Consider the following 48,696-nt stretch of genomic DNA (forward strand, 5'->3'; position numbering starts at 1 on the left):
TGTCAGACTGAACAGTCCTCCGCAGACGACGATTGCCAACAGCACCATTTTATTCGTGAAAAAGCCGGCTTGGAACACCGTTTGCGTATTGGAGCGAGCAGCCAAGGTTTGCAGTGTGCGGCTTAAAATCAAAGTTGTAAAGGCCATCGCCACACCTACTTCGGCCGACTGCTGGTTACCGATCCACTGAGCAATGATCACCGCTAATGCAATTAAGATGCCGCGATAAGTCACGGAGATCAATGTTTTGCCAGTAAAGATCCCGCTGTTAGGATCCCGCGGCTGACGTTGCATAATCGTCGGTTCGGCTTTTTCCATGCCTAAGGCGATTGCCGGCAAGGAGTCGTTGACTAAGTTGATAAACAGTAACTGCAGCGCTGTAAATGGATTGGCCCAGCCGATCACTAAAGCAAAGATGATCGCGATAATCGCGCCTAAGTTTCCGGCAAACAGGTAAGCGACGGCTTTTTTGATATTATCAAAAACGTTTCGTCCGACTTCAACGGCCTTGATGATCGAAGCAAAGTTATCATCAGTCAAGACCATCGCAGCCGCATCTTTGGCGACATCCGTTCCGGTCCCCATCGCGATTCCGATATCGGCTTGTTTTAAAGCAGGGGCATCATTGACCCCATCACCGGTCATGGCGGAGATTTTTCCTTTCGACTGCCATGCTCGAACGATCCGGATTTTATTTTCTGGTGAAACACGAGCATAAACAGTGATTTGTTCTAATTGTTCGGCCAGTTCTGCTTCACTCAGCTGATCCAATTCAGCACCAGTCAGTGCAAGATCGCCCTGTTGGAAAATCCCGATTTCTTTAGCGATGGCGACAGCAGTCGTCTTGTGGTCGCCAGTGATCATGACTGTTTGGATACCGGCCGAGTCGGCATCAGCGACCGCTTGGAAAACTTCTTCCCGCGGCGGATCGATCATAGCCAGTAAACCAACTAGGACAAGATTTTCTTCATCCTCCAATGTCAGTTCAGCTGTTGTCATTTCTTTATAAGCAAAGGCTAAAACCCGCAGTGCCCGTTCAGAAAAGGCTTCGTTTTGTTTTTGAAAACGTGCTTTAATTTCTGGTGTGAAATCAACGACTTGTCCATCAAGCAACACTTTCGAACTGCGTTCAAAGACGATATCAGGACCGCCTTTCGTCACCATTAGTTTTTGCTGATCGATCGTGTGAAGCGTCGACATCAATTTACGATCAGAGTCAAACGGCAGTTCCGCTTCACGGGGATAGTTTTTCCGTAAGGCCCGATAAGATTGATTTTGTTTTTCGCTAAAGTCGATCAAGGCAATCTCGGTGGGATCGCCTAATTTTGTGCCATCAGCACTGATGGTGGCGTCGTTAGCTAGAACGCTGATCTCAATCAAGCGTTGTTCGTCGACTTTCCATTGCTGCGGATCATTTGAAAATTCTCCACTTTGACCATTGGCTAAGAAATGATCGACGACGGTCATTTTATTTTGCGTCAGCGTGCCGGTTTTGTCGGTACAAATAATACTCGTTGAACCTAATGTTTCTACTGCTGGCAGTTTGCGAATAATTGCATGCTGTTTTGCCATTTTCTTTGTTCCTAATGAAAGAACGATCGTGACGATTGATTGCAGCGCTTCGGGAATTGCCGCTACGGCAACGGCGACAGCGAACATAAAGGCGTTAATGATGTCTTGCATCAAATCTGCCGAACCGTCTAAGAAAACCCGCAGTAATTGAACCCCTAAGATCACTAACGATAAAAGTAAGATCGCGATACTTAGTTTTTTACTGAAATGATCCAATCCGCGTTGCAGCGGTGTTTTTTGTTCCGTCGTCGATTCTAATAAACCAGCGACTTGACCGATCTCGGTCTCACTACCAGTCGCAGTTACTAAGAATTTCCCACGACCGTAAGTCACGATCGTTCCGCTAAAGACCATATTGATGCGATCACCGATTGGGGCATTGTTAGTCAATGTTGTGATTTCTTTTTCAGCGGGAGTCGATTCACCCGTCAGCATCCCTTCATCAACTTTCAACGAACCTGCTTCAAGCAAACGCCCATCGGCCGGTACATAATCGCCAGCTTCTAAAATGACGATATCACCTAGTACGATTTCTTTAGCAGGAATACTTTGCTCTTGTCCGCCGCGAAGAACGCTGGCATCTGGCGCAGAAAGTTTTTTCAAAGCATCCAGCGAACCCTCAGCCTTTTTTGTTTGAATGACACTTACGACTGAGTTTAGTAGTAGAACAGCAAAGATTACGATCGATTCCACATGGGCTCCCATAATCATCTGAACGACAGCGACGATCAGTAAGATGATCACCATCGCGTCTTTAAAGGTTTCTAAAAATAAAGTCAGCGAGGATTTCTTTTTCGCTTCTTTTAACTGATTGGGACCATTTTCCTGTAGTCGCTGTTGCGCTTCGGTTTGACTCAAACCTGCTGGTGCAGTGTTCAAGTCATTCATCAATTCCGTTGTTTCTTGTTGGTACGCGTGTTTTGTCAATTTATTTCCTCCAATTTTTTTGTTCACTTGACTCGGTGTTTTTGGCAGTTGATACCGTTATGCGCGTATGACTTAACTAATCCATTTAATAGCGAGCTCATCATTTATGAAATCATTTTTTCGTACGCATATCATTTTTCTAATCACGCTAATCTTCTCTAAAATTATGTTGATAAATTCTTAAAAGAATTTATCGGGACTTTCGAAGACATATCATTCTACTAACCTGCTGAAGCAGGAAGTAGAACTGACAAAGCATGAAGAAAAACTGACAGCTAGCTCTGGCTTAGGTAATCATTTTTCTAAAATCGTGAAAAATGATTTAGATTTTCACTGCGCATACGATTCCACTAACGTACTGAGAGTACGAAGTGGAACTCGCAAAAAAGAGACCTAAGGCAAGTGTTTAAACTTGTCTTAGGTCTCACCATTTCATCCGATACCAGAAAACCATCGCTGGTTAACTTACTGTTGATATCACAACAACATTGTTGCCGGTTACTCCCCTAAGGAGTTATTAATATGTTTAAAGCCTAACGGAAATCAATTTTGAATGCAAGAAAAATGCTGGATATACTGAATTAAGTCAGCCATTAAGCCAGAAAACCCTTGATCGTTGCGCTTTTTCAAAGTTATTTAATTTTTATTAAGCAACTATTTTAATAATTATTTTCCGGCAACGATCGTTTTGATCGTGCTTTCGTCTAAGCCTTTTAAAACTTGGATCAGCATTTCCCGAGCAGCATCAAAATCAGCAATGCTGAACATCGTTTGGTGGGTATGGATGTAGCGTCCGCAAACGCCGATCACGGTACTTGGAATCCCTTCGTTCGCAGTATGCGCGGCACCGGCATCAGTTCCGCCTTTAGAAACAAAATATTGGTAAGGGATGTTTTGGGTTTCGGCTGTATCTAGTAAATACTCCCGCAAACGTGGAAGCAAGATCATACCGGGATCTTGAATCCGTAAGAGTGTCCCTTCGCCTAAATGCCCGAAAGTACCGTTAGTTGTAACTAAATCATCTGCGGCTGAACAATCGACTGCGAAGAATAAATCGGGCTGGAATTTTGTCACAGCCGGTTTGGCTCCCCGGAAGCCGACTTCTTCTTGAACGTTGGCGCCAGCGATCAAGGTGTAATCCAATGTTTCTTTTTGCAATGCTTCTAAAGCTTCCAGCACCACCGTACAGCCGTAGCGGTTATCCCAGGCTTTACTAATAATGTTTTTGCCATTTGCAGTCTTAATGGTTTCGGTCTGGGGAACGATCGTATCGCCTGGCAAAACACCGTAAGCTAATGCTTCATCTTTTGATTCGAAGCCGGCATCAAAGAGAATGTCTTCAACTTTAATTTGCCCTTGTCCGTTGGTTCCTCGTAATAAATGGGGCGGTACAGAAGAGGAGATACATGGATAATTGCCCTTGCTAGTTTTTAAGGTAAAACGTTGAGCGGAAACCACATAAGGATTCCAGCCACCTAAAGGTACGACCTTAAATAATCCGCGGGGAGTGATCTCTGTCAGCATGAAGCCGACTTCGTCCATATGCGCTGCCACCATTACCCTTGGTTTGCTTTCATCAGCTTGACGCAGACCAAAAATACCGCCCAAACCGTCTTGTTGGACCTCATCGACTAAAGGCGTAATAGAGTCGCGCATGTAGCTGCGAATATCTTCTTCAAAGCCGCTGGTTCCTTGCAGTTCGGTTAATTCTTTGATTCGTTGAAATGTTTTTTCTTCCATCAAAGGTCCTCCTCAAAAGTTAAAATCCGTTCTCATTATAAGCCTTTGGTAGCTGAAAATAAATCAATTCAAAATCGAGAAATTGTTGATTGCTTTTTTGTCGTGTATCGTCGAAAGTCGATTCAATGATTTCGGCTAGTTTTGCTGGGGGAAAATCATCAGCAAAATATTCCTGGAAAAATTCACGACTGACTTTTTCACTTTTTGTATAGGAAAATTTCTTTGTGTGATACGGAATATCCAGCTCGGCTAAAAAGCCTTTATAGCGTTGGTTTAATAACAAATCAGGATTCTTTTCCTCGTAGGAAGAGAAGAGTTGATCTTCATCTTTTACGACTCGCAGAATTAAACACCAATCTTTACTGGCTTGGCAGAAATCCAAGAATTCTTCTTTAGTTTGCAATGCTGGATTCATCGCAGAAAAAGTAATGTCATAGCTATGTTTGTTCTGACGCAAAAACGTTTCTTGTTCTTGCTTGATTAGCTGAACATTTCCTCTAACTTTAGCTTCCGCCAACTTCAGCATTTCCTCTGAGATATCAACGAGATCATATTTTTCAACGTATTGTTGAACGGCTGTTAAATAACGACCCGTCCCGCCAGCAAGATCCAAAAAGGTCTGGCAGGGTAATAGCCTTTCTTCCAGTAAAAAATCCCGCAGATCTTCTGCAATCGGAAACGTGGATTCTTGTTGGATTGCTTCATACTCTTCGGAAAATTCATCCCAAAATGCTTCCAGTTCATTTAAATAATCAGACATAAGAATCCTCTTTCTAGGTATTAATTGTATCCAGTATACACTTCTAAAAGATGAATTTGAAATTTATGAAACACGGCAAAATGATTCAGAAAATTGAAGGAATGTCAAAAAATAAGCTTTACATCACGAATAACATATGTAATACTTCGAAGTAATTGAGAATGATTCTCAATCTCGTTCGAAATGTTATAGGATGTCAGTTCAACTTTTCGCAGGACGCTAGAAAGAGGGATAATTTACCCGAAATTGAGTAAATCCTTTCTTCCCTGCATTAGTTGAATGATATACGGCATTCGAATCGAACTAATTAGGAGGAGAACGATGGAAAAGACGAATGTGACTTACTTATTTCGCTTGGCGGGGAAATCGAGTTTGCTGTTATTGGTATCTGCCATTTTCAGCATTATTTCCGGCATTATGGATTTTGTCCCGTTGGTGATGCTGTATCGGGTGCTGATGTTTCTGTTCGGCGATCAGCCGAATATGGATTTGGCGATGCGTTATGGGATGTATGCGGGGCTGGCAATTATTATAAAGTTTTTGACGATGATGGTGAGCGGAGCGCTTTCGCATATTGGTGCGTTTAATACCTTGTATGAGATTCGTAGCCGCTTAAGTGCACATATTGCTACGCTGCATTTAGGCTTCTTTACGAAGACGACTTCGGGCAAACTAAAGAAAACGATCATTGAAGATACGGAACGGATCGAAACGATGCTGGCCCACCAAGTACCGGATTTGGCAAAGGCGATTACGGTACCCTTGCTAATGTTTGGCTATCTGTGCACCTTGAGTCTGCCGCTGGCCTTGTGCTTGTTATTGCCGATCGTGATCGGGGCGATCATCTTAATGATCGGTATGCGCTCCAGCAGTAAGTACATGAGCTGGTATCAAAAGTTAGTGGGTCAGTTAAATTCTTCTATCATGCAGTTTATTAACGGTATGAATGTCATGAAATCATTTAACGTTACAGCAAAAGGCTTCAAGCAATATTCATCAACGGTAGAAGAATATCATACGATGTGGTCCGAATGTACGAAGAAGCAATCTTGGTCGTATGGAATGTTTTTAATCTTGATCGAATCTGGTTTATTGTTTAGTTTTCCAGCGGGCGGTTGGCTTTATCTAAAAGGCAGCGTGGATTTACCGACCTTTTTGTTTTTCTTGATTATGAGTATCGTCTTTCTATCTTCGCTAAAAAGTCTGAGTGGATTTGCCATGGCAATCTCACAGATTTTAACAGGAACAGAGAAGATCAAAGATATTATGGATTTGCCACAGCAGCATTTTGGCGAATACTCTAAACAGCTAGAGGATGTCAAAATCACCTTTGACCATGTTCATTTTTCTTATGAGGAAGATGAAGTATTGCACGATGTCTCGCTAGAAGTACCGGCTAATAGCCTGACGGCTTTTGTTGGTGTGTCTGGTTCGGGGAAATCAACGATGGCGCAGCTGGTACCGCGCTTTTGGGATATTCAGCAGGGTCAGATATTGTTGAATGATCAGCCCGTTGATAGCTTTAGTGAAGAATCTCTGATGCAGGCGATCAGCTTTGTTTTTCAGGATGCCTTTATGCTGAGTGATACGATTCGTACAAATATTGCGGTAGGAAAAGATCAGGTCACTGACGCAGAAGTTCAGGCGGCTGCGAAGGCGGCACAAATCCATGAGTTCATCATGAGCTTGCCGGAGGGCTACGATACCGTGATGGGTGAAGCGGGGATTAAGATGTCTGGCGGCGAAAAGCAGCGGATTTGTATTGCTCGTGCGATCTTGAAGGATGCCCCGGTAGTCATTTTTGATGAAGCGACGAGCTTCACCGACATTGAAAATGAACGGAAAATCCAATTGGCTTTAAATGAGCTGCTACAAAACAAGACCACGATCATGATCGCCCATCGCTTGAATACGATCAAGCATGCAGATCAAATCTGTGTCTTTGATCAAGGGCGTGTGATTGAACGAGGAACGCATGACGAGCTGCTACGCCGCAACGGAAGCTATGCAAAGCTGTGGAATATCTATACAGAAAAATAAGGAGGGAAACGAATGACTAGTGTGATTAGAAATATTCGAGCGGTGATTGGTGAAAAGATCAAACTGCTGTATACACCAATTTTGTTGGCGATTTTGGATGCCTTTTTGAATATGGTCTTTTACTCGGTAATGATTTTGAGTATTGTTACATTGATTAATAATCAGTTTACGGAAAATTTCTTTTTCCGTGGGATCGCTGTGTTGGCTGTTGTATTTGTTTTACGGACGTTCTTGGCGCGGTACAGTTTTTCTTCCCTACAATTGAATGGTTCGATAATCGCGACCGATTTACGTTTGCGTTTAGCAGAGCATGTGCGGGGATTGAATTCTGGTTACTTCAATCAAAACAGTGTCGGAAAATTAACCAGCTATTTTTCAACTGATATCGCTGATTTTGAGCAGGTCTTAACGCATCACTTAACGGATTTTGTTAAAGCGCTGTTTAGTGTGATGGTCTGCATGTTGGCGGCTGTCGTGATTGATTTTCGTTTTGCCGGAGTGATGGTGGTGATGATTTTAGTGGCCTTGCCATTAATGATCAAGGGCGGATCCGTCGGACATCGTATTGCACCGGAGCATCGCGTAAAAATCAATGCCGTAATTTCGCGAGTCGTAGAATACATCAACGGAATCAAGACTTTTCGTTTATATCGTTTAACCGGTACAAAATTTGAACGGTTGGATCAATCCTTCAATGAATTGAAAAAGTCGTCGATTCGTTTGGAGCTCTCAATGATGCCTTATGTGATGGTATTTTCTACGATCGTCTCCTTCATGATTCCCGTTGCCTTGATCTGGGGAACCAACTTGTTGATCCAAGGTAATTCAACGCCAGAACAGTATATCGCAGTTTTGATGCTGAGTGTTTCAACATCTAGTCAGCTGATGACGATCGGAATGCTGTATCCTGAATTAAAATACTTATCAAAATCCGCGGATAATTTGAAGCAAATCTTTGAAACGCCACCCTTGCCTTATACCAAGGAGACCTTTATCGGGAACGACCATGAAATAACTTTCGAGCACGTATCCTTCAGTTATGAAAATGGCGTGACTGTTTTAGACGATCTTTCCTTTAGGGTAGAAGATGGAAAGACAACCGCTTTAGTAGGGCCATCGGGTTCAGGTAAATCGACGGTTGTTAGTTTGATCTCACGTTTTTGGGATGTCGGCCAAGGTGAAATCCGGATGGGCAATGAGAAGCTGCGGGATATTCGCCCAGATGCGCTGACCGAAGAAATCACTTGTGTTTTTCAAGATGTCTATCTGTTCAACGATACGATCTTGAATAATATTCGCATGGCAAAGCCGAATGCAACGATGGAAGAAGTGACCCATGCATGTCGTTTGGCAAATTGCCATGAATTCATTATGCAGATGGAGAACGGCTACGACACGTTAGTCGGAGAAGGCGGATCGACTCTGTCAGGCGGGGAGAAGCAGCGCGTGTCAATCGCTCGTGCCTTATTGAAGGATGCACCCGTGGTCTTACTGGATGAATCAACCTCCAGCTTAGATGTCGATAATGAGAAAGAAATAAATGCGGCCTTGGACCACTTGATGGCTAAAAAAACGGTCGTAGTTATTGCCCATCGCCTAGACACGATCATCAATGCGGATCAAATCATCGTGCTTGATGAGGGGCGAGTGCGGGAAAAGGGAACCCATCAAGAATTGTGCCGGCACAATGGCTGGTATGCGCAAATGATCAAGGAACAAGAGATCGCCAAGACTTGGGTGATTGGTGAATCAGACGTTTCTTTAACTACATTGGAAAAAGCAAAATAGAAAAGCCATGAGTGAGATCCAGCTGATTTCACTCATGGCTATTTTTAGCTCAATTTCTGCTGTTCGCGTTTCGCGATCATTGGTAAGATCATCCCTAGCAAAATCAAGACGATCGGTGTGACGATATTTGTGAACAGCTGGAACATCCAAGAACTAGGATCGGCTGCATAATCCACTTTCGGCAGCATCCATAGGACACAAGCTAGAATAGTAAAGGCAAAACACCTGGACCATAATCAGATTTCTAATTCACTTTTTAAGGATGTTCCGATGGTGGGCACGACGAAGTATTATTTAGTCAAAAGAATAAGCAGGTGAGTGTGATTTTCCACTCGCCTGCCTTTTTCAAAAGTAATAATATTGCACAATCATGATGATAATTAAAACGATAATTCCCGGTAAATAATTCGAGACGCGAATTTTAGTCAGCTTCATAACGTTTAAGCCGATCGCTAGGATCATCAAACCGCCGATCGCACTGATCTCGGTCATGATGCTGTCTAATAATTCTGGTGGTAAATAGCGGACAATAAAGCTGGCAAAAATCGTGATGATACCTTGATAGATCAAGACGGGAAACGCAGAAAAGAGCACGCCAATGCCTAGTGAAGCCGTCAGCATAATCGACATGAAACCGTCCATAACCGCTTTAGTGAATAAGGTCTGATGGTTGCCGCTGATTCCGCTCTCGATTGCGCCAATGATGCCCATTGAGCCGATCACATAGATCAAGGTAGCCGTCACGAAACCTTCCGCGAAATTGCCATTGCCACGGGCAAAGCGTTTTTCTAACAGCAAGCCTAAATTAGTCATGGAATCCTCGATTTTTAAAAATTCGCCGATCATTCCGCCTAAACAAATACTAATAATGATAATCGTAAAAGATGCGGTCTGCATCGACATTTTGATTGCCAAAGCAATCGTCCCTAAGGCGATTCCCTTGGTCACCGTTTCTTTTGTTTGCTCAGTAATATTACGTAAAACAATCCCGGACAAACTCCCAGCAACAATTGCTAGAAAATTGACCAATGACCCCAACAACATACTCCTCACCCGTTTCTATGAAATTCATTAAAGAACAATTAAAACTTATTTAGACTTCATCTTACCACGAGTAGAATTTTTTTTGAATAGCAAAAAGACTGTAAATAGCTTCTATTAAAAGAAGTGTTTACAGTTTGATGGTGAAAAGTTATGCGGCTTTTTCTCGTTCACGTTTAGCGAGAGTCGGCATAATAAAGCCTAGTCCAATCAATACGACGATGCCGACAATATTGATGATCAATTCGTGCCAGAACAAGCTTGAACCATAGGGCGCATCTTGTGGTAAGACCCCAAATAGTGTTGCGATTACTGTCACGGCCAAACACCAGCCACCGACAAAGACGGCCAGCCGATCATTTTTGATAAAGACATAATCTGACTGGAATTTTTGGCTATCTAAACGAATCTTGATAAAGGCATAGAAAATCCAGCAAGTCACACCGGGAGAAATGATTCCGTTAAGATTCAACAACCAGTTGAAAATATCATTCATCTCTGGCAAGAAAACCCCTAATAATAGAATGAAGGCACTCAAAGCAGTTGTTAAAATGTAACCGTTGATCGGTAAGCCTTCAGCATTCAACTTGGTCAATTTCTTCGGCATGAACTGTTGACCTGTATCAGAGATCAGCATCCGTGTCATTGCATCTAGCAACACGGCAAGTAGGGCACACATATAAATAATTTGAGTGACAGCGAAAATATACATCAAGGAGTTCCCTAGATGGAAGAATTCACCTAAACGTTGGAAGGCATAATAAGAACCGTTCATCTTCAAATTATTTGGTAAGTGATGGGCGTTAAAGAAGACCCCTAGTGAGAATGAACCAAAGACCGTCAAGAAAATCGTCATGACCGTCAGCATGATCATCGCTTTCGGAAACTCTCGTTGGGGTTTCCGCATCCGTGTCACGAATGGGGCGACGAGTTCCGCACCATTGATGGCATAGATCAATAGCCCGATCGTCGTCAGATAATGGAGATCGAATTTCGGAATGACCGCGCTCAGATTCATTGGCTGGGTCTCGATGTGACCATTTGGCATAAATAAAGAAGCGAAGGTCATGAAGACGAATAAGATCGCCATGATGAACATCGCGCCTCCGCCTAAAGTACTCAAAACTTCCAGTGATTTTTTAAAGTGCCGTTGTAGAAAAATAAAGGCTAGAAAAATACAGAAGGTCAATAAGGCAAACATGGAGTTAGACATTTTGTCTTCCATTGAATCGTTCCCGTTGATCAACCAACCGAAGCCGACAACGACAGCATTGGCAGTATCCACCACGTAAGGAATCGAAGCGGCCCAATAAGTCCAGGCCGTGAAATAACCTAGGCGATCACCGCTGGTTCCCCGGACCCACGAGGTCAAGCCGCCGCCTTCGTGATTAAAAACCGAACCTAATTGTCCAACCATCAACGAGTAAGGAATCACATATAATAGCAGTAAAATGATCCAAGAAGTAATGACCCCTAAACCTTGGTTAGCAAAGTTGTAAATAATATCATCAAATCCAATGACAGTAACAAACGACATCATAGCCAAAACCGGCCATGAGATAAAACTTTTCTTTTCCTCAATCATGTAAATTTGCGCTCCTTTTATTTAGTAATTATTCAGTTGAGCAGCCCATGATGGAGGCTTATTACGATAGGCCACGGAAATCCCCTTTCTGTTTACAAAATACGATCTATCATCCCACAAAAAAAGAAATTTTGCCAACAAAATTTTTTTAATGTTAGTTTAGCATAAATTTTTAGTATTAGCGCAGCCGGCTTTGACTTGAAAGCTCTTTCTGTTCATTCTGCTTTTTTTTGGCTATACTGGAATTAACAGAAAAAAGGAGGACATGTGAATGAATGCGTTTTTAGCCGAAAAAGAACCAGCAAAAGTGGAAGAAAAGGATCCGCTATTGTTAAAATTATTGAATCAGCGTACGATCTTGATCTATGGTGAGATCACCCAAGAATTGGCCAAGACAGTCACTGAGCAACTGCTTTATTTATCAGCGATTAATGATGAGCCAATCACGCTCTTTATCAACAGTCAAGGAGGGCACGTTGAATCTGGCGATACGATCCATGACATGATTCGTTTTATTAAACCAAAAGTAAAAGTGATTGGGACCGGCTGGGTAGCTAGTGCTGGGATTACGATTTATTTATCAGCGGATCAAAAAGACCGCTACAGTCTGCCGAATACGCGTTACATGATCCATCAGCCTGCTGGAGGTGTGCAAGGGCAATCCACTGAAATCCAGATCGAAGCGAAAGAAATTTTACGGATGCGTAAACGGGTCAACCAATTGATCGCAAAAGCGACGGGGCAGACCTTGGAACAGATTGAAAAAGATACCGACCGTAATTTCTGGTTATCGGCCGAGGAAGCCAAAGACTACGGAATCGTCGGAGAAATCGTCGAGTCGGAGACAGCAATCAAATAGTCGAGCTATTTTTAAGAGAGGTGTGACAAAATTCTTGTCGCACCTCTCTTTTTCCGAATGAATAGTGTTCCAAAAGTAGCTTGTTTTTGAAAATAAGCCGAAATTTCATAAAGATTTGAGAAGTAATTTTCGGAAATTCTTTCTTATTTCTTGAAGCTGACCGTTTTTGTCACATACTCTATTTTTATGAATTTCACCTAAATATTTACTTTTTTTGGATAAAAATCCATAGACAGGGATTTCTGAATCTGATAAAGTTAAAAAAATACAATATTTTGATGTGAAAAAATTAATGTAATCGTTGGTACTAGAATAGCCGTCAGCGATCTGGCCGTTTTGTGGTTAAGAGTGATGGAGAGAAATAGGAGGAAAGAACTTGGGTGCTAAATTAAAAGAAGTATTGACGTTGCCTTCTTTGCGGGAAGCTCAATTAATGAGTGGACAAAATTGCTTGAATCAAACTGTGACTTCCTTGACCTTCTTGGATATCTCAAATCCGGATGATTTTGCCGTTTTGCTTGAAAAAAATGACTATCACTCCGGTGAATTGGTCCTAACTTCTTTTTTCAATATCAAAGATGACGTTGCGAAACAATGTGAGACGATTTGTCAATTACATAAAATGGGAGAAATGGGCATCATCTTGTATTACGTCGGAACCATTGTTCCTAAACTATCGCCAGAAGTGATCAAAACGGCAGAAGAATTAGATTTTGCGATTATTCAAATGCCTAAAAATCAAAGTTTGCGCTATAGTGAAGTGATCGTAGAAGTAATGGCGTATATTCTAAAAGAGCGGACAACCAAAAATATCGTCAATGAAATCTTGGAGAAGGCTTCTTTGTTACCCGAGCAGTTGCGGACAGTGGAAGTGACGTTAAAGCTGCTGTCTGATCTTTTACGCAGTAATGTACTCTTAACGAACGCAGAGAATGAGGTTATCAATCAAGTCAAATGGCCGCGGAATTCTTCCACCGATTTAGCCCACTTATTGAGGCGTGTGGTCGTTGAAGACGGCCAGCAAATTCAAAAAAAGGACTTTGCGATTTTTTATAAAGAACTCTATCATAAGGAAAATGGCGTATTACATTTTTATTTATTGAAGGAATTGGAGTTGCTGACAGAAGTCGAGTGTCTGCAATCGGTCGAATTACTGCAAGTGGCACTGAATTTATGGGGGAAGAAACCTGGTGAAGTCAGTGAGCAGGCCTTGATCCAAGCCATTTTAAATGACGAAAGTGAAAAGATGTATCGTTTAGCCAATCAGCTGAAGATTGATGTCAAAGGCATCGAATTAATGTGGCTGCTACAATTGAATGATTTAAGAGCAGAAAAAAAGTTGAAAAATGATATTTTAGCCTATGTGGCCAATTTTTATCAAACTTGTGTCGTTCAATTAATGGACGATCAGTTGATCGTACTGTTGGGGGATTATTACGGTACCGATTCGGAATTAGATTTAGCTGAAGCTTTTTTACAAACGAGTCCTGAGCAGGAAATGATCGATAGTCTCGTAGCTTGCCCACGGTTGCGTAATACGACAGATGTACGCAATACCTATCAATTAGTCAACCAGTTAGCTTGGCAATTACCTAAATTATTCCATGGGAAAAAGACCTTCTCCATCAGTGAAATTCGGCAAGTCGCCCATGCAAGTAAGATCGTTCAAGCGGGTGAAGCGGAAGTCGAAGAAACCTTGAATGTCTTAGCCCCAATCATGGACAATAAGGAACAACTTCTGACTTTATGCAGTTTTTTGCTGGATGCTGGAGCCGACTTTCAAGTTTGCAGCGAACAATTATTTATCCACAAAAATACCGTGAAATATCGAATCAAAAAAATCAGCGAGGCGTTGGGTTATAATGTCATGCGTTTTTCTGAAAGCTATGAATGTTATGTGGCATGTCTGACGTATCGCTTGATTGGCTTATAGAAAAAGCTCGGAGAATTTTCTCTGAGCTTTTTTCTATGGCAGGCTATTCGTTATAACAAGGCCAACAGCTCATCAATCTCGGTCTGCTTAGTCGCCCAACTAGTCGCAAAACGGACGACGGTGTGCTGGTCGTCATATTTTTCCCAAAAGCTAAAGGCAACGGATTTTTTCAGCTCCTCCATTTGGTCGTTGGCTAAGATGACGAATTGTTGATTGGTTGGGGAGTCGAGATAGAAACGATAGTTTTTTGCTAGCAGTCCTTCTTTTAAGCGCTGGGCCATCGCGATCGCCTGCTGACTGATCTCAAAATACAACTGATCGGTAAACAACGTATCAAATTGCAGTCCTAGTAAACGGCCTTTAGCCAGCAGGGCTCCTTGCTGTTTCATATGAGCGATAAAATATTCCGGCTGATTGTTTTTCGTAAAGACAATTGCTTCGCCAAGTAAGGCCCCGACTTTAGTTCCGCCGATGTAAAAGACATCACAGTATTCAGCAATTAAGGGTAGTGTCAGATCGGATTCAGGACTAGCTAAGCCGTAGCCTAAGCGGGCCCCATCTAAAAAGAGAGGAATCGCATACTCGCGGCAAACTTCTGAAATATTTTTTAATTCAGACTTAGAGTAGAGCGTGCCGTATTCGGTCGGATGTGACAAATAGACCATTCCAGGAAAAACCATGAATTCGCGATTACCATCGGCCCAGAATTGTTCGAGGTAGTCACGGATTTGTTGTGCGGAAATCTTGCCGTTGGTTTGCGGCAGACTCAAAACCTTATGACCAGAAAATTCGATAGCACCTGTTTCATGGGTGGTAATATGACCAGTTTCTGGTGCAATCACGCCTTCGATTTTTTTCAGTAAAGAAGCGATGACCAGTGCATTGGTCATCGTTCCGCCAGCGATAAACTGGACGTCGGCCTCTGGACAAAGACAAGCTTGGCGAATTTTTTCCACGGCGGAAGCCGAATATTTATCACGACCGTAGCCGCTCAATTTTTCTTCGTTGGTTGCCAACATGCGCTGTAAGATTTTCTCATGCGCCCCTTCTAAATAATCACTTTCAAAATTTAACATCGGATTCTCCCTTCAATTGCCTAATAATCTTTATTATAACGGAGAAAGCTATAGAAAAGAGCAGCTTTTCAATAAAAGCTACTCAAATGGGTTAAATTTCAATTGTCTCACCGACCGCCATGACCTTGCCGACCTTTTCCGGCAGCAGCTGAACGAACGCGTCAGGATCTTGCTCGATGACTGGGAAGGTATTGTAGTGGATCGGGACTACTTGCTTGGCTTTCAGACGTTTAGCAGCACTGGCGGCATCCTGTGGCCCCATCGTGAAATTATCGCCGATCGGCAAGAAAGCCAGATCAATCTCAAAAGTTTCGCCTAAAAGTGCCATGTCCCCGAATTCGGCGGTATCGCCAGCATGATAAAGCGTCTTGCCTTCAGCTTGCAAAATAAAACCGGCAGGCTCACCCATGTAGATCATCTGCCCATCTACTTCATAGCCGGAGCTATGTTGGGCAGGGACCATTTTTACGCGGCCAAAAGGAAAATCAAATTTGCCACCAATATTCATGCCATGCGTCTTTTGTACACCATTTTGCTCGGCAAAGCTACAAATTTCAACGATACTGATAACCGTCGCATCATTGCGTTTAGCAATCGGAATCAAGTCGCCGATATGATCACTGTGTCCATGGGTGACTAAGATCCAATCGGCGGTTACTTCCTCAGCCTTTAAATCAGTCAGAGCGTTTCCAGTGATAAAAGGATCAAACAATAATTTCTGTCCGTTTGCCATCACGATTGATAAAACGGAATGACTATGATAAGTGATTTTCATCTTGCATTCTCCCTTTCGTTTAGTTTTATTATACCGGAGTCGTGAAATACTAAGGAAGCTTTTGCTTTCAGCTAAAATCAATTAAACTAAATGCTAAGAGAAGAGCTAAAGCATCAGGAACGAATAAAAGCCGCCAGACCGCAATTATTCCCAGCTTTTACAGACATCGATCCATTGTTGAAAGTGGGTATATTGTTCTAATTCCGGAATCGTTAATTCAATCGCGGTATTGGCGCTTCCGCAAGCAGGAAAAACGGTGGTGAAGCGTTTTAACGATTGATCGAGATAGACGGGGATTTCTTTTTTGACAGCAAAGGGGCAAACACCGCCAACGGGATGACCAATGGTTGCTTCGACTTCGTCAGCTTTCAACATCGTAGCGCGTTCATTAAAGTGTGCTTTGTATTTTGCATTGTCGATTTTTGCATCGCCGGCGGTTACGATCAAAAGTGTTTGATCCGACTTTTTTTGCTTAAATGACAAAGTTTTTGCGATCCGTTCGGGCGCACAATTCAAGGCTTGGGCCGCCAGTTGGACGGTGGCACTAGAGACAGGGAATTCTTGGATACGATCAGTAATTCCATATTGATTAAAATACGTTTTTACAGCTTCAAAAGACATAAGAGCCCTCCTAATTATTAGTCTTAATTACTTGGTTTATTACGTTCAATGATACACGCTTTGTTAAACGGGGTAAATTAAATTTGTTAGAATAGAGAAGAGAGAAGTACTGATGGGAGGACGCTTAGATGAAAGAGGACAAGAAGAAATTACTGGCTAGGGTCGCATATATGTATTACGAGCAGGAGTTGACTCAAGCCCAAATTGCCAAAGAATTAGCACTTTATCGGACGACAGTCAGTCGGATGTTGAGTCAGGCAAAAAAAGAAGGCATCGTAGAAATCAAGCTCAATCACTTTGATGGCGCTTTGTTTGAATTGGAAGAGCAAATCAAGCGGACTTTTGATTTAACGGCCGTTGAAATCGTTCCGAATGACGCGAACGCCAGCGAAGCAGCGAAAGAAGAGCAATTGTCAGCGGCGGCAGGCGCTTTTTTACGGCGGCAGTTCGTTGATGGGATGGTCGTGGGTGTTTCTTGGGGGGCCAGTGTCGGGAATGCAGTCAATCAAATTGACCCGAAACAACTAACGGATGTTTCTGTTGTACCAGTAGTTGGTGGTCCCAGCCATATCAATTCCCGTTATCATGTCAATACCCTTGTTTACGAACTGGCTCGCAAATTAAATGGCAATAGTCTGTTTGTCAATGCTACCGTGATCCAAGAGTCGCAGGAGCTGGCAGCAGGGATTTTCAATTCAAAATATTTTCATGAGTTGCGAGAGTATTGGCAACGTTTAGATCTCGTGATTGTTGGGGTGGGTGGTCCCCTAAGCTATCGTAAGAGTCAATGGCGCGATCTTTTGTCACCGAAGGATTACGAAGAGCTGCGTTTGCGGGAAGCCATCGGCGACTGTTGTTGTCGTTTTTATGATGACTCTGGTAAATTACTAAAAGGCTCGTTGGATCAACGGACGATTGGCCTGCAGCTAACTGAATTAGCCAAGGTTCCTCAAGCAATCGGGATCGCGCGGGGCACTTCGAAAGCCCGTTCTATCCTGCCGTTGTTAAAAAAAGGCTATCTCAAAACGTTGATCACAGACCAAGAGACCGCGCAAGAGGTTTTACGTTTGAGTCAACGAAAGTAACTTTTTAAAAAAAAATGCACATTTGTGCGAATTCCAATTAAAGAAATAGAAGGAAGCTTGATTTTAGTGCTTTTTTGTCATTTGTCTCGTAAGAATAAGGAAATATTATTTTGAAGATGCTATGCTTGAGATACAGAAATAGACAAAGGGGTTTTTCAAAATGGAATTTATGCTCGATACAGCGAATATTGCTGATATTAAAAAGTTTACAGATATTTTACCGATTGCTGGTGTGACCTCAAATCCGTCAATCGTAAAAAAAGAAGGCAAGATTGATTTCTTCCAACACATGAAGGAAATTCGCAGCATCATTGGTGAACATGCTTCCTTACATGTTCAAGTCGTGGCGACTGACTATGAGGGCATGCTCAAAGACGCAGAAAAAATCTTAGCCAATATTGATCAAAGAGTTTTTATTAAGATCCCAGTCAATGAACCTGGCTTAAAAGTAATCAAGGAATTGAAGCGTCGGGGAATCAACGTGACGGCGACCGCTATTTATACGAAGTTTCAAGCGTATCTGGCAATCGCAGCGGGAGCAGATTACATTGCACCGTATTTCAACCGGATGGAGAATTTGAATATTGATCCACGGGAAGCAATTTTTGAAATGGCTGAGGAAATCGCACGGACTAAAAGTGATACAAAAATCTTAGCGGCTAGCTTCAAAAATGTCAGTCAAGTCAATGGAGCATTAGAAAACGGCGCTCAAGCGGCAACGATGGGTGTTGATATCATCCAACAAGCTTTAGCGATGCCATCGATTGGTCAAGCAGTGACCGATTTCACGGCAGATTGGGAAGCAAGCTTCGGTGAAGGGACAACGATTGCAGATTTATAATACTTTTTAACTGTAGGCTGACCAGCCTACAGTTTTTTTTATCTACTGGGGCCAAGCCGTCATATGATCTAAAGAGAAAAAGAATGGAACAACTTCGCGCTTGTGTTCATTAAGCAAATCGTTTCCGAATTTTTGCTGGTACTTCTATAATGAAGCGATACGGAGGGATGCAAGAATGGAAACACGGGCAATTGTAATAGAAGAATATGGTCATGCCGACCAATTAAAAGAAAGTAAAGTCACCTTGCCTGAATTAGATGAACATCAAGTGTTAGTAAAAGTAAAAGCAACATCTGTCAATCCGATTGATTGGAAGTTACGAGAAGGGTATTTAGCTCAAATGTTACCATGGGATTTCCCGATTATTTTAGGCTGGGATGTTGCCGGCGAAATCGTTGAAATTGGTTCAGAAGTAAAAGATTGGCAAGTCGGTCAAGCGGTCTTTGCTCGTCCGGAAACGACGCGCTTTGGTACTTATGCAGATTATACGGTGGTCGATGATCATCTATTGGCGAGTAAACCTGATGGGGTCTCTTTTGACGAGGTCGCGGCGGTTCCGTTAGCCGGATTGACGGCCTATCAGGCATTATTTACTCATGGTGAATTGAAAGCTGGCGAAAAGGTCTTAATCCACGCTGGTGCTGGTGGTGTCGGAATTTACGCGATCCAATTGGCAAAAAATGCTGGGGCGACAGTCATTAAAACTGCAAGCAAAAAAAATCATGAATTGCTAAAAGAACTCGGTGCCGATCAAGTGATCGATTATCACACGACAGATTTCTCAGAAGTATTAGAAGATATTGATTTAGTCTTTGATACGCTAGGTGGCGCTGTTCAAAAGGATAGTTTTAAAGTATTAAATGAAGCTGGTCGCTTAATCTCAATCGTCAGTCAGCCAGCGGAAGAATTGGCTCAGCGCATTGCTAAAGCCGAAAGCATCTGGTTACAACCGGATGGCCTGCAATTACAAGCCATTGCCGAGTTGATGGCGGCTGGAAAAGTCAAAAGTATCGTAGGACAGACATACCCACTTACAGCTGACGGAGTCAAAGCGGCCCATGAACTAAGTGCCACTCACCATGCAAAAGGAAAAATTGTTTTAATCAATGAATAGTGAACAGCCTGTACCTTAAAAATCTGGTGCAGGCTGTTTTATTTATAAGAAAAATAAAAGGTCCCTTTAGTAAGCAAGGATTGATTCTCGATTAAGCTACTCACCAAGGCTTTATTTAACCGATCAGGATTCAAAAATGATCAAATCCGAACATTCAGTCAAAAAGATTTAATTATATTAAATTTATTCTAATCGTTTTGCCATGACTGTGTTATAATGAGAAACAATTATCTGAAGGGAGTTATGCAAATGCGTGGCGTAGTAACGGTTATTGGAAAAGACAAGGTCGGTATTGTGGCCGGTGTTAGTCAAAAGTTGGCGGAACAAAAAATTAATATTCTAGATGTCTCTCAAACAATCATGGGGGATTACTTCACAATGATGATGTTAGTGGACTTAACCAATGCTACTCAAGATTTTGAAGGAGCACGAGAAGCGCTTCATGAATTAGGCAAAACTTTAGGGGTTAAAGTCAGTATTCAAAATCAAGAAATTTTTGACACGATGCATAAATTATAAGGAGGGCTCTTTGTGGAAATCAATCAAATAATGGAAACAATTCGAATGATCGAAGAGGAAAACCTAGATATTCGGACGATTACCATGGGGATATCATTACTGGATTGTATTGATAGTGACAGCGATCACGCCTGTGAAAAAATCTATCAAAAAATTACGAATAAAGCAAAAGACTTGGTTAAAGTCGGGGAAGCAATTGAAGCGGAGTATGGGATTCCGATTATTAATAAACGAATTTCGGTTACTCCGATCGGGATTGTCGCCGCGGCAACATCAGACACAGATTACGTGAAATTTGCTAAAACATTAGATAAAGCGGCAAAAGCGGTGGGGGTTAATTTCTTAGGTGGTTTCTCAGCCTTAGTCGAAAAAGGCTATCAACATGGGGATAAAATCTTGATGGATTCGATTCCACAAGCTTTAGCGGAGACTGACTTTGTCTGTGCTTCGGTCAATATTGGTTCAACGCGAGCGGGAATCAATATGGATGCCGTAGCGCATATGGGTAAGATTGTGAAAGAAACCGCTGCAGCGTCTGACTTAGGTTGTGCCAAACTAGTCGTTTTCGCCAATGCGGTTGAGGATAACCCCTTTATGGCGGGAGCTTTCCACGGTGTTGGTGAAGCCGATTGCGTCATTAATGTCGGTGTCAGCGGACCTGGGGTAGTGAAACGGGCGTTAGAAAAAGTGAAGGGTGAATCTTTTGATGTCGTTGCTGAGACCGTCAAACAGACCGCCTTTAAAATCACGCGGATGGGGCAAATGGTTGGAAAAATTGCTTCCGAACGTTTAGGTGTACCTTTTGGGATCGTCGATTTATCCTTGGCACCTACACCAGCAGTTGGCGATTCAGTTGCTCATGTATTGGAGGAAATGGGTCTAGAAGTTGTTGGAACTCATGGAACGACCGCTGCTTTGGCTCTATTGAATGATGCGGTCAAAAAAGGCGGCGTGATGGCCTGTAACCATGTTGGTGGATTGTCTGGTGCCTTCATTCCAGTTTCAGAAGATGCCGGCATGATTGATGCGGTCAATAATGGTTCATTGACGATTGAAAAATTAGAAGCCATGACGGCGATTTGTTCCGTTGGTTTAGATATGATCGCAATTCCAGGGGATACGCCAGCTAGTAGTATTGCAGCGATGATCGCAGATGAAGCAGCGATTGGCGTGATCAATCATAAAACCACCGCTGTTCGGATCATTCCGGCTAAAGGGAAGAAAATTGGTGAAATGGTTGAATTTGGTGGATTGCTAGGTCGAGCACCAGTGATGAAAATCAATTCGGCTGGTTCAGCAGATTTTGTGGCTCGTGGCGGACGGATTCCTGCACCAATCCATTCCTTTAAAAATTAATTATTCAAAGAAGAGGGTAAGGCAAGCTTTTTGTCATGCCCCCTTTTTTTGTCATTTTTTAAAATAATTGAAACGTATAATGAGAATTTTAACATAAAAAGTTAATTTTATTGTTATAATTAAATAAAAGAAAAAAAGGAGGTTTCACAGGTGGAAAAGTGGAAAGCTGTCTATGACAAATTAGAAAAGAAGCAGAAAAATAAATTGTGGATTTGGTTGTCTGTCATTTTTATTTTCTTTGCGGTCTATGTGGGCTATACAAGTTGGTTTCTTCATCATGATGCTCAAATGGAAGATGTCTATTGGGAACGCTATTTAAATGAGAGTCCGACGTTGACTGCCGAAGAGGAGCTTCAAGCAAAAGATGCAATAAAAGTGAAAACCGGTGTCTACGTGGAAAATATCAATCAAATTGATATGCGTTCATCGAATTATACAGTGACGTTTCAAGTCTGGTATCGCTGGGATGGCAACCCACAATTAGATATGATCGATAATTATGAGATTTATAATGGTCAAATCGTTTCCCAGGAGATATTAAAGGATGTGGAACAGGGGGAGACGAACTATCAATTGGCCCGCGTCAGAGCCACTATCGCGAAAACATTTTGGACGACGCGTTTTCCGATGGGTTCTCACCAACTACGCTTTTATCTAGAACCAAAAGATGATATTCGCAATATCGTTTTTGAAGCGGATCGAAAGAACTCGACTATTAATGAAAATATTAATGTTGCAGGGTTTGATTTGAAACGTTTTGATACCAATATTTTTGTAAAGAAATACGCGAATAATAAATCTAATCCTGAGACAGAAAACAAAGGGTCTTACGCGGTAACTGAATTTATGACTGCGATGGACTTAAACCGTGAAAATATTGGCTTGTATGTTAAATGTTTTATTGCTTTAGTAGGAACTTTGAGTTGGGTCTTGATCGTTCTGTTCATTTGTACTTATCACAACGTGGATCCACTAAGTATGATCCCGGGAGCATTGTTTGGGACCGTTAGTAATATCATTGTTGGAGCGAATCTGATTCCCGATGCACTGCACATTGGCTTGCTAGAATTTGTCAATATTTTTGGTATTTTGGTTATTCTCTTTGCTTCATTTGCTATTATCACCATCAATCGACAGCGAACTTATTATAAGGACGATTGTTTTGCTTCATTTTTCGGGAAACATATTTTTTGGATGCTACTTTTCTTTACGGCTTTAGGCAATATTTTGCTGCCGCTGAGTGCTTACCGCTTTTAAGTAAGAACGGAGGCTGAGACAAGTTTTTTTGTCCCAGCCTTCGTTCTTTTTTATAGCAGGCATAAAAACGTTTTATGTTAGAATGAAATGGACGAAAAAACAGGAGTAGATAAATGAAAAATAAAACGTATTTAAAAGCTAGTTTACGCGAAATAAGTTATTCAAAGGGACGTTTCATCGCGATCGTTTTGATTATTTTATTAGGGACTTTACTCTACGTAGGGATCAAAGCGACCGGCCCGGTTTTAAACCATTCGGCTAGTCAGTATGTGGATCGGCAAAAATTGTCGAATCTGCAAATCGTCTCGACTGGTGGATTAACTGAAGCAGATCAAAAATTAGCGGAAAAAATCCCGCACGCGAAGGTCGAAAGTGGCCAGCAACTTTTTTATGCGGACAGTAAAAAAAATCAAGTTGTTAAGCTGTATTCGTATGCTAAAAAAAATCAGCAAAATCGTTTGATCGTAAAATCCGGCCGGTTACCGAAACGATCAAATGAGATCGTCTTAGATGAGAAGGCCAAAGCAGCCGGTTACCGCCTCAATCAGACTTATCAGATCAATCAGTCGGATCAAGTGAAACGTAAAAATTTTAAAATTGTCGGGTTCGTCCAATCACCGCTTTATATTAGTACGGAGGAGCGCGGACTTTCAAATGTCGGCAACGGGAGTGTTGATTTTTTTGCCTATTTACCAGAAAGTAATTTTTCCAATCAAATAAAATCAGTCATCTATGTTCAATTTGCAAATGTTCGGGGAAAAGAAACGTACGGTTCGGATTATCAACGAACCATGGAAAAAAATATTGAGCAAGTTGAACAACTCTTTGCCAAGCGGCCGGACGAACGCGCAGCTGAGATTCAAACAGCAGCTATGAAAGAATTAGCGCCTAAAAAGGCCGAAGTTGCGAATAATTTAGCACAGCTTGCGGAGGGTCAGCAAAAGTTGGAACAGGCTCAGGCCCAACTTTCCCAGCAAACCAAATCCCTACCTGCTGAAACGCCGCAGCTAAAAACGGCGCAAGCAGAGTTAGCCCAGCAACAGGCTGAACTTGAGCAGAATCGCGAGAAATTGTTGACGGCTCAAGAGAAGATCAGTGAGAGTGAAAAAAAGCTTAGTGAGTTAAAAGCCCCTAGCTATACCTATGAGCAACGAGGGGATAATCCTGGCTTTCAGGAATATGGCGATCTTTCAGAACGAATCGCGGCCATTGCCAATGTCTTTCCGGTCTTTTTCTTTTTCATTGCGGCCCTGATCACCTTTACTACGATGACTCGCATGGTAGAAGAAAATCGGCGGGAAATTGGGACGCTAAAGGCTTTAGGCTATTCACGTTATGAAATCTCAACGAAGTATGTGATTTATGCACTCTCGGCGGCGACAATGGGGATCGTTTTAGGAAGCGTATTGGGCACCCAGAGTTTACCGCGGCTAGTCTTTAATTTATCGAGTGATCGTTATAATTTACCTGGGGTGGAAGTTTTCTACTGGGCTCGTCCGATTGTCCAAGCGACAGTGGCCTTTCTCTTTGCCAGTCTAGGTGCGGCCTTACTAGTTTTATTACGAGAATTGCATGAAAAACCGGCAGAACTCTTACAGCCTAAAGCACCGAAACCGGGAAAACGTATCTTTTTAGAACGGATTCGACCAATTTGGTCGCGGATGAGTTTTAATTCAAAAGTCAGCTATCGCAATTTGTTTCGTTATAAGTCGCGCATGATTATGGCGGTGATTGGTATTGCTGGCTGTGCGGCTTTGATGGTGGCGGGTGTTGGCCTGCAAGATTCACTGAGCTCCGTGGGAGAAAAGCAGTTTGGACCGATTATTGATTACGATGCGATCGTTACCTTAAAAGACGAACCGGATCTTGTCGCGGTAAAAAATATTTTTTCTGAGCAACAAAAGTTGACCAGTGAATTGGCGATGTCGAATCAAACGGTTGAAATCAAGGAAAAAGGCCAAGCCAATCAAAAATTAACAATGATGGTACCAGATAAGCGGCCGGCCTTTAATGACTATGTACATTTGAAAAATCAAGGCAAGACCTTTAACTTACCTAGTGAGGGTGCTGTGATTACGCAAAAAATGGCTGAACTATTTGGTTTAGCTAAGGGAGATAAATTAACCGTCTATGATGAAAATCAGCAGCCCTTTAATGTTAAGATCACGGGAGTCGCCGACAATTATTTAGGGAATTTCTTATATGTATCAAAAGATTATTATCAACAAGTCCGTGATACAGATTTCGTGGTCAATAGCTATCTATTGAAAAGTCAGCAGTTGACTAAAGCAGAAGAAAAAGACTTATCACAGATGCTTTTGGACTCAGGTCAAGTCACGAATACTTCTTTTATGTCAACACAAATCGAAACACAAGAGCACTCGATGAACAATCTGGATGGGATTGTCTGGATCTTCGTTGTTTTATCGGGATTATTGGCCTTCATCGTGCTATATAATCTGACGAATATCAATGTTTCTGAACGACTGCGAGAACTATCGACGATTAAAGTCTTGGGTTTTTATGATCGTGAAGTGACTGCCTATATTTTCCGCGAAAACTTTGTCTTTACCATCTTAGGTATTTTAGGGGGTTACGGTTTAGGGATCGTTTTAACAAAATTTATTTTGAATCAAGCTTCGATGGAGACAATCACTTTTCCCTTAGTGATTCGTTCAAGGGCTTATCTGCTAGCCGGTGGACTGACAATCCTCTTCTCCGTGATCGTGATGGGAGCGACCCATTTCCGTCTTCAACGGATTAATATGATCGACGCCTTGAAATCAAATGAATAAAGCGATTGACAAAAAAATATTGCAAGTCTATGCTTTAGTCAATAAGCAAAAACAATGAGAAGGACATGATTTGTTTGGATGACTCACTACCAGAGAAAGAAGCCATGGTTGGAAGCTTCTAGCTGAGCAGAACAAAATTACTCCCTTTGAGTGACTGAAAACAGTCCGGTTGATAGCCGTTAAGTATCGAACGAGCCAAAGAGTGGGAACTTTTTGGGAACTTGGGTGGTAACACGTTTATTCGCGTCCCTATTTATATAGGGACTTTTTTTATTGGAAACCCTTCAGCCTTTTGTTAAAATTAGGAAGAAAAGGCGCGCAATAATAGTTTATTGAAAAAGCGGATTGGAGTTGAGTTGGATGTCAAAGGAAATCGAAATTATCTTACCAAATGGAAGTAAACAAAAGGTGGCAGAGAATACCACTTTGTTTAAGATAAAAAATCAATGGATGAACACGGCAGTCGTTGGCAGTATTGATGGCGAAATCGTTGACTTATCAACTCCCGTTAAAGAAAACGCGGAAATTGCTTTTTTTGATTGTACTTCTAAAGAAGGAATGACGGCGATTTGCCAGTTAGTCATTTTGCTATTGGAAGAGGCAATCAAAAGTCGCTATCCAGAAGCCCTTTTTGCTAAGGCTCAGCAAAAAAAACAGCAGATTTGGGTCGACCTGCGGGTCAATCAGCCGTTGAGTGCACTATTGTTAAAAGATTTAGAACACCATATCAATCAGCAAATTAAAAATAATCCACCGATTGAAAGCGTGGCTATGCCGGTTTCTGAGGCGAAAGAAGTGTTTCAAGACAATGAACTAAAATTGGCGGCACTAGCTGATTTAGCTAATGATCAAACCGTTTTTGTTTATTCCTTTGGTGAAGTCACTGAATTTTTCCTTGAGCCAACTGCTTTGGAATTAGCGACAGCTAAATATTTTTCATTGCAAAAGGTTTCTGGCGCTTATTGGCTGGGAAATCCTGATAATGAAATGTTGCAGCGGGTGATGGGAGTGGTGTTTGCTGAAAAAGCCCAGCTAGAAGCTCATTTAGCCTATTTGGAGGAATCAGAAAAACGCAGTCATCAAAAGTTAGGAAAAGAATTAGACTTGTTCATGTTTTCGGAAGAAGCCCCGGGGATGCCGTTTTATTTAGAGAACGGACTGATCATTCGCAATGAACTGCAAAAGTTTCTGCGTGAGCTGCAAGCTAAATATGATTACAAAGAAGTCAAAACACCGTTGATCTTGAACCAACGTTTATGGGAACGCTCCGGTCACTGGGGCCATTATAAAAATAATATGTATTTCACCAAAGTTGGTGAGGAAGAATATGCGTTAAAACCGATGAACTGTCCCGGTCATTGTTTGATTTTTAAGGATCGCAAACGCTCGTATCGTGACTTACCGATACGGATGGCCGAATTTGGCCAAGTTCATCGTCACGAATTCAGTGGAGCCTTGAACGGATTATTACGAGTCCGAACATTTTGCCAGGACGATGCCCATATCTTTGTCCGTCCTGATCAAATCGAACAAGAAATCGCGCTGGCCTTGAAAATTATTGATGAAGTGTACAAGATTTTTGGTTTTGAATATTCAGTCGAGCTTTCTACCCGCCCCGATAATTTTATGGGTGAAATCGAATTGTGGGATGAGGCGGAAGCTGCGCTGGGAAAAGTTTTGACCGATCAGGGATATAAATACAATATCAATGAAGGCGATGGGACTTTCTATGGACCGAAGATTGATATTTATATCAAAGACGCACTAAATCGTAGCCATCAGTGTGCCACGGTACAACTAGACTTTCAAATGCCGGGTAAATTTGATTTGAGCTACGTCGATGAAAAAAATCAAGAAGTACAGCCGGTCATGATTCACCGGGCTGTTTTCGGCTCACTCGATCGTTTCTTAGGGATCTTGATTGAACATTATGCGGGGGCTTTTCCATTATGGCTGGCGCCTAAACAAGTCGAGCTAGTGAGTGTTTCACAAGCCCATACAGCTGGGGTAGAAGATCTATTCCACGAATTTCATGATGCTGGAATTCGAGTTGAAAAAGATTTGCGTAATGAAAAATTAGGTAAAAAAATCCGTGAGGCTGAGTTGAAAAAGATTCCCTATATTGTGGTTATTGGCGATAAAGAATTGAAAGAAGGAAATTTTTCCGTTCGCAAACACGGCAGTGAGACGGTGCAACAGCTGTCAAAATCAGCTTTTATGGAATTACTGAAGCAACAAGTCCAAGAAAAAAATCATCAGTATTACTAAATGGATAACTAACAAAACGCTGAAGCGAGCTTCAGCGTTTTTTGATACCTTCTAACAGCCAGCGGGATTTAAAACGAAAATCGGTTAACAGTTCTTCTTCATTCCAGTGATTTACTAGCATATCAGTCAACGAATCGATTACTAACTTCATTGAAAAATATAAAAAACTGATTTGTTCTTCCAACGTCGGCATTAAAAAATCATTTTTTTTCAAGAGATCCGACCAGGCATCGACGCCATGGTTTATTTTTGGTCGGTAAGAAAAGAGATGGCTATTTTCAGCTAAGAGAACTAGTTGCCGATAACGATCAGACTGAGAATCTAAGTTGACATAAAGCAATAAAAAAGTCTCGATTCCTTGAAAAAAATCACCTTCTTGCCGAGTCATATATTCAATGATTTCACCATGAATTTGTCCAGCATAAAAATGGATCAGATAATCATAAGCGTCATTCAAATCCTCAAAATATTTATAAAAAATTCCTCGAGACATTTGTAAAGCCGTGACGATTTCACTGACTTTTACCTGACTGACGGGCTTTTTATAAAAAACTGCTAACAGGATATCACGAATCTCTGCTTGCCGGGTTGCGGGAAGATTTTGGAATGTTTTTTTCGGCATCTAAGCACCTCCTAAAGAATCACTGATTCTCTTTTAGTATAGCACATGAGCAAACTCGGTGACAAAATGTCACTGAAAGTGTATGCTATTTTTTGAAAGGGTGAGTGAAATGTTTTTAGCTTGGAAAGAAATCCGCTATGCGAAATTGAGATATGGATTGATCGTGGGGATTATGATTCTCGTAGGTTACGTGGTCTTCATGTTATCAGGATTAGCCAATGGCTTAGCTGACGGGAATCGCATGGCGATTGACGATTGGCAGGCCTCAAAAATAATTTTGTCGGAGGACAGTAATAAAATCGCTAGTGCGTCACAGTTGCAAAAAAGTGATCTAGAGCGGGTCACTGCTAAAGAAAAAGCTGGGATAGGGATCTATGCCACTGCCATTGAACAAAAGAGTGGCGGAGAGAAAACGAATGTTTCCATTTTTGGGACAGAAAATAATCGCTTTGTCGTGCCTAAGTTGATTAAAGGACGGTTATATAAAGAAAGCAACGAAGCTATCGTTTCAGAAAATCTTTTAGCGGAAGGCTATAAATTGAATCAACAAATAAGAATTAGTGATCAAACGTTAAAGATCGTTGGCGTGACAAAAGCAACGACCTATACGTTAGCCCCCGTGATTTATTTGAATCCTACAGCTTTTAAAACATCAAAGTATGGCGCACAGCCTAGCGAAAATGAGCCAATCAATCTAATAGTGACAAAGGGCAAAACAACCGTAGATAATCCTACTGGACAAACGAAGTTAGAGAAACTGATGCCTGAGACCTTTATTGAAAATATCCCGGGATATACGCCAGAAAAATTGACCTTAAATACAATGATTTATTTCTTATTTGTTGTTGTGACAGCAATCATCGGGATCTTCATGTATGTCATCACCTTACAGAAAACAGCCATTTTTGGTGTGATGAAGGCTCAAGGAGTCGCAACTAGTTATTTGGTTCGTTCAATTTTAGCCCAGGCTTTTCTTGTCGGTGTGATCGGCGTTGGTGCGGCTCTTGGGTTAAGTATCCTGACTAGTTTGATTCTGCCAAGTGCGATGCCTTTTGCGGTGCACGGTATGGAATGGGCGCTTTATAGTGTGATTTTAGTAGTTGTTGCGATGGTGGGCGGATTGTTCTCGATGCGGACCGTTACCAAAGTCGATCCAGTTACAGCGATTGGAGGGGAATAGAATGAGTGATATTTTACAGATGAAAAATATTGTGAAGAAATTTGGGCAAGGACACACGGAAGTAACAGCATTAAAAAACATCCAATTCGCAGTTGCCGCAGGAGAATTTGTAAGTGTTATTGGCCCATCCGGTTCAGGCAAAAGTACTTTTTTGACAATTGCAGGTGGCTTGCAGACACCGACAGATGGAACGATAACGATCAATGGGACTGATTTTGGAAAGATGTCTGAAAAAGAACGTTCAAAAGCGCGGTTCAAGGAGATTGGCTTTATCTTACAAAGTTCCAATTTGATTCCCTTTTTGAAAGTTCAAGAACAATTTCAACTAGTTGAAAAAATCGAAAAAGAAAAAAATACGGCCAAGATTGAAGACTTGTTGAAGTCATTAGATATTTGGGAGTTGCGAGAGCAATTTCCTAAAGCCCTATCCGGTGGCGAACGCCAGCGTGTGGCGATTGCCCGTTCACTATTCAATGATCCTCAGTTGATCTTGGCCGATGAGCCGACTGCTAGTTTGGATTCTGAGCACGCTTTTGATGTAGTGAAGCTTCTGGCGAAAGAAGCTCATGAGCGTAACAAAGCGATTGTCATGGTCACCCACGATGAGCGGATGACACAGTGGAGTGACAAGGTTTATCAAATGAAAGACGGGAAACTGATGTTGAAAGAATAGTTGCTAATTCCGCCATTTCCTGTGTATGATAGTCAAGTTGAGATATTAGGAAAGCAGGGAATGTATGGATATTTATTTAAAAAAAGCAGCACTTCACATTGTTGATCGGGAATCAGGCGATCCAATCTATAGTCAAAGTGAATTAGATCTAACAAAAGAATACGTACGGGAATATTTGACAAAAAAAATTCAAAAATTATCTTCCCCTCAAACTAAAACGGGGACCTTAGCAGAAGACTCCACGTTTGCGTTACTGAGCCAGCAAGCGGAGCATGACTTCTTAGCCGCTAGCGAGAAAATTGTCCAGCGCTGGTATGACGCCTACAAAGAAAGTGAAGAGGCGCCTAGTGCAGATGCCTTTGTCGTCTTATACGAAGAAGATACTCAGCTGTATGTAGCATTTTTGAAAGTGAATTACCATGAAGGTTACACCCATATCGTTGATTCAGATGAGAACGGCTTGAAAAATGAATTGATCATTCATCGGGCCTTATTATCTAACAAAAGCCAAAAAGCCGATGAGGGAATTGTGGTAAATTTAAGCAACTTGAGCTACGAATTGATTGAAAAAAAATATCCTTTCTCCGGAGAAAAACGCTTGTATTTTTCAACTCAGGTGATCGAGAGTCGGCCGGCGCCTTCTTTAGAAGAAAATGTTCGCGTAATCAAGAAAGTCGCTGAAAAAATCGGCGCCAAATTTGAAAATCAAAAGCATGATGTGATTGCCGATGTAAAAGAAGCCGTTTATGATGTAGTAGAAGAAAGCGGACAGATCGATGCCAAGGTCGTGGCACAAAAAGTCTTTAAAGACAATGTCTCGGCACAGCTGGCTTTTCAAGAAGAGGTCGTTGAAAAAGGCTATGTCGATCAAGCGCCACTGTTGCGAGATGCACGGGAAATCACTGAGAAGAAGTACGGCAAACAAAAGCTGAAACTGTCGAATGGAATCGAAATGATTGTCCCGTTGGAGGTTTATCGCAATCCTGAGTTGATTGAGTTTATTAATAATCCTGATGGAACGATTTCGGTGACAATCAAAAATGTTGATGAAGTCATCAATCGCTTGTAATCAATAAAAGCAGACGGAGGAACACGATGGAGGAGTATCAAAAGTTTTTTCGAATCGGTCAATATACTGATTCTGAGGCGATGACTGGCTGTACCGTAATTTTGTGTGAGGATGGCGTGACGGGTGGGGTTTCGGTACGCGGAGGATCACCGAATACGCGAGATACCGACGCTTTGAAGTCAGAAAATAATCGGCGGTTCGTGCATGGTGTGACCTTATCCGGCGGCAGTGCCTTTGGTTTAGCGGCGAATGCCGGGGTGGTTGATTTTTTAGAGAAAAATAAGATTGGCCGCGATATGGGGATCACCTTTATTCCCAATGTTGTAGGTGCCAGCCTATTCGATTTACGCATGGGGCGTTCGGATGTTCGTCCCGATTATCAAGCCGGGTATCAAGCCTGCCAAGCGGCTTTTGCCGGACAAGTATTTCAAGCCGGAAATTTTGGCGCTGGTACGGGGTGTAGTGTCGGCACGATTAATGGACCGCAAAACGCCATGAAAGGCGGCATTGGACTCCAGACGATGCGTCACGGCAATCTATGGGTGACAGCGGTCATCGCGGTCAATGCGGTAGGAGATGTCTATGACGAAACGGTGGGGGAGATAATTGCCGGAGCCCGTAAAGTAGGAGAAAAGCGAATCGGTTTTTCAGAAGAAATATTTCTGGAGCATTACCAAAATGAAGCCGCGTTGTTTGACGGCAATACCGTGATTGGTTGCGTCATGACCAATGCGACCTTTCCGAAGGCCAAGATGAACAAATTAGCAGATCTTAGTCACAACGGAATTGCCCGGGCGATCCGACCATCCCATACCACCTATGATGGCGATACGCTGTTTGTGTTAGGTGCCAACGAAATTGAAGCCAGCTTCGAGGCAGTATCAATTCTAGCCGTGGAAGCCGTTCGTCAGGCCATTGTCAAAGGTACAAAAGCAGCAACTACTTACGGTGATTATTTAGCTTATCATGATAGTCAATCAAAAGAATAAGGTATTATTGAGCCGCCCCCAAAAAAGTTGGATTTTGAGGAGCGGCTTAAATTTGTAGTTATAATTTTGAAATTTTAGCTGACTAATAAAAAATGACCAGCTAAAGTTCGGCTGGTCATTGGGGAAGTTTATTCGACACGGGGTTCAGATTCTAAATTATCACTAATTTTCTCTGTTTGATTGCTAACCGCATTTTTTGCTCGATTTGTTTGTTTAGAAGCAAATTTTCCAGTTGTTTGAGCTGCACTGGTGACTTTTTCTTGAACTGTTTCACTATCTTCTTCGTATTCTTCGCGAGTTTTTATATCTACGACATTCACATTAACTTCAATGACATCTAAGTGGGTCATGTGGTCAACTTCTTCAGAAATCAATTTTTTCATTTGATCGTATATATCTTCAATATCTTTACCATATTCAACGACGACATCCATATCTACGGCGACTTGCTTTTTACCAACCTCTGTACTGATACCTGCTGTCACGTCATCATTATTAACTAGCTTATCTTTGATATTAGAGAAAAATCCGCCGTCAACAGTTAACAAGCCATCCACGTTTTCTAAAGCGATACCGATAATTTTTTGAATAACTTTGTCCTCATAAGTTAACTCACCTTTAACAGCCTTTTTTGGTTCAGTTGGTTTGATTGTTGTGTTGTTGTCCATAATTAAGTTCTCCTCCTGTTGTGTATTAAATAGTGTTAACCTTTTTTATACTAAAAAGGTTAGTTCCAATGATGGGGTCGAAAATTATTTCTTTAAATAGTCGTCTAAAATGTGATTGTTTTTAAGATAGATCCCTAGTGCTACCCCAATAACGGTGATCAAAATGAGTAAAATGGTTTTAAAAAAGCCGATGGTAAAGAATAGCACAGCCAAGATAAAACCGAGGATACCGAAGATCACAGGTAGTTTGTCTCGTGTTAAAAATTCTTGCATCGCTGTTCCTCCTATTCTACTCGCGGCCGATCTACGATTGTTTCCGTTGGTGTTTTTCGTGATTCAAGAGATTGAAATTTCACTTTGATTGAAACTTGCTCCTTTGCTCCTAATAAATCTTGGAGTAAAGCTTCAACATTTTGAGCCCAGAGATCAGTTCTACCGACTAGATCTGATGTTTTTTTCAGTTGTCCACGAACATGGACTCTGATTCTATTTTTTGTTGCGGCTACATTGACCTTCGGACTATCCATAAAATCTTTTTGGTTAATACTCGTACGGACGTATCCTTCAATTGCACGTTTATCCAAAGATAATTGACCACGATTGTCTTTCAAAATGAACTTAGTTACTCGTTTTGGATAAAATAGAACCATCAAAATAACGATTACTATTAAGATTGCCAAAACGATAGCTGCCCAGAAAAGATAAAGTTGAGCATATTCATTTGTTAACACAAACCGTTGTATATCACTTAAATCTAATGGATTTGAGGGAACTAAATAGTAGATTGCTGCGACGGATAGAAAGACAGAAAGCAAAACTAATGAAAAAATAATAAGAATGATTTTAAGCAGTTTATTCATAAGACACCTCCTTAGATCAAAAAAAATAATTTATTTATATTTTAATGATAAAATGTTCCTCTGTTTTTGTAAAAAGATATGACTTGTGTTTATCTAAAAAAATTGTGAGAAAAAAGATGATAAAGTGGAGATAAGGGATATACGAGCCATTCATGGTGGTCAACGGATAAAAAAATCAGATGCATGCGTTTGGTAGAATTGATATTGATGAAGTAAGTTTATGGATTGGCAAAATTATTTCAGATTTGGATTCGGTAAAATTTGATTAATTAAAGAAATAGCTGAAATAAATACAAGTTTTATTGTTTGATATCGGGACGGATTTGCGATATCAGCTGGAAGTAAAAACGTGATTCTTGAACAAGAAGAATTGACGAAAGTTGAAAATATGATTAATTAGTATCAGATTCAATTACTAGCCATCGAGAAATTCATTTTCTCAGGAGGCTATCCTGTAGCCAATGGAATGCAAACTACTTGCATCGTAATTGTAAGGCGGAAAGGGAAGGATACGTAGTTGGTCGTTTCAAATGAAAAAATCAATCTGATCGCATATAAACTTATTAATTGTTTGTTAGATCTATTTTTTGTACTCGTTCGGTTTGCAAATCATACTTATGGTGTAGCCTTTTTTTATGAACGAGCTGGAAGAGTATTGTTACTGGCAAGGGACTTTTTCTTCGATTTAAAGATTCAAAGCCAGGTAACTCAACAGTTTTATCCATTTTTTATTGTTGAGTTAGTTATAATATCGAATCGGTGTGTTGATAACTAAGCTACCTGCAGCTTATTGTAATGCTGTCGACTGATTTTTGAAATCATAATTACATTTAGCTATTAAAAACGCCCCTAAGTAAGATTTTTAGATCTAACTTAAGGGTGTGCTTCATTTTGACATATTCTTTAGTTTTAACGTAATTTAACTTTTTATAATAGACGATTAGTGATCCTTCCATTTGCGATAACGGCGATAGAGACTTTCCAGTACTAAAAAAAGAATCGACAAAGCAGCTACGGAATAACCAAAGATTCCCAAATCAGAAATCAAAGTATCACCAGTTGGTGAGGTTTGAACCAAGATAGAGGAACCGATGACCAACGCTGAAAGAATCAAACCAATGACTAAGCGATTAACCATTGCTTCGGCTCGTTCCAATAAAGTCCGCTGGTTTTTTAATTCAAGGTTTAGTTTGCCTTTACCTTTGGCAAAAGTGTCTAGAACGTTTAGTGCATGACTGGAAAGTTTGGGTAAGGCTTTTAATGTCGATAAATAATCTAGGCCGGTTTCCTGCAGCTCATTTTTCAAATTCAGCTGTTGAATAAAATATTTTTGGGCAAATGGAGCGACTACTTCAAATAAGGAGAGATCCGGATTAAGATCTTCAATCACGCCTTCTAATGTACCAAAGGCTTTGATCAGCATCGTTACGGAATCATCAATCTGTAAATTATTATCGTGGCAGATGATGACGACTTGTGAAAAGACTTTCTGCAAATCGATTTCTTTGACGGGCAAGTTCAAATAACGGTTTAAGAAATCATCTAACTCATCGGTAAATTTTTCTTCTTCGAAACTACCAATTTGTTTACAGATCGCATGGACAGCATTGGTGATTCGCTGATTGTCTTTACTGTAAATCGCGATGATGACATTGCTCATTTTTGCCTGCATCTCACGATTGATCGTCCCCATCATGCCAAAATCAATAAAGTTCAGGCGGAATGGCCGTAGTTTTTCATTTTTGCCATAGCTGATTTCATAAGGGAAGGCACCCACTTTTCCTTGTTTAGTCTTAGTTTTCAAGGGCTGATCTTGTTGATTTTCGCTGGGACTCAGTAGTTGCAATAAAATATTGCCGGGATGCGGATCAGCATGAAAAAAGCCATCTTCAAAGACTTCTTTCATAAAATGATCGATCAACAACTCACTGACAGTTCTTTTAAGTTCTTTGTAGCTGAGGTCTGCTTGAACGATTTGATCGTCTGGGGCATTGATCAAACCTTTTAGATTTGTTCCAGGCATTAATTCCATGACGATCACTTTTTTGGCTGAATAGGCCGGTTCCATCTTAGGGACTCGAATTTCTTTCCAGCCATTGTTTAGTCGATAAAACTCTTCTGCCAGGCTGAGTTCTTTCTGGAAATCCAATTCATTTTGTAAGGATTCACGAATTTCTTTCAAAATATTTTTAAGATCAATTACTTTACTTTCAGGCACCCAATTGGCGATTGGCAAGGCTTTTTCAAATAAAGATAGATCTAATTCAATTTCTGCTGCGATGCCAGGATGCTGGACCTTGACGACAACGGCTTGCTCATTTTTTAGACGGGCATGGTGCGCTTGAGCAATCGAAGCCGAAGCAAAGGGCTGTTCGTCAAAGCTTGCGAATAATTCAGTTAATGGTAGTCCCAGCTGTTCTTCAACAAGTTTCTTAACTGATGCAAAGTCATCGGTTTTTACGTCATCTTGCAGCTTACGCAGTTCTTTTGTGAAAGCTAAGGTAAAAATATCGGTTCTGACCGACATCATTTGTCCGACTTTGATGAAGGTCGGGCCCAATTCTTCAAAGGCTTTCCGGACATTTTCTGGCTCTTTTTGCTGAGTGATATTTTTGACGACGTTATAGTGATTGATGATTTTGATGATTTGCCGCAAACGGGCCGTCTTAGATTGTTCCTTCATTACGTCCACCGCCTCTCAGTTCTATCTTACAAAAGATTTTTACTGGATACAAATAAACCTCTGCTTCTAAACGGAAGCAGAGGTTTATTTCATTAATGATTTGTTATAACCTGAATCATTTGCATGATACAATAAGTGATTCCGGCAGCAATCACCGGTCCGGCAGCAATTCCTTTTAGAAAAACAACGCCCATGATCGTACCGAAAACTAAAGCAACGGTGACTTCCGGCGATTGATTGATCAGTCCGACCCCTTTAGACGATAAGACGGCAACCAATACACCGCATAAAGTCGCGACCCAACCAAGCGGGGATTTTAATGTATTCAACAGGTCCTTTAAAACGATGTCACCGGTCGCAATGGGTACCAAGATCGTCGCTGAAATCAAGGTGACGCCCCAATTGATTCCTTGCTTATTTAAGATCGACAAAAATTTGTCTGAGTGAGGAATTAATTTTAAAATGAGGATTGCAATCGTCGCGATCAATAAGCTTTGATTTTTAGCGAGGAAGGCAATCAATAAAATGACACCTAAAAAAAGCCAACTTTCCATCTTTTCACTCCTATATATACTCGTATAGTCAGTTAGATTTCCACATCATCCTTACTATACAAGATAATGCTACAAGTTGCGACTTTTTTCCGTGGCAACTTTAAGGTAAGCTAGGAATAAGCCAGTTTTGTTGTTGAGCAGGAAAGGCCCGAATAAAAGTATGAGATGATAAAGTAGCAGTAAAGTAAAATATTATCTTACGAGTGGGCCATCGTTAATTAAGCATAGAGAGAGGAGCAGAAAATGAAGATTGGATTACGAACAATCAAAACGGCGGTAGCAGCCCCCATCGCCTTGTTAATTGCCAGTGGTTTGAATTTAGCATCGCCGACTTCAGCGGCGATCATCACGATTTTGACAGTAACCAATACAAAACGTTCAACTGCCAAAACAGCACTGAATCGTTTGTTCTCGCTGACGTTAGCGACCGTACTTGCAGGCTTTTGTTTTTTACTCTTTGGCTTTCATCCAATTAGCTTTGGTTTGTATTTGTTGCTATTTATCCCATTGTCGATTTATTTTGATTTAGCGGATGGAATTTCAGTCAGCTCAGTTCTAGTGACCCATTACTTAGCGGCAGGCGCGATGCCGCTGCAGCTGATTGTCAATGAATATTTGTTGTTGGTAATTGGGGTCGCCTGTGCCTTAGCCGCCAATCTTTATATGCCGAACACTGAGAAGAAAATCCAAGAAGATCAATTGGTGGTGGAAGTCTCAATGAAGCAGATCCTAGGCCAGATGTCGGCTTATTTGAACCAGCCGGATAAGGAAGAGCTGCTGCGGCAAGAGTGTCTGACTTTGCGAGAATTTGTTCGAGCAGCGCAAGTTCAAGCACAGGAATTTGAAGAGAATCGTTTCTTTCCAGGAAATAACTATTATTTTGAATATTTTGCGATGCGGCGTCTGCAATTAAATGTTTTATCCGATATGTTAGAAATTTTGAATCGATTGACTGCGGCGCCCGAGGATGTTGGTGAATTACGCGAGTTGCTGGAATTTACCGCCCAAACATTGTCCGAAGAAAATGACGGGTCGGCAATTTTAAACAAAATCGCCGAGACCAATCAACGATATCAGCAAAAAAAATTACCGGAAAGTCGTCAAGCTTTCGAAGAACGAGCAATGCTGTTTCAATTGTTTCGTTTATTTCAAGATTTTATTGAGATTAAAGCAGGCTTTAGCCGGAAGAAATAATGGACAAATCAGTCTTTTGCCCTATGCAAAGGAATGAAAGTTTCTTTATGCTGAGGGAAAGAATTTAGGAGGGAAAAATGAAAAAGATAATTATCGGGGTGGTTTTAGTAGGGGTGGCATTGGTTAGTATGAGCAGTCTAGTGTTCCATCACCAGATCAACAATGAAACCTTTTCGACTGGCAAGACAGTAAAAAAATTAAGCGTGGACGATCGCAATATGCCGCTAGAAGTTGTGGGTGTTTCAAGCAATTATACTAAGATCCATTACTCAAAAGGCCGAGGAATAAAATATCGAATTAAGCAGACAAGTGATAGTTTGAGGCTGGAACGGCAAAAAAGTTTCGGTTTTAATTTCGACTTTTTCAATTTTGGTAATAACAATGCCAAAGTAACGATTGAAATTCCTAAAACAGATTTGAAGGAGTTGCAGTTGGAAACAACCAACGGAAAAATTTCAGCAAAAAACCTGACGCTGGAAAATCTCGATTTAGAAACAACCAACAGCAAACTGACGGTTCATGATGTTACAGCGCAGACAATTGATGCTGAAACGACTAACGGTAAAGTTGACTTGTCTCAGCTGACTTTTTCTGAGGGTTCTTTTGAAACGAGTAACAGCAAAATGAATTTGGCACATTTAACGTTTAAAGAGGGCGACTTCCAAACTTCTAATGGTAAAATCAACCTTCTTGACTTAAAACCATCCGACGCTCTTTCACTTAAAACTAGTAATGCGAAAGTAAATGGAACGATCATTGGTGATCGTGAGGACTTTTCAATGGAAACTAAAACCAGTAATGGTTCTAATAATCTAGGAAATCATACTAGCGGATCAAAGGAATTAGAAGTTCGGACGAGTAACGGTGATATTGAAATCGTATTTGTGGATTAGTCGATAAAACTAGAGATAGAAAAACTCTTCAGCAAGAGCTGAAGAGTTATTTTTTGTGTAAAAAATTCGTCTTGCGTTGAAAGCGCCAAACTAAGAAGGTTTCTGAAATAGCTAAATAAAGGAATAAACCAGAAATAATCAAAACGGCGTTATTACCTAAAGTTCGATAGGCAAAAACGGAGACGATGGCCCCGGCGATAAACGACAAAACAACTAAAAGAAAGTGGACAAAACGTGTTTGGGCAGCTGGATCTCTAGTGCTTAAATAATCATATAGATTGGTTGCGACACCTTTTAGATTTCCTGTGGTGAATAAATTAGTATAGGTCAACCCATTGATCTTATCAAAAGCAATCCACTGAAGCGCCGCAGTGAAGGCAATCATGATCGTAATGATGGCCGGATGCGGCTGTAAGAAGGGCAAACTGATGATAAAAAAGATTGCAGCCTCAAAATAAAGCAGAAATAAGCGCCAAAAATGTTGTTCTTTTCTTTTAAAGTAATCAATCAGAAATTTTGCTAATAGAATACCAATAAAAAAGAATAGGGTCGAAAGTAATTTTTTCCCAACCATGCTCCATTGTCGTTCATAAGCTTGGATAATTGCTAAAATCAAATTTCCGGTCTGAGCCGAAGCAAAGGCTTCATAACGGATATAGGTGAAACTATCAAGCATCCCACCAATGAAAGTCAGCAACAAACCAACTGAACGATTCTCATGAAAACTATTATTCATCTGTAACTCAACTCTTTTCGCTGACTATCTTACCACATTTTTTCAGAAAGCTGATAATCAGTTTCAAGATTATTTTTTACGTAGTAAATAAATCGCAGTGATCATGTTGACTAGACCTAACCCCAACCAAATCATAGAACTGGAATCCATTCCGGTTTGTGGTAAAAGTCTGTTAGCTTTTAGCGGTTCATTTTTTGTCAGGTCAGATGTCTCACTATTTTTGGCTAAAGATACAATTTTCTTTTTAAGCGTAACATCTTTTAGATTTTTTCCGGACGATTCTTGTAAATGACTAGTGATCCCACTGGTTGTTTCTTCAGTATTGTTTTCACTCGGTTTGCCAAGGAATGAATCTTTTGATCCGGTACTATCGCTTGAATTTGACGAACTATCTGAGCTTGAGTCAGTCTGACTGGTAGAGCTAGAAGAAGACGAACTATCTGAGCTTGAGTCAGTCTGACTGGTAGAGCTGGAAGAAGACGAACTATCCGAGCTTGAGTCAGTCTGACTGGTAGAGCTAGAAGAAGACGAACTATCCGAGCTTGAGTCAGTCTGACTGGTAGAGCTAGAAGAAGACGAACTATCCGAGTTTGAGTCAGTCTGACTGGTAGAGCTAGAAGAAGATGAACTATCTGAGCTTGAGTCAGTCTGACTGGTAGAGCTGGAAGAAGACGAACTGTCTGAGCTCGAATCTGTTGGGCTAGTAGACTCTTTTTTTATGACAAATGTGATCGTTTCCCCCTCTTCACTATTAATATCAGGGCCTATAATAATAAATTTCACGGGGATCGTATCACCGATTTTAGCAGTTGATGAAATTGAGAGCGTAACATCTTCAGCAGCTTGAGTATCACTGATTTTTTCAAAATGATTATTAGAAACTTGGACGACTCCATTGTACTTTCCATCATCTAATTTAAGCTGGGTCGCTGGATAGTCGGTAATTTTTCCGCCATAATAATTAAACTCCACATGTAATTGTAATTGCTGACCAGGAGTGACTTCAACAACGCCGGAATTGATATTTTTTCCATCTAAGGTTACATTTATATAACTTATTTCAATTCCCCTTGTTACGGAATTGTTTGCTGCAGCACTGGCTGTGATTGGAATTAGCAATAAAAAGACAATGAAGTAATAAACAGATTTTCTCATTATTTTCCTCCTTAAATAGACTATTGAGAATTATAACGCGAAAAAATGTCAGTTACCGCCAGTTTTTCAGTCAGACAAACCAAATAGTTGAAAGGAAGAAAGTAGCGTGTTTACAAAGGAAATCTATTGGCAGTTACAGTTGGTCATGTTTTTAGATCAAAAGGACGATTGGTGTAGTGGCACTGAATTAGCAAAAATGAGCGGTTTAAGTATCAACACGGTCCAAAAATATCTGGATCGTTTGCAAGAACTTGCAAATGAATTTTCAGATGTAACCTTAGAAAAGCATCATAAGTATGGCATAAGGCTCAGCCGTAAGCCGGATTTTCCGTTACAGCGTCTGTTACGAGAAATTATTCGCCAAAGCTCAGGGGTCTCATTTATTGAAGAATTGCTGCTTCATGGAAAGATTGATGCGCGAACTTTTTGCGAAAAAAACTATATCAGCTTATCGACATTTCGAAGAAGATCAGCCATTTTAGAAGAACAACTGAAACCATTGGGGTTAGAATTAGCAACAGATTCGCCGTTGCGGATGATCGGTCCAGAACATCAAATTCGCTATCTTTTCTTTCAGTATCTGTGGACAATTTACCGAGGAATCAAAGAGCTACCTTGGGAGATCGAGGAGCGGATGGCTTATCCGATTGAACAACTGTCAGATCTTTTCACAGTGAAATTCACTAATGTTCAGCGTAGTCAGCTAGGAGTGTTGCTATTTGTTTTTGAACATCGGATAAAAAGCGACCCCACTAATAGTGAGATGTGGGAACCCATGCTCAAAGCACCATCCTTATTTAGTCATTGGTCTTTAAGCGATTGGGGAATGTTTTTGTTCTTTTTGAAAATTTTTCCTATATTTTGGAATCTGGAGGATAGTAATTCTTTCGTAAAAATTCCCCCTCAAATCCAGCAGCGTGTTGCTACTCAAAGCAGACAATGGCAGCAGTTGTTTGAGCACGATTTTACTGTTGTGATCGAAGGAAAAGGGGAGTTTGCTAACAAGCTTGAACACCTCTTTTTATTCAATAATTATTTAATAGAAGTCCAATCGTTGACGGGGCTTTTTCCAATTGTTGATGAAGAATATTTGCAAACGATTGTTCCCCAGTATATGGCTCTTTTTTCAAAATTTATTCAAAATGTAAGAAATAAGATCGATGATCGCAATCCCCGAGTAACGGAATTATTCTCGTTGTTATTGTCTAATACAATAGTGCCCTATCTGTCTTATCGACCGGTTGTCAAATTTTTCTTATTATCAGACTTAGGACAGACTTTTGAAGCGATGCAAAAAGAATTACTGATTGCAGGCCTAAGTAGCGACTATCAAGTGACATTTGTCCAATCAGAAGCGGAGGCAGACTTGATCTTATCCAATATGCCGACCCATTATAGTAAATCGTTGCAGATTTGTTCGACCATTAATGCCCGCGATTTGCGATTGATTCGCCAGGCATTGAAAAGCAGCAGTAACTGAAAACGTACATGAAGTTTTCATAAGAAAATTTTAAAACTTTCCTTTTTTTAAAACGGTAAAGCAGATGTTGGGGCATTTACCCAGTGGTATTATTCGTATTTTGATGATGCTTATTCGATGTGCTCAAAAAAAAGCTTTGTAATAGTTGTATTATGCGAATGATAACTAAAAATGGTTGTGAATAGCAAGATGTCTGCTAGGTGCTATCTTTTTCGGTGGAATGTGTTAGAATGAAAATGCTTTTTATCCTGTGAACGTGAAGGGAATTGAGAACATACCATGCCTGTAAAAAAAAGGACACCATGGTTAGAGGCGTTATACGCGGCAATGCCGCTTTGTTTGAGTTATATTCCGGTTGGCTTAGCCTGTGGCATGTTGCTGCAAAAAGCGGGATTTAACATTATATTAACGACCTTGCTTTCGATGCTAGTTTTTTCAGGAGGCGCGCAATTTTTAGTCGTCTCAATGATCAGTGTTCATGCATCGTTTGTGTCCACAATCTTAATGGTCTTTTTCTTGGAACTGCGTTATGCATTATTAGGTTCCAGTTTGTCGCAATTTTTTAAAAAAGAGAAACGTTCATTTATCGCGCTGTTTTCTCAATCGATGAATGACGAAAATTATGCAGTCAATTATTTGAAATATTCCACCGACCCTGATTGGAATCGAAAAAAAGCTTTGTTTGTCAACTGGTTTTCAATGGCTTCTTGGACAGCTAGTACGATCTTAGGGAATATTTTCGGTTCAGTGATTCATGTGGATACGGAACTGGTTCATTTTGCTTTGACGGCCATGTTTATTTTTATGTTCATGATGCAGTTGAATAACGGTCTTTTATTGTTTGCCGGCTTATTATCTGGAGGATTGGCAGTGGTCTTTATGCTGATTTTTAAAAATACTTTTGGCTTGATCCTAGCTACTTTATTGGCTTCTTTTACCGGCTACCTGATCGAACGCCTAAGTAAAACGATCAATACAGATAATGATGGACCGGATCATTATGATTTAACGGGTGAGGAGGTTCATCATGAGTAATACTCATTTATTATTATTGATTCTCTGCCTCTTTTGTGCCTCGTATTTGCCGCGGCTCTTCCCAATGCTGTATTTTTCGCAGCGGCAAGTTCCGCAATGGTTCAGTGATTGGATGAAATTTGTGCCAATCTCATTGTTTGCGGCATTAGTCTTTAAGGATGTTTTTATTAGCGACAATCAGTTTGATCTGATCGGAAATGTCCGGATCATCGCGATGTTTTTGGTTGCGGGAGTTGCTTATAAAACGCGTTCAATGGCAATTTCAGTACTTACGGGTTTAGCTGCCGTCTTTTTATTGTCAATGATTTAAAAAACGAGACACTCCCAAGTGGGCGGTCTCGTTTTTTTGTTAGTTTTGATATTCAGCAATCGGACGATAAGTTAGAATCTGCATTTTCCGATAAAATTCAGCTGGTAGATGTTTCCATGATTCAAATAACTTATGAAAAAAGCCATCCTCGGCATTAATTTTGTATTCATTTAGTAAAAGGCCAAATGATTTCTTTGGCTGTTCTTTGATTAGTTTTTCATAGACCTCAGTTGCTTCAGCTTGATCGTCTGCCACAAAGAGGGTATTGACTTCAACGTAGGCGCCTTCAATGTTTTGTGTTTCCTCAACAAAGTACACGGATTTTGTAATCTTTTGTTCTTCCATCACGGGTCATCCTTTCTTTAAGTTACCCCTAGCTTACAAAAGAAATATTAACTAATAGTGAATTATTTCGCCTTTTGCGTCATTTAATTATGAATTTTTTAGGTCATTTGGCAAAAATATTATAAATTTACTTCCTTTATTGGGAGAGCTCTTGACTTTAATCGTCCCTGCGTGTAGTTGAACGATCTGTTTTGCTAAAGCTAAGCCTAAGCCATTGCCTTTGGTCTTGCGACTGGTATCACTTTGATAAAATTTATCAAAGATTCGACTAATGACCTCCGGGGTCATGCCTGCTCCTTCATCGCTGATGGTAATCAAGTCTCCAGTTGGTTGGGAAGTTAAAGTGACTTGGATGCGACCGTTTTTTTGACTATATTTAATGGCATTATCCATCAGATTTAACCAAACTTGGTAAAGAAATTCCTCATTGCCATAATAAGAGGTTCGAGGTAAAAAAAGATCTAGTATTAAATTTAGCTGCTCCCATTTTGGCTGTAGAAATAAGATGACTTCACGAATTTGTTCATCCAGTCGAAAGGTTTGAAAATCTAAGCCTAAGCCTTGATTTTCCAGCTTGCTCAATTTCAAAATATTATCGGTTAAATGGGTTAGTTGCTGGGTACCATCCAGCATGCGTTCTAAATAGATTTGTCGTTCTTCTAGCGGCAAGGCGTCATTTTGGAGAAGTTGAACGTAGCCTTTGATCGTTGCAATCGGTGTTTTAAATTCGTGAGAGACGGTCGAGACAAAATCATTACGCAAAGTTTCGATGCTGCTGAGTTCCTTGACCATCAGATTAAAATCATGGTAAAGCTCGGCCACATCTTCCATCTGCTGCTGTTCTTTTAGTTGGACGGTGAAGTCGCCCTTAGCGACGCTGCTCATGGCTTGCCGCAGATCACCGATTGGCTGCAAAATGCGTTTGCCGACAAAAACAGACAAAGCCGCACCGATGACTAGACTTAAAAAGATAATAAAATAAAAGGGAAAAAGATGCCCCTCCCGTTCTGGCGACAGCAGCCGAAAATGATTAACTATGACCAGCAGGCCGACAAAAACGAATAGTACAATCACCATCAATAAAAAAGTGATGGCAACGAAGTACATCCATAATTGGGGAAATAATTTTTTTCTCACGAGTGAATGACCACCTTATAGCCTAACCCTCGAATCGTTTCAATCGAGAAATCAGGATTATTTTCTAATCGATTCCGTAATCGTTTGATATGGACATCGATCGTCCGTTCGTCGGTATCTGAATCCAAACCCCAAATCTCATCCATCAACTGTTGTCGAGTAAAAATTTTATTGGGGTAAGCTAGCAATTTATATAAAAGTAAAAATTCTTTTTGCGGCAAAGTCTCCGTTTGTTCGGGGGTTTTGATTTGATAAGTTTCTTGACTGAGTTGGGTACTTCCCACGATGAGTTCTTTTGTATGAACAATCTGAGCGCGCCGCAGGAGAGCTTCGACTCGCAAGAGCATTTCATTCACATCAATTGGTTTGACCATGTAATCATCGACACCAATCGTAAACCCACGCTTCTTATCTTCAAAGGAATCCTTCGCAGTGATAAATAAAATCGGTAGATTATAGCCAGCTTCGCGCAGACTCTCCGCTAATTCATAACCATCCATGTCCGGCATCATGATGTCACTGATGATCAGATCAATGAACTGTTTATCTAAAATTTCTAAGGCTTCAACGCCATTTGCGGCAGTAAACACGTCGAAGTGTTCATTTTTTAAAGCCGATTGATAAAGGATTGATAAGTTTTCGTCATCTTCAACGATAAGTATTCGATTCATTTGCGTTGTCCTCCTTTTTGCTCAATACTCAATAATAATAGCAAATTACTGTGAACCTACTATGAATTGTTGTTCATTTTGAGTTAATAATGCCATGCTATCTTGTTAAAGTAAACTAAGAGAAAAAGGGTGACACAATGTTAGAGTTAAAAGACATCAAAAAATACTACCATGTCGGCGATACTACAACTAAAGCATTAGATGGAGTATCGGTGGCGTTTCGCCGCCAAGAATTCGTTGCAATCCTAGGGGCCAGCGGATCAGGAAAAACAACGATGCTGAATGTAATCGGTGGTTTAGACAATTATGATTCCGGTGATCTAGTGATCGATGGAACCTCGACGAAAACTTTTAAAGATGCGGATTGGGATGCGTATCGCAACAATTCCATTGGTTTTGTTTTTCAAAGTTATAACCTGATTAGCCATTTAGGAATCATTGATAATGTTGAACTGGGCATGACTTTGAGTGGGGTCTCAAAAGAAGAAAAGCAAAAGCGGGCTGAGGATGCTTTACGACGGGTCGGCTTAGCTGAGCATATGCATAAAAAGCCGAATCAGCTTTCCGGTGGACAAATGCAGCGGGTCGCGATTGCAAGGGCGTTAGCGAATGATCCAGACATCTTACTTTGTGATGAGCCGACCGGGGCACTGGATACCGAAACCAGCGTTCAAATCATGAACTTGATCCAAGAATTATCGAAAGAAAAATTAGTCATCATGGTGACGCACAATCCTGAGTTAGCAACGAAATATGCGGATCGGACGATTCGTTTTTCAGATGGTCGTATCATGGATGATTCCCATCCCCACATTGAGGGGAAAAAGGGGGAAGAATTCAAACTAAAACGCACGAAAATGAAATTCATGACCGCGTTGAAACTATCCTTTAATAATTTGCGCACGAAAAAAGGTCGAACGCTTTTGACCGCTTTTGCTTCCAGTATTGGAATTATTAGTATTGGAATCGTACTTTCCTTATCCAGTGGATTCCAAAAGCAAATCGACACGACTCAAGCAGAAGCGATGGCAAAATATCCGATTACCATCTCAAAGATAACCACTGATCAAACGGCTAATCGAAACCAAGCACTGGGTTCAGATAAGGCCAGCAATTCAAGCGAAAAAAATAAAAATGAAATTGTCGCAAAAATCAGTGATGAGGATAAAGCGCAACACACCAATAAAATCGATCAAAAGTATGTGGACTATATCAACGATATTAATCCGCAGTTAAGTAATAATATTGGTTTCACTCGTGTAGTTGGGATGAATCTTCTCCGAGATGTAAACGGTGAAGTAAAACCAATCAAATTATCCAATGAAGCACCTGACAGCGGCCCTTCTATGATGAATGCCATGTCCAGTATGCCTGGTATGGGCGTCTCTTCTTTTCCAACGCAATTAGACAAAAATTCTGGCAGCTTCCTTGAAGACAATTATAAATTACTGTCAGGAGCTTATCCGAAAGCTGATACGGATGTAGTATTGATCGTGGATGCGAATAACAGTACGAACATCAACTCTCTGAAAAACTTAGGTTTTGAGGTCAAAGACGGCGAAAAATTGAATTTTGCTAAAATCGTTGGAACCGAATTTAAATTAATCAACAACGATGAGTATTACACCAAGATCCCAACGGGTAATTTTATTCCTAATAATGATTACCAAGCAATGTACGATAAAGCCAATAATGATACTTTGAAGATCTCAGGGATCTTACGCGTAAAAGAATCGTCAACGATGAATCTGTTAGCCCCCGGGATCGCTTATAGCAATGAATTAACTGCTAAAATCGTCAAAGAAAATGAAAATTCTGAGATTGTTAAAGCACAACGCGCAACAGATACCAATGTTATGACGAATGAAAAATTGGATGATGCGACGAAGGACAGTACTCTTGCGTATTTAGGTGGTGAAAGCCTGCCAAGCAGTATTATGATCTATCCTAATAATTATAAAGACAAAGATAAAATCTTAAATTATCTGGATGACTACAACCAAGGGAAGAAAAAAGCCGATAAAATCATTTATACCGATCTAGCGGGAACGATGACTGAATTAACGGGTGGTTTGATGGATGCCATCACTTATGTATTAGTAGCCTTTGCCGGTATTTCATTGGTGACTAGTATGATCATGATCGGGATTATCACGTATACCTCAGTGATTGAACGGACCAAAGAAATCGGAGTCCTAAAAGCTTTGGGGGCCCGGAAAAAAGATATTACCCGTGTGTTTGATGCTGAAACGTTTATTCTCGGTGTCGCTTCAGGGACATTGGGGATTGCGATCGCTTATCTGGCGACTTTCCCAATCAATGCCATTTTATATAATATGACAGAATTGAAAAATGTTGCTCAATTAAATCCGGTTCATGGAGTTATTTTGATCATCGTTTCAACTGTTTTAACGATGATTGGCGGACATATCCCAGCGAGAATGGCAGCCAAAAAAGATGCAGCAATCGCATTAAGAGCAGAATAAAAAA

The 48,696-nt window shown here is 40.9% G+C and carries 41 protein-coding genes and 1 pseudogene; 22 read left to right on the plus strand and 20 right to left on the minus strand.

All coding sequences use genetic code 11. From position 1 onward, the window contains the following. The 3 genes from EP1_RS10105 to EP1_RS10115 all read right to left on the minus strand — a co-directional run. The coding region (locus EP1_RS10105; RefSeq protein WP_083507536.1) for a cation-translocating P-type ATPase at positions 1–2,499 on the minus strand (2,499 nt) is incomplete at its 3' end. Between the two features lie 666 nt (positions 2,500–3,165). Then, positions 3,166–4,239: a glutamyl aminopeptidase gene (gene pepA / locus EP1_RS10110; protein ID WP_067627043.1), complete on the minus strand. Its 1,074-nt coding sequence runs from the start codon at positions 4,237–4,239 to the stop codon at positions 3,166–3,168. 19 nt (positions 4,240–4,258) lie between these two features. Next, on the minus strand, positions 4,259–4,999 hold the full coding sequence (locus EP1_RS10115) for a methyltransferase domain-containing protein (protein WP_067627046.1): 741 nt from the start codon (positions 4,997–4,999) through the stop codon (positions 4,259–4,261). A gap of 321 nt (positions 5,000–5,320) precedes the next feature. Between EP1_RS10115 and EP1_RS10120 the strand changes: the two genes are divergently transcribed. Both EP1_RS10120 and EP1_RS10125 read left to right on the plus strand, forming a co-directional pair. Then, positions 5,321–7,039: an ABC transporter ATP-binding protein gene (locus EP1_RS10120; protein WP_067627048.1), complete on the plus strand. Its 1,719-nt coding sequence runs from the start codon at positions 5,321–5,323 to the stop codon at positions 7,037–7,039. Between the two features lie 12 nt (positions 7,040–7,051). Continuing rightward, positions 7,052–8,827, plus strand: coding sequence for an ABC transporter ATP-binding protein (locus EP1_RS10125; RefSeq protein WP_067627050.1), 1,776 nt, complete (start codon positions 7,052–7,054; stop codon positions 8,825–8,827). Between the two features lie 44 nt (positions 8,828–8,871). On the opposite strand, the pseudogene EP1_RS13325 reads toward EP1_RS10125, so the two are convergent. The 3 genes and pseudogenes from EP1_RS13325 to EP1_RS10135 all read right to left on the minus strand — a co-directional run. Continuing rightward, positions 8,872–9,051: pseudogene (locus EP1_RS13325) on the minus strand (amino acid permease); the annotation flags it as partial. A 121-nt stretch (positions 9,052–9,172) separates the two neighbouring features. Beyond that, a complete protein-coding gene (locus EP1_RS10130) occupies positions 9,173–9,871 on the minus strand; it encodes a DUF554 domain-containing protein (protein WP_067627052.1) in 699 nt (232 codons plus the stop codon). 148 nt (positions 9,872–10,019) lie between these two features. Next, a complete protein-coding gene (locus tag EP1_RS10135) occupies positions 10,020–11,453 on the minus strand; it encodes an amino acid permease (RefSeq protein WP_067627055.1) in 1,434 nt (477 codons plus the stop codon). A gap of 271 nt (positions 11,454–11,724) precedes the next feature. Here EP1_RS10135 and EP1_RS10140 point away from each other — a divergent pair, with 271 nt between their 5' ends. Continuing rightward, positions 11,725–12,312, plus strand: a complete 588-nt coding sequence (locus tag EP1_RS10140) for an ATP-dependent Clp protease proteolytic subunit (protein WP_067627057.1) — start codon at positions 11,725–11,727, stop codon at positions 12,310–12,312. 376 nt (positions 12,313–12,688) lie between these two features. Next, positions 12,689–14,245 carry a PucR family transcriptional regulator gene (locus tag EP1_RS10145; protein WP_067627059.1) on the plus strand — a complete coding sequence of 519 codons (1,557 nt, stop codon included), beginning with the start codon at positions 12,689–12,691 and terminating at the stop codon, positions 14,243–14,245. Positions 14,246–14,295: 50 nt separating this feature from the next. On the opposite strand, the gene EP1_RS10150 is transcribed toward EP1_RS10145, so the two are convergent. The 3 genes from EP1_RS10150 to EP1_RS10160 form a co-directional block, all read right to left on the minus strand. Beyond that, positions 14,296–15,321: a threonine aldolase family protein gene (locus EP1_RS10150; RefSeq protein WP_067627061.1), complete on the minus strand. Its 1,026-nt coding sequence runs from the start codon at positions 15,319–15,321 to the stop codon at positions 14,296–14,298. Positions 15,322–15,412: 91 nt separating this feature from the next. Next, the gene (locus tag EP1_RS10155; RefSeq protein ID WP_067627064.1) at positions 15,413–16,096 is read right to left on the minus strand and encodes a metal-dependent hydrolase; all 684 of its coding nucleotides are present in this window, start codon (positions 16,094–16,096) and stop codon (positions 15,413–15,415) included. A gap of 144 nt (positions 16,097–16,240) precedes the next feature. Continuing rightward, entirely contained in the window at positions 16,241–16,717 is a 477-nt protein-coding gene (locus EP1_RS10160) for a YbaK/EbsC family protein (RefSeq protein WP_067627066.1), read from the minus strand. 128 nt (positions 16,718–16,845) lie between these two features. On the opposite strand from EP1_RS10160, the gene EP1_RS10165 reads away from it, so the two are divergent. The 8 genes from EP1_RS10165 (at position 16,846) to thrS (ending at position 27,952) form a co-directional block, all read left to right on the plus strand. Beyond that, positions 16,846–17,802: a sugar-binding transcriptional regulator gene (locus tag EP1_RS10165; protein ID WP_067627068.1), complete on the plus strand. Its 957-nt coding sequence runs from the start codon at positions 16,846–16,848 to the stop codon at positions 17,800–17,802. Between the two features lie 160 nt (positions 17,803–17,962). Next, the gene (locus EP1_RS10170) at positions 17,963–18,643 is read left to right on the plus strand and encodes a fructose-6-phosphate aldolase (RefSeq protein ID WP_067627070.1); all 681 of its coding nucleotides are present in this window, start codon (positions 17,963–17,965) and stop codon (positions 18,641–18,643) included. 175 nt (positions 18,644–18,818) lie between these two features. After that, the gene (locus tag EP1_RS10175) at positions 18,819–19,757 is read left to right on the plus strand and encodes an NADP-dependent oxidoreductase (protein ID WP_067627073.1); all 939 of its coding nucleotides are present in this window, start codon (positions 18,819–18,821) and stop codon (positions 19,755–19,757) included. A gap of 249 nt (positions 19,758–20,006) precedes the next feature. Then, complete coding sequence (locus EP1_RS10180; RefSeq protein ID WP_067627075.1) at positions 20,007–20,276, plus strand: ACT domain-containing protein; 270 nt, start codon at positions 20,007–20,009, stop codon at positions 20,274–20,276. Positions 20,277–20,288: 12 nt separating this feature from the next. Continuing rightward, positions 20,289–21,632 carry a PFL family protein gene (locus tag EP1_RS10185; protein ID WP_067627077.1) on the plus strand — a complete coding sequence of 448 codons (1,344 nt, stop codon included), beginning with the start codon at positions 20,289–20,291 and terminating at the stop codon, positions 21,630–21,632. Positions 21,633–21,782: 150 nt separating this feature from the next. Then, a complete protein-coding gene (locus EP1_RS10190; protein ID WP_067627079.1) occupies positions 21,783–22,889 on the plus strand; it encodes a ligand-gated ion channel in 1,107 nt (368 codons plus the stop codon). 113 nt (positions 22,890–23,002) lie between these two features. Next, a complete protein-coding gene (locus EP1_RS10195; RefSeq protein ID WP_067627081.1) occupies positions 23,003–25,684 on the plus strand; it encodes an ABC transporter permease in 2,682 nt (893 codons plus the stop codon). A 360-nt stretch (positions 25,685–26,044) separates the two neighbouring features. Next, positions 26,045–27,952: a threonine--tRNA ligase gene (thrS, locus tag EP1_RS10200; RefSeq protein WP_067627083.1), complete on the plus strand. Its 1,908-nt coding sequence runs from the start codon at positions 26,045–26,047 to the stop codon at positions 27,950–27,952. A gap of 31 nt (positions 27,953–27,983) precedes the next feature. Here the strand turns inward: thrS and EP1_RS10205 are convergent, their stop codons facing one another. Beyond that, positions 27,984–28,574, minus strand: a complete 591-nt coding sequence (locus tag EP1_RS10205; RefSeq protein ID WP_067627085.1) for a TetR/AcrR family transcriptional regulator — start codon at positions 28,572–28,574, stop codon at positions 27,984–27,986. Positions 28,575–28,683: 109 nt separating this feature from the next. Between EP1_RS10205 and EP1_RS10210 the strand changes: the two genes are divergently transcribed. From EP1_RS10210 to EP1_RS10225, 4 genes are all read left to right on the plus strand, one after another. After that, a complete protein-coding gene (locus tag EP1_RS10210) occupies positions 28,684–29,754 on the plus strand; it encodes an ABC transporter permease (protein WP_067627087.1) in 1,071 nt (356 codons plus the stop codon). A 1-nt stretch (position 29,755) separates the two neighbouring features. Then, positions 29,756–30,427, plus strand: a complete 672-nt coding sequence (locus EP1_RS10215; protein ID WP_067627089.1) for an ABC transporter ATP-binding protein — start codon at positions 29,756–29,758, stop codon at positions 30,425–30,427. Between the two features lie 64 nt (positions 30,428–30,491). After that, positions 30,492–31,496 (plus strand): nucleoid-associated protein, encoded by a 1,005-nt coding sequence (locus EP1_RS10220; RefSeq protein WP_067627092.1) that lies wholly within the window; start codon positions 30,492–30,494, stop codon positions 31,494–31,496. Positions 31,497–31,522: 26 nt separating this feature from the next. Next, positions 31,523–32,485, plus strand: a complete 963-nt coding sequence (locus EP1_RS10225; RefSeq protein WP_067627094.1) for a P1 family peptidase — start codon at positions 31,523–31,525, stop codon at positions 32,483–32,485. Between the two features lie 128 nt (positions 32,486–32,613). Here EP1_RS10225 and EP1_RS10230 read toward each other — a convergent pair whose 3' ends face one another. The 5 genes from EP1_RS10230 to EP1_RS10255 all read right to left on the minus strand — a co-directional run bounded on the left by EP1_RS10230 (position 32,614) and on the right by EP1_RS10255 (position 37,250). Then, positions 32,614–33,153 carry an Asp23/Gls24 family envelope stress response protein gene (locus EP1_RS10230; protein ID WP_067627096.1) on the minus strand — a complete coding sequence of 180 codons (540 nt, stop codon included), beginning with the start codon at positions 33,151–33,153 and terminating at the stop codon, positions 32,614–32,616. 84 nt (positions 33,154–33,237) lie between these two features. Then, positions 33,238–33,426, minus strand: a complete 189-nt coding sequence (locus EP1_RS10235) for a DUF2273 domain-containing protein (RefSeq protein WP_067627098.1) — start codon at positions 33,424–33,426, stop codon at positions 33,238–33,240. A gap of 11 nt (positions 33,427–33,437) precedes the next feature. Further along, positions 33,438–34,013 carry an alkaline shock response membrane anchor protein AmaP gene (gene amaP, locus EP1_RS10240; protein WP_067627101.1) on the minus strand — a complete coding sequence of 192 codons (576 nt, stop codon included), beginning with the start codon at positions 34,011–34,013 and terminating at the stop codon, positions 33,438–33,440. A 940-nt stretch (positions 34,014–34,953) separates the two neighbouring features. Then, on the minus strand, positions 34,954–36,696 hold the full coding sequence (locus EP1_RS10250) for an ABC1 kinase family protein (RefSeq protein WP_067627103.1): 1,743 nt from the start codon (positions 36,694–36,696) through the stop codon (positions 34,954–34,956). A gap of 92 nt (positions 36,697–36,788) precedes the next feature. Continuing rightward, positions 36,789–37,250 (minus strand): DUF441 domain-containing protein, encoded by a 462-nt coding sequence (locus EP1_RS10255; RefSeq protein WP_067627106.1) that lies wholly within the window; start codon positions 37,248–37,250, stop codon positions 36,789–36,791. Between the two features lie 243 nt (positions 37,251–37,493). Here EP1_RS10255 and EP1_RS10260 point away from each other — a divergent pair, with 243 nt between their 5' ends. Further along, positions 37,494–38,444 carry an aromatic acid exporter family protein gene (locus EP1_RS10260; RefSeq protein WP_067627108.1) on the plus strand — a complete coding sequence of 317 codons (951 nt, stop codon included), beginning with the start codon at positions 37,494–37,496 and terminating at the stop codon, positions 38,442–38,444. Positions 38,445–38,521: 77 nt separating this feature from the next. Beyond that, complete coding sequence (locus EP1_RS10265) at positions 38,522–39,337, plus strand: DUF4097 family beta strand repeat-containing protein (protein WP_067627110.1); 816 nt, start codon at positions 38,522–38,524, stop codon at positions 39,335–39,337. Between the two features lie 46 nt (positions 39,338–39,383). On the opposite strand, the gene EP1_RS10270 is transcribed toward EP1_RS10265, so the two are convergent. Both EP1_RS10270 and EP1_RS10275 read right to left on the minus strand, forming a co-directional pair. After that, positions 39,384–40,073: a YoaK family protein gene (locus tag EP1_RS10270; protein ID WP_067627112.1), complete on the minus strand. Its 690-nt coding sequence runs from the start codon at positions 40,071–40,073 to the stop codon at positions 39,384–39,386. Between the two features lie 69 nt (positions 40,074–40,142). Beyond that, positions 40,143–41,228, minus strand: coding sequence for an LPXTG cell wall anchor domain-containing protein (locus EP1_RS10275; RefSeq protein WP_067627114.1), 1,086 nt, complete (start codon positions 41,226–41,228; stop codon positions 40,143–40,145). A 106-nt stretch (positions 41,229–41,334) separates the two neighbouring features. Between EP1_RS10275 and EP1_RS10280 the strand changes: the two genes are divergently transcribed. From EP1_RS10280 to EP1_RS10290, 3 genes are all read left to right on the plus strand, one after another. Further along, a complete protein-coding gene (locus tag EP1_RS10280) occupies positions 41,335–42,708 on the plus strand; it encodes an AcpB/EbpR/MafR family transcriptional regulator (RefSeq protein ID WP_067627116.1) in 1,374 nt (457 codons plus the stop codon). A gap of 279 nt (positions 42,709–42,987) precedes the next feature. Beyond that, positions 42,988–43,743, plus strand: a complete 756-nt coding sequence (locus EP1_RS10285; RefSeq protein WP_067627119.1) for an AzlC family ABC transporter permease — start codon at positions 42,988–42,990, stop codon at positions 43,741–43,743. Continuing rightward, the gene (locus EP1_RS10290; protein WP_067627121.1) at positions 43,736–44,053 is read left to right on the plus strand and encodes an AzlD domain-containing protein; all 318 of its coding nucleotides are present in this window, start codon (positions 43,736–43,738) and stop codon (positions 44,051–44,053) included. The genes EP1_RS10285 and EP1_RS10290 overlap by 8 nt, the downstream gene beginning before the upstream one ends. 39 nt (positions 44,054–44,092) lie before the next feature. On the opposite strand, the gene EP1_RS10295 is transcribed toward EP1_RS10290, so the two are convergent. The 3 genes from EP1_RS10295 to EP1_RS10305 form a co-directional block, all read right to left on the minus strand. Next, positions 44,093–44,398: a hypothetical protein gene (locus EP1_RS10295; protein ID WP_067627123.1), complete on the minus strand. Its 306-nt coding sequence runs from the start codon at positions 44,396–44,398 to the stop codon at positions 44,093–44,095. 87 nt (positions 44,399–44,485) lie between these two features. Further along, the gene (locus EP1_RS10300; protein WP_067627125.1) at positions 44,486–45,535 is read right to left on the minus strand and encodes a sensor histidine kinase; all 1,050 of its coding nucleotides are present in this window, start codon (positions 45,533–45,535) and stop codon (positions 44,486–44,488) included. After that, positions 45,532–46,206 carry a response regulator transcription factor gene (locus EP1_RS10305; RefSeq protein WP_067627128.1) on the minus strand — a complete coding sequence of 225 codons (675 nt, stop codon included), beginning with the start codon at positions 46,204–46,206 and terminating at the stop codon, positions 45,532–45,534. Before EP1_RS10305 ends, EP1_RS10300 begins: the two co-directional genes overlap by 4 nt. 137 nt (positions 46,207–46,343) lie before the next feature. On the opposite strand from EP1_RS10305, the gene EP1_RS10310 reads away from it, so the two are divergent. Beyond that, positions 46,344–48,692 carry an ABC transporter ATP-binding protein/permease gene (locus EP1_RS10310; protein WP_067627130.1) on the plus strand — a complete coding sequence of 783 codons (2,349 nt, stop codon included), beginning with the start codon at positions 46,344–46,346 and terminating at the stop codon, positions 48,690–48,692. The last annotated feature ends 4 nt before the right edge of the window (positions 48,693–48,696 follow it).

The organism is Enterococcus pseudoavium NBRC 100491, from assembly GCF_001544295.1.
GTDB classification, from domain to species: domain Bacteria; phylum Bacillota; class Bacilli; order Lactobacillales; family Enterococcaceae; genus Enterococcus_A; species Enterococcus_A pseudoavium.

What these genes read in the sequence shown, in the direction of transcription:
- EP1_RS10260 (WP_067627108.1), top strand. Translation starts at nt 37,494, where the DNA reads ATGAAGATTGGATTACGAACAATCAAAACGGCGGTAGCAGCCCCCATC.
- EP1_RS10250 (WP_067627103.1), bottom strand. Translation starts at nt 36,696, where the DNA reads ATGAAGGAACAATCTAAGACGGCCCGTTTGCGGCAAATCATCAAAATC.
- EP1_RS10150 (WP_067627061.1), bottom strand. Translation starts at nt 15,321, where the DNA reads ATGTTAAATTTTGAAAGTGATTATTTAGAAGGGGCGCATGAGAAAATC.
- EP1_RS10210 (WP_067627087.1), top strand. Translation starts at nt 28,684, where the DNA reads ATGTTTTTAGCTTGGAAAGAAATCCGCTATGCGAAATTGAGATATGGA.
- EP1_RS10155 (WP_067627064.1), bottom strand. Translation starts at nt 16,096, where the DNA reads ATGAAAATCACTTATCATAGTCATTCCGTTTTATCAATCGTGATGGCA.
- EP1_RS10290 (WP_067627121.1), top strand. Translation starts at nt 43,736, where the DNA reads ATGAGTAATACTCATTTATTATTATTGATTCTCTGCCTCTTTTGTGCC.
- EP1_RS10305 (WP_067627128.1), bottom strand. Translation starts at nt 46,206, where the DNA reads ATGAATCGAATACTTATCGTTGAAGATGACGAAAACTTATCAATCCTT.
- EP1_RS10255 (WP_067627106.1), bottom strand. Translation starts at nt 37,250, where the DNA reads ATGGAAAGTTGGCTTTTTTTAGGTGTCATTTTATTGATTGCCTTCCTC.
- EP1_RS10230 (WP_067627096.1), bottom strand. Translation starts at nt 33,153, where the DNA reads ATGGACAACAACACAACAATCAAACCAACTGAACCAAAAAAGGCTGTT.
- EP1_RS10140 (WP_067627057.1), top strand. Translation starts at nt 11,725, where the DNA reads ATGAATGCGTTTTTAGCCGAAAAAGAACCAGCAAAAGTGGAAGAAAAG.
- thrS (WP_067627083.1), top strand. Translation starts at nt 26,045, where the DNA reads ATGTCAAAGGAAATCGAAATTATCTTACCAAATGGAAGTAAACAAAAG.
- EP1_RS10235 (WP_067627098.1), bottom strand. Translation starts at nt 33,426, where the DNA reads ATGCAAGAATTTTTAACACGAGACAAACTACCTGTGATCTTCGGTATC.
- EP1_RS10295 (WP_067627123.1), bottom strand. Translation starts at nt 44,398, where the DNA reads ATGGAAGAACAAAAGATTACAAAATCCGTGTACTTTGTTGAGGAAACA.
- EP1_RS10120 (WP_067627048.1), top strand. Translation starts at nt 5,321, where the DNA reads ATGGAAAAGACGAATGTGACTTACTTATTTCGCTTGGCGGGGAAATCG.
- EP1_RS10270 (WP_067627112.1), bottom strand. Translation starts at nt 40,073, where the DNA reads ATGAATAATAGTTTTCATGAGAATCGTTCAGTTGGTTTGTTGCTGACT.
- EP1_RS10135 (WP_067627055.1), bottom strand. Translation starts at nt 11,453, where the DNA reads ATGATTGAGGAAAAGAAAAGTTTTATCTCATGGCCGGTTTTGGCTATG.
- EP1_RS10175 (WP_067627073.1), top strand. Translation starts at nt 18,819, where the DNA reads ATGGAAACACGGGCAATTGTAATAGAAGAATATGGTCATGCCGACCAA.
- EP1_RS10195 (WP_067627081.1), top strand. Translation starts at nt 23,003, where the DNA reads ATGAAAAATAAAACGTATTTAAAAGCTAGTTTACGCGAAATAAGTTAT.
- pepA (WP_067627043.1), bottom strand. Translation starts at nt 4,239, where the DNA reads ATGGAAGAAAAAACATTTCAACGAATCAAAGAATTAACCGAACTGCAA.
- EP1_RS10265 (WP_067627110.1), top strand. Translation starts at nt 38,522, where the DNA reads ATGAAAAAGATAATTATCGGGGTGGTTTTAGTAGGGGTGGCATTGGTT.
- EP1_RS10170 (WP_067627070.1), top strand. Translation starts at nt 17,963, where the DNA reads ATGGAATTTATGCTCGATACAGCGAATATTGCTGATATTAAAAAGTTT.
- EP1_RS10125 (WP_067627050.1), top strand. Translation starts at nt 7,052, where the DNA reads ATGACTAGTGTGATTAGAAATATTCGAGCGGTGATTGGTGAAAAGATC.
- EP1_RS10275 (WP_067627114.1), bottom strand. Translation starts at nt 41,228, where the DNA reads ATGAGAAAATCTGTTTATTACTTCATTGTCTTTTTATTGCTAATTCCA.
- EP1_RS10215 (WP_067627089.1), top strand. Translation starts at nt 29,756, where the DNA reads ATGAGTGATATTTTACAGATGAAAAATATTGTGAAGAAATTTGGGCAA.
- EP1_RS10130 (WP_067627052.1), bottom strand. Translation starts at nt 9,871, where the DNA reads ATGTTGTTGGGGTCATTGGTCAATTTTCTAGCAATTGTTGCTGGGAGT.
- EP1_RS10220 (WP_067627092.1), top strand. Translation starts at nt 30,492, where the DNA reads ATGGATATTTATTTAAAAAAAGCAGCACTTCACATTGTTGATCGGGAA.
- EP1_RS10180 (WP_067627075.1), top strand. Translation starts at nt 20,007, where the DNA reads ATGCGTGGCGTAGTAACGGTTATTGGAAAAGACAAGGTCGGTATTGTG.
- EP1_RS10225 (WP_067627094.1), top strand. Translation starts at nt 31,523, where the DNA reads ATGGAGGAGTATCAAAAGTTTTTTCGAATCGGTCAATATACTGATTCT.
- EP1_RS10160 (WP_067627066.1), bottom strand. Translation starts at nt 16,717, where the DNA reads ATGTCTTTTGAAGCTGTAAAAACGTATTTTAATCAATATGGAATTACT.
- EP1_RS10115 (WP_067627046.1), bottom strand. Translation starts at nt 4,999, where the DNA reads ATGTCTGATTATTTAAATGAACTGGAAGCATTTTGGGATGAATTTTCC.
- amaP (WP_067627101.1), bottom strand. Translation starts at nt 34,013, where the DNA reads ATGAATAAACTGCTTAAAATCATTCTTATTATTTTTTCATTAGTTTTG.
- EP1_RS10205 (WP_067627085.1), bottom strand. Translation starts at nt 28,574, where the DNA reads ATGCCGAAAAAAACATTCCAAAATCTTCCCGCAACCCGGCAAGCAGAG.
- EP1_RS10310 (WP_067627130.1), top strand. Translation starts at nt 46,344, where the DNA reads ATGTTAGAGTTAAAAGACATCAAAAAATACTACCATGTCGGCGATACT.
- EP1_RS10165 (WP_067627068.1), top strand. Translation starts at nt 16,846, where the DNA reads ATGAAAGAGGACAAGAAGAAATTACTGGCTAGGGTCGCATATATGTAT.
- EP1_RS10285 (WP_067627119.1), top strand. Translation starts at nt 42,988, where the DNA reads ATGCCTGTAAAAAAAAGGACACCATGGTTAGAGGCGTTATACGCGGCA.